The sequence below is a fragment of the Vicinamibacterales bacterium genome (assembly GCA_035699745.1).
In the GTDB taxonomy this organism is placed as follows: domain Bacteria; phylum Acidobacteriota; class Vicinamibacteria; order Vicinamibacterales; family 2-12-FULL-66-21; genus JAICSD01.
This window is the reverse complement of the sequence record DASSPH010000034.1, coordinates 1-57,671: the sequence shown is the minus strand read 5'-3', so window position 1 is coordinate 57,671 and position 57,671 is coordinate 1. Positions and strand designations below refer to the sequence as shown.

The window sequence follows — 57,671 nt, the reverse complement described above, 5'->3', positions numbered from 1 at the left end:
ATCGCGTTCTTGCCGCGGCCGGTCACGAGGATGATGTTGTGCACGCCGGAGGCGAGGGCTTCCTCGACCCCGTACTGGATGATCGGTTTGTCGACGAGGGGCAGCATCTCTTTCGGCTGCGCCTTCGTGGCGGGCAGGAACCGCGTGCCGAGGCCGGCGGCGGGAAAGACGGCCTTCCGAACCTGCGTCTTCGTCATGGTCACCCTGGGCATCGTACCTCACGCCCGCCGCCCCGGTATAGGATTTAACCCATGCTCGATCCTGCGTTCGTCCGCGACCACACGGACGAGGTGCGTGCCGGCCTGCAGAACCGCGGCCTCGACCCGGATTCGATTCTGGCGCCGTTCGCCGCGCTCGACGCGAAACGGCGCGAGCTGATTCCGGTGGTCGAAGGACTGAAGCGCGAGCAGAACGCCGCGGGCGAGGAAGTGGCGCGGGCGAAGAAGCAGGGACTCGATCCGTCGGCGATTTTCGCGGCCAACAAGGCGCGCGGCCAGCAGATCAAGCTGCTCGAGGCGGAGCTGGACGGCGTCGAACAGCAGCGCCAGGATCTGCTGATGATCGTTCCCAACCTGCCCCACCCGACGGTTCCGGTGGGCAGGAGCGCCGATGACAACGTCGAAGTGCGGCGCCACGGCCGCCCGCGCGAGTTCGACTTCGAGCCGAAGCCGCACTGGGATCTGGGTCCCGCGCTCGGCATCCTCGATTTCGAGCGCGCGACCCGGATGTCGGGCGCGCGCTTCTCGGTGCTGATGCGCGGCGGCGCGCGCCTCGAACGCGCGCTGATCAACTTCATGCTGGACCTGCATACGCGCGAGCACGGCTACACCGAAGTCGTGCCGCCGTTCCTGGTCAACGCGGACGCGCTGCGCGGCACCGGCAACCTGCCCAAGTTCGAGCAGGATCTCTTCAAGATCGCGGGTGACTGGGATCTGTTCCTGATTCCGACCGCGGAGGTGCCGCTGACCAACCTCTATCGCGGCGAGATCCTGGACGGCCGGGATCTCCCCTTGCGGTACACCGCCTACACGCCGTGCTTCCGCAGCGAAGCGGGATCGTACGGCGCCGACGTTCGCGGATTGATCCGCCAGCACCAGTTCGACAAGGTGGAGCTGGTGAAGTTCACCACCCCCGAACAGTCGTTCGACGAGCTCGAGTCGCTGACCGCCAACGCCGAAGAGGTGCTCAAACGTCTCGAGCTGCCCTACCGGACGATCGTGCTGTCGACGGGGGATATGGGATTCGCCTCGGCGAAGACCTACGACATCGAGGTGTGGCTGCCGAGCCAGCGCACGTACCGCGAAATCTCATCGTGCAGCAACACGATGGCCTTCCAGGCGCGCCGCGCGAACATCAAGTTCCGGCCGCAGGGGACCGGCAAGGTCGAGTACGTCCATACGCTGAACGGCTCAGGTCTCGCGGTCGGGCGTACGTTGATCGCCATTCTCGAGAACTATCAGGAGCGCGACGGATCGGTGACGATTCCCGCCGCGCTGCGCCCGTTCATGGGCGGCCTCGAGCGGATCAGCTGATCCGCGTCTGCGCCTAGCCCGGCAGCTCGAACTGCAGTTTGCCGGCGAGCTCGGACAGCTCGCGCAGCCGCGCCTCGCGCTCGGCGGTCGCCTTCGCAAGATCGCCCCGCAACGCGCTGAGCCGGTCCTCCTGATCGGCGAGCTGCTTGGTGTAGCGCTGGATCAGCGCCTTTTCCTCACTGCTGCCGCGCAGCGCCTTCATGTTCTCGCGCACGCGCTGCTGATCGCGCTCGATCTCGGCAAGCTGCGCGTTGATGGTCGAGATCCGCCGGTCGACCGCCGCCATCTCCGCCCGCTTGTCGATCAGCGGCTGCAGGGCACGGCGCAGCGCCGCGTCGTTCGCGCCGGATCCCGCCAGAATCGCGATCGTGCGATCGTCGACCTCGCTGAGACGATACGTCGTGTCGCCCCCCTGCCGTTCGGTGAGCGTCAGCGCCGCTTCCTGCTTCGGCGGGAGCGCCAGGCGATACCGCGCCGCGTTCGGCGACAGCTCCGCGGGGGCGGGTTCACCGGCCATCGCCCACCCCGGACGCACCGGGTGTTCGATGATCAGCGTTCGCGCCGACGCGTCCTCGTTTCGAGCGGTGTACTTCCAGGTGACGCGCTGCTCCTGTGACGCGACCAGAAGTCCGTTCTGCGCCACGATTTTCAGCACGCGCCCGGTTCCAGGCTGCGGCTCGGCCTTGACGAGCACCGCGAGGTCGGCACCATAGGAAATCAGCCGCCGTTCTCCGGGCTTCAGCGACTCGATCAGCCCCTCGCCGGCAAATGCATTGGCGTCGATCACGCTGAACGATCCGCCGTCGAGTGTCAGGGTGCTGGAGTTGGTGAGCCACACGCCGCGCAGCGGACGGCCGGAACCCGCGCCTTTCGTCCACATCGAGACCCGCTCGGCGTCCACTTCCGCCTGCAGAATCGGGACGAGCGCGGACTCGTTGCGCCGGATCGTGACCGGCTGCTGCAGCCGGTATTCGAACAGTTCGCCGAGTTCCTGCCCCTGGGCTGCGGGTGCCGCGGCCGCCATGTAGTCGATCGCCGGAGGAGGCGGCGCCGGAACCGGCATGTCGGCCGACCGCGCCGGCAGACCGCCGGCCACCCCGCCGGCAGCGCCCCCGCGCCCGCCGGCACTGCGAGCCAGCGGCGTGGCTGACGAGATGGTGACACTCTCGCTGACCCCGCCGACGCCCATGGTGACGTCAGTCCGCTGCCGGCCGCCGGCGGTCAGCGTCACCGTCCGTCTCGCCGGCTGAAATCCCGCCAATTGCGCGGTCAACGTGTAGACGCCCGGGGCGGCGCCGAGATCGAACCCGCCGCTCGCGTCTGTCACCGCGCTGGCGACGGCGCTGCCGGACGCATCGAGCAGTTCGACGCGGGCCCCGGGGAGCACACCTCGACCAGGATCCCGCAGCGTTCCGGCGACGCGGCCCTCGCCGCCGACCAGCGTCCCGGCATGAGTCTGCGGCTGGAGCAGCACGGCGGGCGGCAGCGGCACCATCGGCCGCTGCACGTAGTAGGGCTGCGAGATCTGCTGCACGAACGACTGCGGCGCGCCGGCGACGAGCGACAGCTCCACCCCCGTCCAGTCCTGGGCGAGCGTGTTGTCGACGATGGCCCAGCCCTGCAGCATCGGCCTGGCGCCGGCCTCGGGAAGGACCAGCCGGTACGTCGACTTCCAGATCGGAACCTCGCTGATGTAGCTGATCGCGATCCGCCGCGTGCCCGTTCCGGTTGCGCTCATGACCATGCGTCTGGCGTCTTCCCCGCGAGTGGACGCCGTGATGCCCAGATACGCCGAGATGTCTTCGCGGACGTCGCGCTCCGCCAGTTGCACCGTGGACGCGGGCGTCAGTTCGACGGTGCGGATCGCCCCTTCGTCGCCGATCAGCGTCAGATCCGTGACCGGTTCGAGAACGCCGTTGCGCGCGCGCGTTCGCTGTTCCGCGCTGAAGATGCGCCCCGCCGTCTCGGCGGCGCCCGACCGGACGATCACCCGGGCGCCGCGTAATGCCTGCAGCAGCTCCAGACGGTCGGCCTCGCCGCCGATGCGGGTGCGCAAGGTCGCCAGACGCTGCTCGATCGGCGCGACGGAGTTGTAGCTGATGCTGGCGATCGAGCCGCCGTCCAGATCGAGGGCGGTCAACGACTGCAGGACGTCGTTCAACTGGGCCGACGTGAACTGAATGGTCACCGGCGTGTTGCCGGTCACGGAACCGAAGTGCTCGAAGAATCCGACGCCGCTCTTATAGAGGATGACCCGCCTGACGGGCAGATCCGGTCCCGCCTGCGCCGGCGCGCGCTGCGCTTCCACCCCCGTCATCGCGAGCAGGATCGCCCCAGGAATCAGCAGCCGGCCGCGCACTCGACACCTCCCGTCCCGGGTATCGGACCGAGACGAGCGCGGCTGCACCCGCGTAGACGGCTCCGCCGGCCAGGAGGGTGGTCGAGAAGCCCCAGATCATCGCGATGAACACCGCCAGAATGGCGCCGAGCACCGAGAGCGCGCCGTTCATCGCCCAGGCCCAGGGAACGAGCTGCGGTCGGGCGGCCGCCAGCATCCGGATTCCCGCCGGCAGCGGCACGCCCATCACCATGCCGGCGGGCATCATCAGCGCCACCGCCAGCGCCATGCGCGCGCTCAGCGGCCATCCGATCCCCGCCCGCAGAATCGCCGGCAGCACGGTCGTCCAGAGGAGCGCGATCGCGACGACGACGCCGCACGCCAGGGCGGCGCTTCGGCGCAGCGACGCGTCCGGGATGCGCCGGCTCAGCGCGCTCCCCAGCCCGGTGCCGAGCAGGATCGAGAGCAGCGTCACGGTCAGCGAATACACCGGATGCCCGAGCAGCAGCACGAAGCGCTGCAGCAGCGCCACTTCGATCAGCATGAACGCGCCGCCGAGACACGCGAAGTAGGCGAGCGGGCTCATCCAGTTCGCGCCGAGCGACGCGCGCGAGCTGACCGCCAGCGGACCCACGACGAAGATCACGATCAGGAACGACGACACCGCGACGAGGATCAGCAGCGCCGTCAGCCCGCCCGTGCCCCAGGAACCGGGGTTGTCGGGACGCTCGACCTGCTGCCCGGCGAGCCGCAGCACCGGCGCCACCGCCCAGTGGTTGCGCAGCCGCGTGGTGTGGAAGAAGAACGGACGGTCGTCGGTCGTCGGCGCGATCTCGAGCGGAAAGGTGTCGTAGACGGCGCGGCGATCCGGCGCGAGCAGCAGCTTCGCGTACTGGTCCCGGCTGTCGCCGAGGGTTGGTACCGGGTGCCCCGGCAGGTACATCACGGTGAAACCGAGCGCGTCCGCCGTGTCCTTGAGCAGGCGCGTCTCCTGCGCGGTGAATGGCGTCTTCTTCAACAGGAAGGTCGCCACCTTGTCCTGCTGGACGATGGCGAGGCGATCCGCCGGGTTCCAGCCTCGGCGGGCGCCCGCTTCCTGGGCCAGCGAGACCAGCCGCAGCCCGTCGAACACCCAGCGCGAGATGCTCAACACCCCGCGATCGGTCAGGTGATTCAAATAGTCGTCGAACGCCTCGACGGTGTAGAGCGAGTTCTCGCTCAGGGCGTACGCCCCCGCCGCCGTCGCGGCCCAGGTATCGACGAGCGATGCCTGAATGATGTCGTACTGCTTCGGCGACCGTCTGACGAAGCTGCGGCCGTCTTCGATCGCGATGGTGACGTTCGGCCGGTCGTACACGGCGCCGGAATACTCGCGGAAGCGGCCGCGCATCACGTCGTCGACGATGATCGGGTTGATTTCGACGCCGTCCACGGCGGTGGCGCCGAAGACGAGCGCCGTGTGCAGGTCGCGCCCGCCGCCGGTGCCGATGACCAGTGCATGGAACGGCGTGGCGGGAGGCGCCAGCGGCGTCCCGAACAGCCGGTACCCGATCGCCGTCAGCTCGTACTGCAGGAACCCGGCATCGCGATCGCTGCCCACCTTCAGGATCTGTGTGGCGGCCGCCGAGTCGATGTCCATCAGCCTGAAGTCGGGCAGCGGCCCCTTGTAGCGGTCGCTCAACGACCACGATCCTCCCGCGGCGACGTCGTAGACGCCGATCCGCGAGAAGGAATTCCACTTGCTGAACAGCACGCGGTCGTGCTCGTGCCCTTTGGTGGTCGAGACGCTGAACACGCCGGCCAGCGATCCGGCGATGGTGACGACCGCGAAGGCGGCGGCGGTGGCGGCAAAGCGAGGCCGCCGCGCCGGGGTGGCGAAACACGCCGCGGCGGCGATGCCGAGGACCGCCGAGGCCACGATCGCTCCCGGCGCGCCGATCAGGTTCAGCGCCGGCATGAGCAGCAGACACGCGGCCGCGGCGCCGAGCAGGTCGGCGGCGTACACGCCGTTCACCTGCGCCGCCGCGCGCGAGATCGCGACGGAGATGGCGGTGCCGCCGGTGAAGAACGGCAGCGCCGACAGCACGTACATCACGCACATCAGCGCGATGTTGGCCGGCGTGTACGACAAACCGACGCGCAGCTTCACCAGCAGCGCGAGCGACAGCAGCGTCGCCACGGCGAAGGCGACGGCATGTCGCTCGAGCAGCAGGTCCGTCGGCGTCTCGCGCCAGCGTTCCTGGCGGAGGAACACGTAGACCCCCGCGGCGCTCAAGCCGAACAGCGCGATCGAGATCGCCATGAACGCGAAGTGGTAATACATGGTGACCGAGAAGATCCGCGTGAGCGACAACTCGATCATCAGCAGCGCGCCGGCGAGGAGGGCGACGCCCGCCAGCGTCCGGGCGGGAACGGGGGAGGGCACAGGGCAGTATAGCTGCAGCAGTGCGCAGTGCGCAGTGCGCGGTGCGCGGTGCGGAGTGCGCGGTGCGCGGTGCGCGGTGCGGAGTGCGCAGTGCGGAGTGCGGAGTGGGCAGTGCGGAGTGCGCACTGAGCGGCGAGCGGTTGGCGGCAGGCGGCCAGCGGCACGCATGGCACCGGACAGGTGTGAGAAAATTACCTGCGCGGAGAGATGGCCGAGTGGTCGATGGCGGTGGTCTTGAAAACCACTGAACCCGGAAGGGTTCCGGGGGTTCGAATCCCTCTCTCTCCGCCAGCTTCCACATGGTCGACATACAGGCCTGGCTCGCCGCACTCGAGCAGCGCCATCTCGCCAACCTCACGCGCTCCGAGCTGACGCGCGCGCTCCGCGCGCTGTCGTCGGTCTACGTCGAACGCCGCGAGAAACTGCCGGGCGGCGCCGCACTCGACAGCGCCGGCAAACGCGCCGCCTTCGCCCTGTTCTACGGACCGATGCACTTCCTCACGATCGACGCGGTCGCCCGGGCGCTCGGCGCCAACGCCTCCTCACCGGAGGCCATCCTCGATCTGGGATGCGGCACCGGTGTCGGCGGCGCGGCCTGGGCGCTGGCCTGCCATCGGCCGCCGCGGATACGAGGCATCGATCGCAACGCCTGGGCCGTCGCCGAGGCAAACTGGACCTACAACCAGCTCGGCCTCCGCGGCCGCGCCGCGATCGGCGACGTTCTCGAGGACGCCGCGTCCGCGAAGGCGCCGGCGCCGCCGATCCTGCTCGCATATGCGGTGAACGAGCTGCCGGATCGACAGCGCACGGCGCTGCTCGAGAGGCTCGCCGACGCGCGTGCGCGCCGGTCCTTCCTGATCGTCGAGTCGATCGCCCGCCGCGACAAGGCGTGGTGGCCCGAATGGACGGACCGGCTCGCAGGTGCGGGTGCGCGCGCCGACGAATGGCGGTTCTCCGCGAACCTGCCGCCCGCCATCGCGCAGATCGCGCGCAGCGCCGGACTCGATCCGCGCGAGCTGACCGCGCGCACGATCTACAGAGCGTAGGCACGCGCCGCCGGGACCGGCCAGGGGCGTAGTACAACCTCGCCAACGCGCCGGATATTCCCTGTCCGGCCGCCCCGGATCGCTGCAGGGCTCGGGGTAGAATCCCCCGATGTCTTCAGCCGCACCGCCACTTGCCCGTACTCGGAAGGGCATCACTCTCACGCAGCAGATTTTCATCGGACTTGCCCTCGGCATCGTGGTGGGCGCGATCATCCAGCAGGTCGATCCGGCCTGGAGCGCCTACTTCCGGCCGTTCAGTCAGTTGTTCCTGCGCCTGATCAAGATGATCATCGCGCCGCTGATCTTCGCCACGCTCGTGGCGGGGATCGCCGGCGCCGGCCATTTCAAGGTGGTCGGCCGCATGGGCCTCCGCGCGATCATCTACTTCGAAGTCGTCACTACCCTCGCACTGATCATCGGACTGGTCGCCGTCAACATCACCCGCCCCGGCGACGGCGTCAATCTGCCGATAGGCCAGGAGTCCGGGATCACCGCCAAGCCCCAGACCTGGGATCAGATTCTTCTCCACGTCGTCCCCGAGTCGGTGATCGATGCGATGGCGAAGGGAGACGTGCTGCAGATCGTCGTCTTCAGCATCTTCTTCGGCATCGCGCTCGGGATGATCGGCGAGAAGGGCAAGCCGGTGCTCGCATGGTGCGAAGCCGTCGCCGAGACGATGTTCAAGTTCACCAACATCGTCATGCACTATGCGCCGATAGGCGTCGGCGCGGCGATCGCCTATACCGTCGGCCACGGCGGCCTGGGGATCCTGATCAACCTCGCCAAGCTGGTGTTGACGCTGTACGCGGCGCTCGCGGTGCTGATTCTCGCGGTCATGCTGCCGGTCGCGCTCATGTTCAAGATCCCGATCCGCAAGTTCGTCCGCGCCGTCAAAGAGCCGGCGATCATCGCCTTCTCGACCACGTCCAGCGAGGCGGCTCTGCCGCGGGCGATGGAAGTGCTCGAGCGCCTGGGCGTGCCGAGACGGATCGTCTCGTTCGTGCTGCCGCTCGGCTACAGCTTCAACCTGGACGGGACGACCTTGTACCTCTCGCTGGCGGCCGTGTTCGTGGCCCAGGCGGCCGGCGTGGAGCTGACGATCGGGCAGCAGATCACGATGCTGCTGACGCTGATGCTGACGAGCAAGGGCGTGGCGGGCGTGCCGCGCGCCTCGCTCGTGATCCTGGCCGGCACGCTGGCCATGTACGGCCTGCCTCTCGAAGGGATCACGATCATTCTCGGCGTGGATGAGCTGATGGACATGGCGCGGACGATGACCAACGTGATTGGCAACTGTCTGGCAACGGTCGTGATTGCGAAATGGGAAGGAGAGTTCACCGAGGCGAGCGACGAGGAGCTCGCGCTGGCGGCTGAACGCGGGGAAATCTAGACGGTGCACCGCAATCGCGGCAGGTTCTACCACTGGTTCTTCGAAGGGGCGCGCGAAACCGGGGTTGTCGCGACGCACCAGTCGTCGTGGTGGAACGTCATGTGTCTCACCGGCGTCGACTATTTCTCGACGCTCGGCTATCAGCCGGGAATCGCCTTCCTCGCGGCCGGCATCCTGTCGCCGATGGCGACGATGGTGCTGGTGCTCCTGACCCTGGCGGGGGCGCTGCCGATGTATCGCCGCGTCGCCGAGCTGAGCCCGCACGGGCAGGGCAGCATCCAGATCCTCGAAGAACTGCTGCCGCGCTGGCGCGGCAAGGCCATGGTGCTGTGCCTGCTCGGCTTCGCCGCCACCGGCTTCATCATCACCATCACCCTGTCGGCCGCCGACGCGTCGGCGCACATCATCGAGAACCCGATGGCGCCGCGCTGGATGAACCACCCGGTGCTCGTGACGCTCGTGCTGCTGTCGGCGCTTGGCGCCATCTTCCTGAAAGGGTTCCGTGAAGCGGTCGGCCTCGCCGTGCCGATCGTCGGGATCTACCTTGTCTTGAACGTCATCCTGATCGCCCACGAGCTCACGCTCGTGTGGGAGCAGCCGAATCCGTTCGAAGGCTGGTTCGACGCCGCCCGCACGCAGCATGGCGGCGTGGGCAGGATGACGCTGGTTGCGCTGCTGTTGTTCCCCAAGCTGGCGCTGGGGCTCTCGGGCTTCGAGACCGGCGTGGCCGTCATGCCGCTGGTGCGCGGCGACCCCGACGACACCGAGCGCCAGCCGCGCGGCCGCATCCGCAACACCAAGAAGCTCCTGACCGCCGCTGCGCTGATCATGAGCGTGCTCCTGGTCGGCAGCAGCATCGTCACGACCCGTCTCGTGCCGCCCGAGGCGTTCGCGCTCGGCGGCGAGGCCTACGGCCGCGCGCTGGCGTACCTCGCGCACGAGCACATGGGCGAGACCTTCGGCACGATCTACGACTTGAGCACCGTCGCGATTCTCTGGTTTGCCGGCGCCTCCGCGATGGTCGGCCTCATCAACCTCGTTCCGCGGTATCTGCCGCGCTACGGGATGGCGCCCGAATGGGCGAAGGCAAACCGTCCGCTCGTGGTCATCTTCACCACGGTGACGTTCATCGTCACCATCCTCTTCAAGGCGGACGTCATCGCACAGGGCGGCGCCTATGCCACGGGTGTTCTGGTTCTGATGGGCTCCGCGGCGCTCGCCGTCACCCTGGCCGCGCGCAAACAGGGCCGGCCGTACTTCGGGTACGTGATCCTGACGCTGGTCTTCGCCTACACGACCGTCGTCAACATCGGCGAGCGTCCGGAAGGCCTCAAGATCGCTTCGATCTTCATCGCCGGGATCGTGATCTCGTCGCTGATCTCGCGGGTGATGCGCTCGACGGAGCTTCGCGTGCAGGGCATCGATCCGGATCCCGAGGCCGAGGCCTTCATCAGGGAAGCGGCCAGGGGCACGGTGCGCATCATCGCGAACCGGCCCGATCGCGGGGATGCCGCCGAGTACGAACACAAGCTCAAGGAAGCCCGCGAGTCGCACCACCTGCCGCCGGAGGAACGCCCGCTGTTCGTCGAGGTGCGTCCGAGCGACGTCTCAGCGTTCAGCGAGCGCCTGCGTGTAAAGGGAGTGAACGTGGACGGCCACCTGGTGCTCCGCTGCTCGAGCCCCGCCATCCCCAACGCGATCGCCGCTCTGCTGCTGCACATCCGCGACCAGACCGGCAAGATTCCGCACGCCTACTTCGGGTGGACGGAAGGGAATCCGATCGCGTACCTCTTGAAATTCCTTGCCTTCGGCGAGGGCGACACCGCGCCCGTCGCCCGCGAAGTGCTGCGCCAGAGCGAGCCTAATCCTCTGCGGCGTCCGCGGATTCACGTAGGGTGACGGCGGCCTCGTCCACGCCGCGCCCCTGCGTCGCCGTCACTTCGAGCTCGAGCCGTCCGTACTCGACGCGGTCGCCGACCCGCGGCAGTCGCCCGAGCAGCGTCAGGATCAAACCGCTGACACTGTCGACCTCCTCGTGCGCCAGGTCGAGATCGAAGGCCTGTCCCAGCTCGTCGAGCCGCATCGTCCCTGAGACGCGCAGCCGGCCCGACGCGTCGAGCCGCGGCCCCGAACGCTGATTCGGACTCTCGCCGATCTCGCCGACGACTTCCTCGAAGAGATCCTCCAGCGTCACCACGCCCGACGTCCCGCCGTGTTCGTCGATGACGATCGCGAACTGCGCCCGGTCGCGCCGCATGACGGCGAGCACCGCATCGAGCAAAGCTGTTTCGGGCACCACCGGCGCGGAGCGCGCCCCCTCCGCCGTCACCGGGGTGTTGTTCAGCAGCAGCCGGAGCAGGTCCTTGATGTGATACGTGCCGACGATGTGATCGAGATCCCCCTCGAACACCGGGTAGCGGGTGCGCGGATGATCGCCGATGATGCGCCGCAGCTGCTCCGGCCCCGCCCCGACCGGAATGCCGGTGATGCGGACGCGCGGGACCATCACCTCGGCGGCGGTCAGCTCGCCGAACTCGAACAGCTCCTGCAGCACCTGGCCGGACTCGGATCGCAGCGCGCCCTGCTCCTCGGATTCCTCGACGATGAGCTGCAGCTCCTCCGGCGTGTAGTACTGCTCGACGCCGTTCGCCGTCCGGTTGATGCCGAAGAAGCGCAGCACCAGGTTGCCGAGGCCGTTCAGCATCACGACCACCGGCAGCAGCAGCGTCTGAATCCAGAGCATCACCGGCGTGATCACCAGCGCCATGCGCTCCGCCGACTGCAGCGCCAGCGACTTCGGGATCATCTCGCCGACGACGACGTGGAAGTAGGTCAGGATGCCCACCGCCAGCACGCTCGCGAATCCGTGCGCCACCAGCCATGTCGCGACGCCGCCGTGACCGAACCGTTCGCGCAGCCAGTCGGCGACGACATGCTCGCCGTACATGCCCAGCCCGAGGCTCGCCACCGTGATCCCGATCTGCGCCGTGGCGATGTAGCGGTCCTGCCGTCTGGCGTCTCGAAGCACGCTCTGCACCAGACGGGCCAGGGGCTGCCGCTTTGCCGCGCGGTTGTCGATCGCGGCGCGCGGCGCGCCGACGATGGCGAACTCCGCGGCGACGAACAGCGCGTTCAGCAACAGCAGCAGGACGATGATGATCAGCGGGATCACGCCGTCTGCTCCTGGTCGTGATCCGGCGGCGTGACGATCGCGGATCCGATGTGCTGCTCGTCCGCGCTCTCGATCTCGACCGCCAGACCGCAGATCGTCAGGCGCTCCGACGGTTCGGGAAGGCGGCCGGCTTCGCGGAGGATGAACTCTTCGACCGTCATCCCCTCCGTCGGCCACGCCCCCCCGACCCACACCCGCGCGCGCTCGAGCGGAAGCTCACCCGGCAGGCGGACACGTCCGTCCGACAGCCGCAGCGGCAGCAGCCGCGGCGTCTTGAACTCGTCCGCGACGCTGCCCAGCAGCTCGCCGAGGACGTCCTCGAGCGTAATCAGTCCGACGATGCGATTGGTCTCGTCGACCACGAGCGCCTGGTGACTGCGGCGCTCGCGCAGGAACGCGAGCAGCCGGTCCGCGTTCATGGTGTCGGGCACGCGCTGCACCGGGCGGACCAGACCGCTCAACGTTCCCGCCTCGCGCCTCTCGAGAAAGTGCGTGACGACGTCTTTCGTGTGGAGGATGCCGGCGATGTCGTCGAGCGTGCCGCGGAATACCGGCAGCCGGCTGTACGGACTGGTCGCGGCGATCCGCAGCACGTCGCGCCACGGCGTCCGCCACTCGACCGCCGCCAGACGGTCGCGCGGCACCATCAACTGTCTGGCGTTGCGCAGGCCGAGACGCAGCGCGCGGTGCAGCCGGACCTGTTCCTGCGGCTCCAGCAGGCCGCCGTCGCGGCTCTCCGCGATCAGCAGCGCGATCTCCTCCGGTGAATGGACGTGGCGATGGCCCGTGCTCGCGAGCCCGAACGCGCGCAGGACGAGATTCCCGCTGCCGTTGAACACCGCGATCAGCCACGCGTACGCGTGCAGCGACCACTGCATCGGGACGACGGTGTAGATGAGCGTCTGGGTCGGGTGCGCCAGGGCGACGGCTTTCGGCACGAGCTCGCCGAGGATCACCGACAGGAACGTCAGGATCGCCAGGATGACGACGGCGGCCACCTGCACGGCGGCGTCGGGTTGGAGCCCGAACCACGCAACGAACAGAGGGGCGGCCGGCGGCGCGAGAACCGCCTGGGCGTAGGCGCCGGCAATCAGGCTCGACAGCGTGATTCCGACCTGCGAGGCGGCGATGTAGCGGTCGAGCTCGCGCGGATCCTCCACCACCGGAAGTGCGCGAACGGCGAGCGGGTGGCCATCCTCCGCCATTCGCCGGATCCGGCTCCGCCGCGCGCCTACCGCCGCGAATTCGGCCGCGACATAGAGCGCGGTGAGTAGAACCAGCAGCAGGATGACTCCCGCCGGCACCAACATGCCGCCCGATCGTACTCGATCCCGCTCCGACCGGCCTTGCCCCTCGGATCCCCCCTACACGCCCTTTCGCAGCGCCCGCCCGCGGCTGCTCGGCCTCACTCGGCGCGCAGCGCGACGACCGGATCCACGCGTGTCGCCCGGAGGCCCGGCACCGCGGCTGCCGCCGCCGCCACGAGCGCCAGCGCCGCGGCGACGGTCGCGAACGTCAGCGGGTCCGACGGAGTGACGCCGTACAACAGCTTCTGCATCAGCCGCGTCAGCAGCCACGCGCCGCCGGCGCCCGCGGCGAGGCCGACGGCGGCCAGCGTCATCGCTTCGCCGAGCACCAGCCGCATGACGGCCCCCCGCTGCGCGCCGAGCGCCATCCGGATGCCGATCTCCTGCGTCCGTTGCGTCACCGAGTAGGCGATGACGCCATAAATGCCGACGGCGGCGAGAATCAGCGCCAGGCCCGCAAACCCGGCGAGCAGCATCATCGTCAGCCGCCGTTGCGCCACGGACGTGTCCAGCACGTCCTCCATCGTCCTGATGTCCGCCGCGGCGACGTTCGGATCGATCTGGTGCAGCGCATCGACGGCAGCGGACACGATCGAGCGGGGGTCGCCGGCGGTGCGAATGGCGATCGTCGCAAACGGATAGGTGAAGCGTCCCGGCGGCCAGTAGATCGTCGCGCGCGGTTCCGTCTCCAGATCCTGCTGGCGCACGTCGCCGACGACGCCGACGATCTCGTCCGGCGCTTCATCGTTCCAGCTCACGATGATGCTCTTGCCGATCGGATCCTGTCCGCGGAAGTGCCGGTTGGCGAGCGCCTGGTTGACGATCACGCGGCGGACCCCGGTGCCGTTGTCCCGCGCGTCGAATGCGCGTCCGCGCAGCACCGGAACGCCCATGGCCTTGAAGTAATTGTTGGCGACGACGCGGACGTCGGTCACCGGTTCCTGCCCGGCTGGCGGCCTGGGCTGACCGACGATCGCGAACCCGGTCGCGGCGCCGAGCCCCGCCATGGGCAGGAAGCTCGTGCTGCCGGTCGCGATCACGCCGGGCAGCGCATCGAAGCGCTCGAACAACTGATTGAAGAACGCCTGCTGCCGCTCCGCATCGGGATACCGCGACGTGGGGATCGAGACTTTGACCGTAATGGTGCGCGCTGGATCGAATCCGGGGTCGACGCGCAGCAGCGTCACGAACGACCGGAGCAGCAGGCCGGCGCCGACGAGAAGGATCAGCGCGAGCGCGATCTCGACGACCACGAACGCGCTCCGTACGCGCGCGCCGCGCGCCGCAGAGCCCGACCGTCCGCCGTCTTTCAGCGTGTCGGTCAGCTTCGCCCCGGCGGAGGTCAGCGCCGGCGCGATGCCGAAGACGAGCGCGCTGACGACCGCCGCCGCAATGGCGAACAGGAGAACCTTGCCGTTGATGCCGACCTGTTCCAGCCGGACGATCGGCAGACGTTCCGCGACCGTTGTCCGCAGGGCAAGCAGCCCCGACCAGGCGAGCCCGAGGCCGGCCGCGGCGCCGAGCAGCGACAGCAGCAGGCTCTCTGCGAGCATCTGGCGGACGAGCCTTCCCCTGTCGGCGCCGAGCGCGGCGCGGACCGCGAGCTCCCGCTGCCGTGCCGTGGCCCGCGCGAGAACGAGATTGCCGACGTTGGCGCAGGCAATCAGCAGCACGAAGCCGACCGCGCCGAGCATCACCCACAGCGCCGGGCGCACGTCGCCCGTGAGCTGCTGTTTGAGCGGGACGACGTTCGCCGTCCACCCGGTATTGAAGGCGGGAAAGCGCGCCGTCAGCTCGGCGTGGACGCGCTTCATGTCCTCCTGCGCCTGCGCCATGGTCACCCCGTCCTTCACCCGGCCGACGACGCAGATCCATCGCCCGCGCGGCGTGCGCGCTGAAGGAGGCAGGCCGATCGTCGACCAGACGTCCACGTTCTTGTCGAGAATGGAGAAGCCCGGCGGCATCACGCCGACGATGAGCGTCGGCTGCCCGTTCATCGTGACGGTGCGATTGACGACGGCCGGATCCGCGCCGAAGCGCTGGCGCCACAGACGGTCGCTGATCAACGCCACGGCGGCGCGCGGCGCGTCTTCCTGCGGCTCGAAGTCGCGGCCCAGCGCCGGACGCACGCCGAGCACGCGCAGCAGGTTGCCCGAAACCATCTGGAGCGGCAGTTCCACGGCGTCACCGGCGCCGGTGAGCGTCGTCCGGAATGTCATCGACACCGCCGACATCTCGGTGAAGGCCTGATTCAGCTCGCGCCAGTGAATGAAATTGCCGGGCGAGACCACGTTGTTCCTGCGATCGCGCGGCAGGTTGTGCTCCCAGACGACGGCAATCCGATCGGGATTGGAGTAGGGCAGCGGACGGAGCAGCAGCGTATCGATGACGCTGAAGATCGCCGTGTTGGCGCCGATGCCGAGCGCCAGCGCGGCGACGGCGACGGCGGTGAACCCGGGAGAGCGGCGAAGGAGTCGGGCCGAGTACCGCAGGTCGTTCAACAGGTTCCGCATCAGGGTCGCTCCGAGGTCCCTAACTGCCGATCGCGCCGAGGGCCCAGGCCGCCTGTTTGCGCACGCCGGCGTCGCTGTCCTTCAGCGCTTTCATGAGGCCCTGCACGGCGCGGCTGTCGCCGAGCGCCCCGAGGGCCCAGGCCGCCTGTTTGCGGACCGACGCGACGGAGTCGGCGAGCGCGCCGATGAGACCGTCGACGGCACGACGGTCGCCGATCGCGCCGAGCGCCCAGGCGGCCTGCTCGCGGACGCCGGCGTCGGCGTCCTTCAACGCCTCGACCAGCGCCGGCACCGCTTCCGACGCATCGAGCGCGCCGAGCGCCCAGGCGCTGCGCTTGCGCACGTTCGGCTCCGTGTCGGCGAGGCTGCGCGACAGCACCGGCACGGCGCGGCGGTTGCCCAGCGCGCCGAGCGCCCACGCGGCATGCGTGCGCGCGATCCACACCGGCGCGGTGAGCGCCTTCGCCAGCGGATCGAATGCGGGCGTCCCGATGGCCACCAGGGCCGAGGCGGCCTGCTCGCCCGGGGAAGTCATCTCCTGTGCGGCGCGGAACCGCCCGTGCCCCCAGGTGCGTTCGCCGCAGACGGCGGCGTCGACCGGCGAGCCGTCCTCGAGCATGGCGACCAGGCGCGGCAGCGCCGATGCCGCTTGCCCGCCGAGCGCACGCAGTTCACAGGCGGCGCGGGCGCGCGTCGCCGGATCCGCGGAGGCGAGTCCGGCCGCGGCCGCCGCGGCGTCCTTCTGCGGCGCGATGGCGAGCAGCGCCGCGACGATCAGCCAGGGCCTCATCACCGCACCACCGGACGAGGATTCGGATTGGGATTCGGATTCGGGTTCGGCCGGGGCCGCGGCCGCGGCCGCGGATGCGGACGCGCCGGGTTGCCGCCCGAGATCTCGGCGATCGCCGCCGCCGCGCTGCGCCGCACGGCGGCGTCCTGATCCTTGAGCGCCTGCATCAGCGTGTCGAGCGCGCGCTCGTCGCCGAGCTCGCCGAGCGCGGAGATCGCGCGGCGGCGCACGTCGGGACTCGTGTCTTTGGCCGCGCCGATCAACGCGTCGACCGCGCTGCGGTCGCCGAGCTCGCCGAGCGCCGAGGCGGCGCGCAGGCGGACGTTGACGTTCTCGTCCTTCAGGGCGTCGCGGAGCGCCGGCAGCGCCCGCGCGTCGCTCAACTCGCCGAGGGCGCTGACGACCACGGCGCGGGTGTCCGCGTCGGTTTCCTTCATCGCGCCGATGAGCGCCGGCACCGCGCGGGTGCTGTTCATCGACGCGAGCGTGCGGATGACCGTGCGGCGGACGCCGGCGTCGGGATCCTTCAACGCTTCGATCAGCGCGTCGATCGTCCCTTCGCGTCCGCCCTGGCGCGCGCCGACCGCATTCTGCTGCGACGCGGCGCGCCATTCGAGCTGCGGGTGCAGGAAGATCGCGGTGACGCCGATGAAGATCGCGCTCGACTTCAGCAGCGTGCGAACGAATACGGCGAGTGGGCTCATGACGTCTCCTGCTAGAAAAACAGCACTTCGTGATGCGCCCCGGGCCGCGCGGCCCGCACGGGCCGCCGGCCGGGGGAAAAGCTGTTACCGGATCTGGCCGAGCGCGAACGCCGCCTGCTGGCGCACCGACGCGTTCGTATCCTTGAGGGCCGCCATCAATCCGTCGATGGCGCGGGGATCGCCAATCTGCCCGAGCGCGAACGCCGCCTGCTCGCGCACGCTCGGGTTCGAGTCCTTCAGCGCGACCACCAGCGCTTCGATCGCCGCGCCGGCGCGCATCTGCCCGAGCGCGAACGCGGCCTGCTCGCGGACGCTGGCGTTCTCGTCCTTGAGCGCCGAGACCAGCGGCTCGATCGCCTTCTTGTCGCGGATCTGGCCGAGCGCGAACGCCGCCTGCTCGCGAACCGAAGGCGAGCTGTCGCGCAGCGCCTGCGCGATCGCATCCGCCACGCCGGCGGCGCGCAGCTGCCCGAGCGCGAACACCACCTGCTCGCGGACGTCGGCGTCGATGTCCTTGAGCGCCGCCGCGAGGGGAGTGATCGCCCGCGCGTCGCGCAGCTGGCCGAGACCGAAGGCCGCCTGCTCGCGCACGTCAGCGCTCGCGTCCTTCAGCGCCATCACGAGCGGATCGAAGATGCGGCCGTCGCGCATCTGGACGAGCGCGTGCATCGCCGTCTCCCGCACGTCCTTGTCGGTGTCCTTCAGTGCCTCCATCAGCGCGTTCACGGTGCGCGGATCGCGGCGGCCCCGGGCATCCTTCCCCTGTTCGCGCTCCTGCTCGCGCTCGATCTCCCGCGCGGCCTGCGTCATGGCCTCGGAGATCCCGCTCGCCACGCCGTCGCCGATCGCCGAGATGACGCCGCCCACGACACCATCGGCGATTCCGCCGGTGATGCCACCCGGGACGCCGCCGGCCACGCCGCTGACGACGCCGGAGGCCACCGCGCCCGCCACCGCCGCGCTGACGCTGCTCGCGACGCCGCCGGCAATGCCGCCGCTGACGCCACCCTGGACGCCGCCGATCCGCTTGTCGCCCGGCGCCTGCGGTGCTTCAGCGGCCGCCTTGCCTGGCGCCTGCGCGGCAGGCGGGTTTGCCGCCGCCGCGTCCGCGAGGGACGCGTCGATCGCCGCCTCGCTGCGCTCCTCGGCCCACGGCTGGACGGAGGCGATCGCCACCATGACAGCAGTGAAGACCGCGGCGCCGGCCGCCGCGCGTGCACGGGACAGACCGCGGCGCGGCACGCTCGGATCGAGGATCGCCATGAGCCGTCCTTCGAGCTGCGACCGCTGCGCCATCGCCAGGCTGGCGCCGGCGAACACGGCAGGGAACCGGCCGGCCTGCATCACACGGGCGATGTCGAGCAGCTGATCGGCGTAGTCGGAGCCGCGCGTGCCGGAGGCGAGCACCAGATCGTCACACGCCCGCTCGCGTTCGGCGCGCAGCCGCCGCGCCGCCATCCAGACGAGCGGGTTGAACCAGTACGCGGCGCACGCGAGCTGCGCCACCAGGTGCGTCAGGCAGTCCCGCCGCTTCACGTGCGCCAGCTCGTGCAGAAGGACGACGCGCACGCGATGCGCGGGCCAGGCGTCCGCATCCGCCGGCACCACGACCGACTGACGCACGATCCCCCACGCCATCGGCATCGTCCCCGCGGCGCCGCGGAGGAAGCGGACGCGGGTGAGCCCGAGCGCCGAGGCGAGAGACTGCGCCTGCGCGAGCCACGGCGCGTCGGCGACGACCGGCATCCGCCGCGACATCCATTGCACCGCGATGAGTCCGATCGCCAGCCGCGCCAGGATGATGGACGCGCCAATTCCCCAGACGAGCAGCGCGAGCACCGGCCACGACGGCAGCGCCGGCCGGGTGGCGCTGTTGATCGACGCCGAGGGGGAGGGAGCGGCCGGCGAAGCCGTGACGGCGCCGGCGCGCCGCAGCGACGGCGCCGGACGCGACACAGGCGCCGGCGTCCCGGTCGTCGCCGGTTCGGGTGCCGCGACCACGACGATCGGCAGCTCCCAGCGTGGAAGCGCGATCGAGAGCGCCGGCGCGGCAAGCGCGCTGAGCAGCCCGAGCGTCCAGACGAAATGGCGGGCCGATGCGGAGGCGCGGCGCAGCGCCGCAGCGGCGAGCGCGGCGACCGCCAGAACGAGCGACGCCTTGGCGACGGCGTCGATCACGAGGGGCAGTGAAACGTTCGTCATGACTCAGACTCCGCTCTTCCGCGCCGTGTCGATCATGCGCGCCAGGCGATCCAGCTCTGCCGCCGACAGCTTGGCGGAGGAATCGTCGAGGAGCGCCGAAATCGCCTGTTCCGCGGATCCGTCGAAAAAGGTCCGCAGCAGATGGCGCATCGCCGACTTCTGGGCGTTGTCGCGCGGCACCGTGGGGAGATAGACGTAGCGCGGGCCGTCCTGTTCGTGCCGGACGTGCCCTTTTTCCTCGAGAATGCGCAGGAGCGCCCGCACGGCCGAGTAGCTCGGCGGCTCGGGAAGGGCGGTCTGGACCTCGGCCGCGGTGGCCTGGCCGCGCTGATAAAGGATGTCGAGGATCTGCCGCTCCCGGCGGCTCAAATCCCGATGATGGCTGCTGTTCATACGAAGGCTTAGACGGAGGAGCCGGCGAAAAGGTGCTGAGAAAATAGCACCATGCAGGAAATTTAGCAAACGGCTGACGTAGGATGTCGCCGGAGGCCGGGTATGTGGAAGGAGTTCAAAGAGTTCGCGGCACGGGGGAACGTCATCGACCTTGCCGTCGGCGTGATCATCGGCGCGGCGTTCGGGAAAATCGTGTCGTCGCTGGTCAGCGACATCATCATGCCGCCGATCGGACTGCTGATCGGGCGCGTCGACTTCAAGAACCTGTTCGTCTCGCTCAATGGCGAGTCCTACGCGTCGCTCGCCGACGCGCAGAAAGCCGGCGCGCCGACGATCAATTACGGCATGTTCCTCAACACCCTGCTGGAGTTCGTCATCGTGGCGTTCGCGATCTTCATGATCGTGCGGTGGGTCAACCGGCTCGCGCCACGTCCGGCACCCGCTCCGCCAGAGCCGACGAAGACCTGTCCGCTCTGCGCCTCGCAGATCCCGGTCGCTGCCAAGCGATGCCCGTTCTGCACGTCGACACTGTCGTGAACGATCCGCTGTCTTTCGCCGCCGCGCCCGTCAGTGCGTCAGACCGTAAATGAAGTAGTTGACGCCGAACTTGTAGGCTTCGTTGGTCGGATCGACGGCATAGAGCCCCTGGCCGGAGTGCTCCATGTAATCGCCGATGTCCATGTTGTAGTTGATGACGACGAGCAGCCGCTTCGCCGGATCGTTGCCCTCGTGGATGCCGTAGAACTCCCCGGTCAGCCCCTGCTCGCCGAGCCGGCCGGGATACGGCACGTCCAGCGACTTGATCGAGAAGAAGCTGTTGAACACCGGGTGCGAGCGATCGAGCCGGACGATGCGGCCGTCGGGAAGGACCTTGCGCATCGCGTCCTCGAACACGCGCCACTCTTCCGGAAAGTGGAAGTCGTCGATGATGACGAAGCCGCCCTTGGCGATGTAGTTGCGCAGACCGGCCGCTTCACTGTCGGTCGGATACCAGTAGCCGGGTTCCGAGAGGTACGCGATCGGAAACTTGAGCAGCTCCGGATCGTCCATGCGGAAGATGTTGCTGCCGTCCGGGTTGACGCGCAGCGACGTGATCTCGTTCATGATCGCCGTCAGGTTCTGCTCCATGTCGGGGTAATCGAACGACCAGCCCGGATAGGCTTGGTACCAGAGCCGGACGATGACGAAGCGGCCGTCGTATTTGATCGGCGCGGCGGACGCGGGCATGAAGAAGCCGAAACGGCGGCCGCGCTGGGCGAGTGCCGGCAGCGCCACTGCGAGCGCGAGCAGCGCCAGAACCGCGAGACGGACGAACCAGCGGCGCGTCATCGGCGTCTGCTGTTGACTATACGCGAATGCACACCGGAGAGAAGGGCACCGTGAGCGCCGCGCGCATCCGTCCGGCGCGCGCCGGGGACGAGCCGGGCGCCTACCGCGTGTGCCTGCTCACTGGCCACAACGGCGAGAACGGGGAGCCGTTCTACGGAGAGGATCCGGACGCCCTCGGCCGGATCTTCGTCGGGCCGTATCTGGCGTTCGAACCTGACCTGAGTTTCGTGCTCGAGGACGAGGAGATCTGCGGGTACGTCCTCGGGGCCCTGGACTCGCGCGCCTTTTACCGGCGGTACGAGGAGGAATGGCGCCCGGGACTGTGCGGGGGCTTTGCTGCGCCACAGGGGAATCCCGCGACGTGGACGCCGGTGCAGCGCGTCTATCATGCGTATCATCGGCCCGACTATTTCTGTCCGGATCCGTACGACGAGTACCCGTCGCACGCGCACATCGACCTGCTGCCGCGCGCGCAGGGGCGCGGCCATGGGCGCCGGATGATGGACCGGCTGCTGGCTGAGCTGCGCGGTCGCGGCAGCGGCGGCGTCCACCTTGGGGTGAGCGCGCTGAACACGCGCGCGCAGGGGTTCTACGCGCACCTCGGATTCCGTGAGTTGACGCGCACGGGATCGGGAGATGATGCCTGCGTCTACATGGGCCTCAGGCTTTGACGTGTCGCCACTCGCGCTGAACGGAGGACCGCCCGTCCGAACCCGCCCGTTTCCCGCGTGGCCCGTCTTCGGCGCGGCGGAAGAAGAGCGGCTGCTGCGCGTGCTTCGCAGCGGCCGTTGGGGACGCCTCGACGGCGATGAAGTCGCGTCGTTCGAAGAGCGGTTCGCCGCCATGCACGGCTGCCGTCATGGCATCGCGGTGGTCAACGGCACCGTCGCGCTGAAAATCGCGCTCCTCGCCGCCGGCATCGCCGCCGAGGACGAGGTCATCGTCCCCCCCTATACGTTCGTCGCGACGGCGACCGCGGTGCTGGAGGCCAACGCGATTCCGGTGTTTGCCGACGTCGACCTCGCGACCTTCAACCTCGATCCCCAGGCGGTCGCAGCTGCGCTGACGGCGCGCACGAAAGCCGTGATCCCCGTTCACTTCGCCGGGCAGCCGGCCGAGATGGATGCGATCGCCGCGTTGGCCCGCGCGCGCGGCATCGCCGTGATCGAAGACGCCGCGCACGCCCACGGGGCGGCCTACCGCGGACGCCCCGCCGGATCGCTCGGCGATCTCGCCACCTTTTCGTTCCAGTCGAGCAAGAACCTGACCGCCGGCGAAGGCGGCATCATCACGACGAATGACGATGACCTCGCGCGGGCGTGCCGCTCCATCCACAACTGCGGCCGCGTGCCGGAAGGCGTCTGGTACGAGCATCACGTCGTGTCGGGCAACTACCGCCTCGGCGAATTTCAAGGCGCGCTGCTCGGTTGTCAACTTGACCGGCTGGAAGCTCAGGCGCAGACGCGCGAGCGCAACGGCCGGCGGCTCGCGCGCGAGCTGTCGCGCGTCCCGGGTGTGCACGTGCAGTCCCGATCCGAGGCCTGCACGCGTCATGCGTACCACCTGTTCGTGGTGAGAATCGATCCGGCGGCATTCGGCGCGCCGCGCGCGGCGGTGCGCGACGCGCTCGAGGCAGAAGGGATCCCGTGTTCGGCGGGCTACGGCTACCCGCTTCCGGATCAGCCGCTGTTTCGCAGCCGGGCGTTCGGGCCGTACGTGCCCGGCGCCCGGGATCGGCTCGATTACGCTTCGGCGCGCTGCCCCAACAGCGACGTGCTCTGTCGTGAACAGGCGTTGTGGCTCGGGCAGAACCTGCTGCTCGGTCCGGATGATGACGTGGACGACATCGTGACGGCGTTCGCGAAGGTGCACGCTCATCGTCACGAGTTGAGCGCTCTCGCTTGACGGCATCGGCGACGCGGCTGCTGGCGGCGTTCGGCGAGAACACGTATCTCGCCGCGATTCGTGCCGGCATGGTGGCGATCGTGCCGCTGACGATCGTCGGCGGCGTCTTTCTGATCGCGGCGCACCCGCCCTTCGGCTGGGAGAGCCGCATCGCGGCGTATGCGCCGCTCCTGCAGATCCCGGTGACCGCGACCTTCGGCCTGCTCGGGCTGTTCGCCTGCGTCGCCGTCGCCTACGATCTCGGCCGGCGCCTCGGCCTGGAGGCGATCGTCAGCGCGACCACCGCCACCGCCGCCTTCCTGCTGCTGCAGGTGGACCCGGCGTCCGGGACGCTCAGGATGGAAGCGCTCGGCTCGAACGGGCTGTTCACGGCGATCCTGACGGCGCTCGTGGCGGTGCGCGTACAGAAGTTCTTCACCGAGCGGCGCCTGGTGATCCGCCTTCCCGAGAGCGTGCCGGCCGCGGTCTACGAATCGTTTCTGTCTCTGACGCCGCTCCTCTTCCTCATGGTGTCGTTCTGGCTGCTGCGCTTCGTCCTCGGGTTCGACGTGAATGCCGCGGTCCAGGCGGTGTTCGCCCCGATGGTGTTCGCGCTGAACACGCTGCCCGGAATCCTCGTTTACGCGCTGCTGGTCACGCTGCTCTGGTCGGTCGGCATCAACGGCGACAACACGCTCGATGCGATCGTGGCGCCGGTCTTTCTGCAGTACCTCGCCGCGAACGTCGCGGCGGTGACCGCCGGCGAGCCGGTGCCATACGTGACCGCGTACGGATTCTTCACGACGTTCGTCAACGTCGGCGGGACCGGCGCGACGATTGCGCTGGCGCTCGTGCTGTGGCGGTCGCGTGACGCCGGCTTCCGCAAGGTCAGCCGGCTTTCGCTGCCGACGCAGATCTTCCAGATCAACGAACCCATCTTCTTCGGGCTGCCGATCGTCCTGAACCCGGTGTTCATGGTGCCCTACGTTCTCAACGCGCTGGTATTGACCGCCGGCAGTTACCTGCTGATGCACTGGCATGTCATCCAGCGTCCCGTGGTCAACGTCCCATGGACCACGCCGCCGATCATCGGCCACTATCTCGTGTCGGGCGGCGACTGGCGGGCGGCGGTGTGGGGTGCGGCGTCGATCGGGATCGCGATGCTGGTGTACTTTCCGTTCGCCAGGACCGCCGGACGCCGGCGGCAGCGTGAGGCACAGGACGTCTCCGCCTCGGGAGTGAACTGAATGCGATTCGTCACAACGCTCTGCGCCGTGCTCGCGATCGCGGCGCAGGACACATCGTCGGGCAGCTTCCGTCAGAAGGTCCGCTCGTTCCACACAGCCGCCGAGTTCGCCCGCGACACATCGGGACGCGTCCGGATTCACCGCGGCATCGACCCGGCGCCGGAGGCCGCCGTTCACAAGGCGTTCACCGCGCTTCCGCACGCCGAGGTGACCGTCATGGCGGCAGCGCCGTCAGGACATGTCTGGATCGGCATGCGCGAGGGAGCCGTCCGCCTGGATCGTGACCTGCGCTCGCGCGAGTACTTTGCCGGCAAGCGATGGCTTCCAGACGATCACGTCACCGGCATCGGGTTCGACGGGGATGCCGCCTGGATCGAGACCCGCGCCGGCTACGCGCGCATCGCGTACGTCCCGATGACGCTCGAGGAGAAGTCCCGCAGGTTCGTCGAGCGGGTGCAGGCGCGTCACGTCCGCTGGGGACTGACAGCGGACTCCCGTCTGCAGGTGCCCGGCGACCTGTCGTCGAATCAGATGGTGTCGAGCGACAACGACGGGCTGTGGACCGCGATGTACGTTGCGGCCGAGTCGTTCCGCTACAAGGTGACGGGCCGGGCCGACGCGCGTGCCAATGCCCGGCAGGGAATGGCCGCGCTGCTGCGGCTCGAGTCCATCACCGGCATTCCGGGGTTTCCGGCGCGCTCGTTCATCAAGCCCGGAACCGACCTGCAGCCCGCTGACGGCGAATGGCATGACACGGCGGATCGCCAGTGGCGCTGGAAAGGGGACACCAGCTCGGACGAGATCGTCGGCCACTACTTCGCGTACCCGATCTATTACGACCTGGTCGCGGCCGAAGAGGAGAAACCCGCACTGCGTGGCGCGATCGAGCGGATGACCACGCACATCCTCGATCACGACTTTCAACTGGTCGGGCCGCGCGGACGCACGCGATGGGGATGGTGGGGACCGGACGCGATCTGGGAGGATCCGGACGAGACCGGCCTGCGGGCGCTGCACATCCTGTCGCACTTGAAGGTGGCGATTCACATGGCCGCCGGGGACGCGGCGCGCGGGCGCTTCACGGCCGCATACCGGGATCTCATCGACCGGCACCGGTACCACTGGCTGACGCGCAACCAGAAGATCATGGTCCCCGGAGCCATCAATCACTCGGACGACGAGCTGGCGTTTCTCTCGTACTACCCGCTGCTGCGCTACGAAACGGAGCCGGCGCTGCTGGCCGTCTACCGCCAGAGCCTCGAGCGCAGCTGGCAGATCGAGCGGCCCGAACGCAACCCGCTGTGGAACGTGATCTACGCCGCGGGCTCCGGCGCGGCTGAATACGATCGCGACGCCGCGCTGCGGACGCTGCGGGAGATTCCGATGGATCTGATTCAGTGGTCAGTCAGGAACTCGCACCGGCGGGACGTGCCGATGGATCCGCTGTCGGACCGTTTCAAACGTCCGCAGGCGCTGATCGTGCTGCCGTACGACGAGCTCCCGATGTCGAAGTGGAACGGCAACCCGTACTCGCTCGACAGCAGCCGCGAAGGACGCAGCGAAGACGACGGCGCGTATTTCCTGCTGCCGTACTGGATGGGCCGCTTTCACCGGCTGCTGACCGAGTAGATCACCGGCGGCTGGTAAAGGTCACGCGGGTTTCGGCGCTCTCCTTGTAGCCGTAGCGGATCGCCTTGGCGCGGAGCGTCATCGGCGCCGTCACCAGAATCGGACCCGAGTACAGCCGCCACTTCGCCGTTGCGCCGTCCTCCGTCGTGTAGCCGATCGAGGCCCCCTGCGTCGGCACGTAGATCACGAACTCGGTCGGATCATCGATCGCGATCGACGGCGGACGCGACGGGGCGTCGGTCGAGCGGCGCGGCACGATGTAGGGCTGCGCCGTCTCGGGCTGCACGCCGCCGGGCCACATGCGCTGGATCATCTCGGCCTCGTTGATGAGCCCCTGATCGTTGGTGCGCGCCATCCAGTCGGTCACCGCCTTCCGCATCCGCTCGAGAGTGCCGCGGTGTGCCGGGTCGGCCGAGAGGTTGCGGATCTGGTGCGGATCCGCCTTCGTGTCGTACAGCTCCTCCGCCGGCCGGCTGGTCCGCATCCACAGCGCCGCCGGCCCGGTGAGGGCGCGCGCCGCCTGGAGCCTGAACCACTCCTGCATGATCGCGCTCTGGTTCCGGTAGATGATGTGGCCGGCGTACGGCAGTTCCGGCGCAAAGTTGCGGATGTACAGAAAGCGGGCGTCGCGCGCCGAGCGCATCATGTCGTACTCGATGTCCATGCGATCGCGCGCCGCGAACACGTATGCGGGTGGCGCCGCGGCGCCCGGGCCGGCGAGCGCGCGTCCCTGCAGGTGCGCCGGGATCTCCACGCCGGCCAGCGCCAGCACGGTCGGGGCGAGATCGACGAAGCTGACCAGGTCGTCCCTGACGGAGCCCGGGGCCGACGGCGGCCCGAGCCGCTTCGGCCAGCGGATCATCAACGGCGCGCGCAGCCCCGAATCGTAGAGCGATCGTTTGGCGCGCGGTACGCCGTCGCCGTGATCGCTCCAGTAGAAGACGATGGTGTTGTCGGCCAGCCCGTCCTCGTCGAGCTGCCTGAGGATCGCGCCGACCTGCGCGTCCATGTCGGCGATGTTGTCGTACATCCGCGCCAGTTCCTGGCGCACCGGCGGCGTGTCCGGATAGTACGGCGGCACCTCGAGCGTCTCGGGATTGGTGATCAGCGGCTTGCCGGCGCGCGCCGGGCTCGAGGGAAAGATCTGGCTCTCGTGCGTCACCTCGAGGTTGAACACCGAGAAGAACGGCTGGTTCTTGTCCGCGCGGTTGCGCCAGTGCGCCGTGCGGCTGGTCTCGTCCCAGATGGTGAACGGCACGCCGAACTGATAGTCGGTCTTGCTCCGATTGGTCGTGTAATAGCCGGCGGCGCGCAGATACTCGGGGAACGCCTTCACGTAGAACGGCGGCACGGCCAGATACGGACCGGGCAGCTCGGGCACGCGATCCTCGGTGGTGCGCATGTGCTGCGCGCCAATCGTCGTCTGGTACATGCCCGTGATGATCGCGGCGCGGCTCGGCGCGCAGACCGGCGCCGTCGTGTAGGCGTTGGTGAAGCGAACCGATTCCTTCGCCAGCCGATCGAGCACCGGCGTCCGCGCGACGGCGTCGCCGTACGCGCCGAGCCGCGGGCTCATGTCCTCGTTCGAGATCCAGACGATGTTGGGCCGCGTGCGCGGCGGGGCGGGCGGCTGCACTGCGGCCGCCGCCGTCAGCATCACCACTGCCGTCAGCGCGGCGCCGCGGATCATCTGGTCTGCGGGCGCGGCAGCAGCCGCTGCAGGCCGCGCCTGGTCTTCTCGTGCTTCGGATCGTCCGCCAGGTTGGTCATCTCGTGCGGATCGGCGATCTCGTCATACAGCTCGACGCCGCGTTTGCCGCCGTCCCATTCCGTGTACCGCCACTTCTCGGTGCGAACGCTGTAGCCGAAGAACGGCGCCGCGGCCGGTCCGCGGCGCACCTGCGTAATTGCAGGCCGGTCCCACGTCGCCGATGGATTCTTCAGCAGCGGCGCCAGCGAACGCCCGTGGAGGCCGTCCGGCGGACGCACACCGGCCAGCGACGCCAGGGTCGGATACACGTCGAGGAACTCGACGACGCGCGAGGTCGCGCGTCCGGCGGCCGCCACGCCGGGGCCGGCGATAATCAGCGGCGCGCGCGCCGACCGCTCGAAGAGCGTCTGCTTCATCCACTGACCCTGCTCGCCGAGGTGATAGCCGTGATCGCTGATGAACACGACGATCGTGTTCTTCGCCAGGCCGAGGCGATCGAGCGCCTCGAGCACGCGGCCGATGTTGGCGTCGAGAAAACTGATCGACGCGTAGTAGGCGCGGATGGTTTCCCGCTGCGCCTGCTCGCTGATGCCCCAGTGCGGCGGCGTGGTGAACCAGGCCGCCGCCGGCACGGCCGGCGAGATCGCGGCCGGCGGCGCGGCGATGCGATCCAGCGGGTAGAGATCGAAATACTTCGCCGGCGCGATGAACGGGCAGTGCGGCCGGTAGAAGCCGGCGCCGATGAAGAACGGGCGATCCTTGTGCTTCTCGAGCAGCGCGATCGTCTCGAGCGCCACCTTGCCGTCCGTGTGGGCGTCGTCCGCGGCGGGGGAGGCGTAGTAGGCAAGCGTGCTGCCGATGCCGCGCCCCGGCGTGAAGTTGATCAGGCTGCCTTCTTCGTCCTTGTCGATGCCGCGCGGATTGACGACCTCGTCCCACGACGCCGGATCGTCGAGGCCGCTGGTGCCGATCTGTCCGGGATTCCCGTAGTGATAGATCTTGCCGACCCGCGCCGCCACGTAGCCGTTGCGCTTGAACATCTGCGGCAGCGTGACGGCATCCGGGATGTTCCTGCGGAAGTCCGTGACCAGATCGTGAACCCGCGTCGTGTCGGGACGCAGCCCGGTCAACAGCGACACCCGGCTCGGACTGCAGAGCGGAAACTGCGTGTAGGCCCGATCGAATCGAACGCCTCTTGCCGCCAGCCGGTCGAGATGCGGCGTCTTGACGAGGGGGTGCCCGTACGTCCCCAGGTGATCGTTGAGATCGTCCGCCATGATGAGGAGGACGTTGGGCCGGCGCGCGGTCTGCGCGGATGCGGTCCCCGCGATCCACAGGATCGCCCACGCCGCCGCCCACAGGACCCGGACGCTGCCGTGGCGCATGCGTGGCATACTCGCACGGCCGCAGGAGGGGAGCAATATGAAATCCGCGCTTGCCGTATCCGCGCTCGTCCTTGCGTTGGCACCCTCCGGCGCCTCGGCGCAGGACCGCCCCAACGTCATCGTCGTCTATGCCGACGATCTCGGTTACGGGGACGTGTCGGCCTACGGTCCGCCGGGGCGGATGAAGACGCCGCACGTCGATCGTCTGGCCCGCGAAGGTCTCCGGTTCACCGACGGCCATTCACCCGCGGCGACGTGCACGCCATCGCGCTACGCCATGCTGACGGGCGAGTATGCCTTCCGCAAGCCGGGCACCGGGGTGCTTCCCGGCGACGCGGCGCTGGTCATCGAGCCGGGACGGACGTCGCTGGCGACCGTGTTTCAGAAGGCGGGCTATGCGACCGGCGTGGTGGGCAAGTGGCACCTCGGGCTCGGCCCCGCCGGAGGGCCCGACTGGAACGGCGAGATCCGTCCGGGGCCGCTCGAGATCGGGTTCGACTCGGCATTCATCATGGCGGCGACCGGCGATCGTGTGCCGACCGTGTATGTCGAGAACCGGCGGGTCGCGAATCTCGATCCCGCCGATCCGATCCGCGTGAACTACGGAGAGCCGGTCGGCGACTGGCCGACCGGACGCGGCAGCCCGCAGCTGCTGAAGCTTCACCCGAGCCACGGCCACGACCAGACGATCGTCAACGGCATCAGCCGCATCGGCTACATGACCGGCGGCAAGACGGCGCTGTGGAAGGACGAGGAGATGGGCGACGTCTTCACGCGCCGTGCGATCGCCTTCATCGAGCAGCATCGCGCGAAGCCGTTCTTCCTCTACTTCGCCCTGCACGAGCCGCACGTCCCCCGCGTGCCGCACCCGCGCTTCGCCGGCGCCACGTCGATGGGGCCGCGGGGCGACGCGATCGCGCAGCTCGACTCGTCGATCGGCGAACTGCTGTCCACGCTCGATCGCCTCGGCCTGACGCGGAATACGCTCGTCCTGTTCACGAGCGACAACGGTCCGGTGGTGGACGACGGCTACCGCGATCGCGCCGTCGAGCTGCTGGGCGATCACAGACCCGCGGGGCCGTTTCGCGGCGGCAAGTACAGCACCTTCGAGGGAGGCACGCGGGTGCCGCTGATCGTGCGCTGGCCCGCCCGCGTCAAGCCGGGCATCTCGAACGCGCTCGTCTCGCAAGTCGACTTCCTCGCCTCGTTCGCGGCCCTGCTCGGACAGCCCGTGACCGGGATCTCGCCGTCTGACAGCGAGAACGTGCTGCCGGCGCTGCTGGGACAGTCGCAGGCCGGACGCGCGGCACTGGTGGAGCAGTCGGGCGCGCGGGTTGCCTTGCGGGAGGGTGCGTGGAAGTACATCCCGCCCAGCCAGGGGCCGCGGATCCAGGCGAACACCAACACCGAGCTGGGCAACGATCCCGAGCCGCAACTCTACGACTTGACCGGCGATCCCGGCGAGCGGAATAACCTCGCCGCGGCGCAGCCTGAACGAGTGCGCGCCATGGCGGCGACGCTCGACCGGCTGCGGCGGCGGCAGCAGCCGGCCGCCGCGCGGCGTCCGAACATCGTCATCGCGATCGCCGACGACTGGTCGTACCCCCACACCAGCAGTGATGGCGATCGCACCGTGCGCACGCCGGCGTTCGACCGCATCGCGCGGGAAGGGGCGCGGTTCACGCATGCGTTCGTCGCGTCCCCCTCGTGCACTCCATCGCGTGCCGCGCTGCTCGCGGGCCAGGCCGTCCACCGCCTGCAGGAAGGGGCCAATCTTCACGGGTTCCTGCCGAAAGCCATTCCGGTGCTTCCCGATCTGCTGGAAGAGGCCGGCTACGTCGTCGGCTTCAGCGGCAAGGGCTGGGGACCGGGGCGCTTCGAGCCCGGCGGCCGCGCGCGCAACCCCGCCGGTCCGCAGTTCAAGTCGTTCGACGACTTCATGGCGGCGCGTCCCGGAGATCGTCCCTTCAGCTTCTGGTTCGGCAGCAGCGATCCACACCGCCCGTACGAGGAGGGCAGCGGCGCGCGCGCCGGACTCGCGATCGATCGCGTCTCGGTTCCCGGCTACCTGCCCGACACGCCGATCGTCCGCGGCGATCTGCTCGACTACTACCTCGAAGTGCAGCGGTTCGATCGCGACGTGGCGCGCATGCTCGAGACGCTCGAGCGCGCCGGCGAGCTGGAGAACACGATCGTCATCGTCACCTCGGACAACGGCATGCCGTTCCCGCGAGCGAAGGCCAACGTCTACGACGGCGGCGCGCGCGTGCCGCTGGCCATTCGCTGGCCGGCGGTTGCGGCCCGCGGGACCGTCGTCGACGCGCTCGTCAGCCTCACCGATCTCGCGCCGACGCTCCTTGAAGCCGCCGGGCTGAAGCCGGTCGCGGCGATGACCGGCCGGACTCTTCTGCCTCTGCTCCGGGGGGATCCCCAGGGCGGTCGCGAGCAGGTGTTCATCGAGCGGGAGCGGCACGCAAACGTACGCCGCGGCGATCTGAGCTATCCGGTGCGCGCGATCAGGACGAAAGACTATCTTTACATCCGCAACTTTCGTCCCGACCGGTGGCCCGCCGGAGACCCCGAGCTCTATTTCGCCGTGGGACCGTTCGGCGACATCGACGGCGGCCCGGCCAAGACGCTGCTCCTGGACGCGCGGAGCGATCCCGCGATCGCGCGCTTCTTCAGCCTCGCGACGGCGAAGCGTCCAGCGGAGGAGCTGTACGACCTGCGCCGCGATCCGGACCAGATCACCAACCTTGCCGGAACGCCTTCTCATCGCGCGGAGCAGCGGCGGCTGCGCGATCGACTCGATCGCTGGCTGCGCGAGACCGGCGATCCGCGCGCCCGCGAGGACGACGACCGGTGGGATCGAATGCCGTACTACGGGCAGCCGGTGAAATAGACGCTGAAACGCGCCACGGCGGCGGCCACGAAGACCGCAGCGGCCACGAAGACGTTTGGTTTTGTCTTGGTGATTTGGTGACCCTCGTGCCGGCTGCCGTCGGCGCGTCTCGGTGAAGCTGGCAGCTGTTGGCGCGTCTCAGCGGCCCGCGCGCACGAGACGGAACCCCAGGTTCGACGTGCCGCTGCTGATCTCCGCCTTGCCGCGGCTGCCGACGAGATACCGCGCACAGTACTGATCGGTGCACAGGTACGATCCGCCGCGGACCACGCGCTTCGCCGCGCCGGGCTCGTTCGGATCGTAGCTGTCGGCCGGGCCCTGCGGGTCCGTCGCGGGCGCGCCGTTCTGCGGGCGGGACGCATACGTGTCGGGACGGTACCAGTCGGAACACCATTGCCACACGTTGCCGCCCATGTCGTACAACCCGAATCCGTTCGGCGGAAATGCCGTCACCGGCGACGTTCCCGCGAACCCGTCGTCGCCGCGATCGCGCTCGGGAAAACGTCCGTGCCAGATGTTCGCGACCGACTTGCCGCCCGGATGCAGCTCGTTGCCCCATGGGTACTTCTGCCGATCGAGTCCGCCTCGGGCGGCGAACTCGAATTCCGCTTCCGTCGGGAGCCGCTTGCCGGCCCACTTCGCATACGCGAGCACGTCTTCGAAGGCGACGTGGACGACGGGATGGCTGCTGCGATCTTTCACGCTGCTGCCGGGACCTTCGGGATGCTTCCAGCTTGCGCCCGGCGTGTATCGCCACCACTGGAGAGGATTGTCGAGCGGTACGGCCGAGCCCGTGGCGCGGAACACCGCGGAGCCTGGAACGAGCTGGGCCTGGGGCACGCCGGGGAAATCACGCGGATCGAGCGGCCGCTCTGCGATCGTGACGTAGCCGGTTTCGTTGACGAAGCGCGCGAACTGGAGGTTGGTCACGGGCGCGCGGTCCATCCAGAACCCCTCGACCGACACGAGATGCACCGGCAGCGCGTCGGGCATGCCGCACCCTTCGCATCCCATATAGAAGGTGCCGCCGGGAACCCAGACCATGCCTTCCGGCGCGGGGCCTGGGGCCGCGGTGGCGTTGACGCGGACTGCCGCGGTCTGTGCGGGATTGCCGGCCGCGGGCGCGCCGTGTCCGGCGTGCGGATCCGGCTTCCCGCGGCAGGCACCGATCACGCCCGGCAGTGTCATGAGCAGGGCGAACGCCGTGACGGCCGGTCCGCGTCTGATGCGTTCCCCCCGCGCCCGCTTTGCCGTTCGTGTGCACGCGGGGTGGTGTGGCGTCATCCTGCGCGACACGATATGTCCACGCTGCTCCCCGGTCAAATTCGTGGCCAGCAGTCACCGCTACGGCCGGCCGGTGCGTCTCGCGAGATAGCCATGGACGACGCCCGCGCTGACGTAGTTGCCGACGATGTCGCCGGCGGCGTTGGTGCCGAACGCCCGCGTGAGGGTGGCGGCCGGGTAGTCGATGGAGGTGTACTCCCCGTCCTGCAGCCGGAAGCCGTGCGTCCCGGCGGCATTGCGGTACACCCCGACGAGCGCTCCATCGGGCGCCACGTCCCAGACCGCGGTCAGATTGCTGCCGGGCACCCTGAACTTCGTGAACACACCGTTTTCGATGACATAGCCCCACGCCGCCCGCGGAGCGGGCTCGGTCATGTCGGTAAAGAGTCCCGCGATGATGCGCAGGTCGGGTGTCGCACCGTTGTTCATCGAGGCGTCCTGCTCGATCGCGCCCGACGCCGTGCCGCGCATCCACATCCCGTACATGGACATCATCATGTCGGTCCCGTGATAGCAGCCCAGGATGGTTCCGTCCGGCAGGAGCCGCTGCGGGATCGTGTTGATCTGCCCTGGAAAATCGATGTACTCCAGCCTGCCGTCGCGGCGGAGCAGGTAACCATGGATGTTTGCCGCAGGCTCGCCCGGCAGCCAATAGCCGCCGACGATGTCGCCTGCCGGGTTGATCCCGCGCGCATCGGTTCCCGCCGCGCCCGGCACGTCGATCGACGTGAACTCGCCGTCGCGCAGAACGAGCCCGTGCGACGTGCCGGACTTGTCGACGTAGCTCCCGACGATGTCCCCTCGCGCGTTGATTCCGGAAAGCGACGTTCCGGTCGCCTCGGGGTAGTCGATCGACACATAGGAGTAGGACCGTTCGGCGGCGGTGGTCGTGGAGCCGACGGAACTGTAAATGCACGCGCTCGCAAACAGCGCTGCGACGACGACTTGTCGAACGTGACCTCTCATCAGGAGCCTCCGGAAATCTGCGCCACACGCGCGGTGGTTTCGCCTCACTGACTAACGCGCAGACCGCCGGCGAATCACCTCATCGCCGCGTATGTCCTGTTCTGAGGACGCAGCCAGTCGGTGGGCTCTGATCGAGAGGAGCGATGGCGGCGCGAGGCGCTCGAGACCCGCGTGCCGCTCGTGTCTGAGAATGTGCGTCGAATTCAGCGCGGAGCGGGCATGTCGATCCGGGCCGGAGCGATCTGGGCCGGGATGAACTGTCGGTCGACCAGGCGCCTGACGTCGAGCCGCCGCTCGAGGATACCGGCCTCGAGCGCCATGTCGGCGATCGCCTGCATTTCCCGGTCCCCCGGCGTGAGCATCCGATAGCTGACTCGATCCGGAGGCTGCGTCAGCACGTAACGAAGGAGGGACTCGTCCTGCCGGAAGTACGGCGCGACCAGGCGCGCCGCGTCGAGGCGATGCGTGTCGGCCCACTCGCCGCTCTCGGCGATGCCGCGAACCAGGTCGCGGACGACGGCCGGCCGCCGGGCGACGAGGCGATCGGTCACCACGAGCACGCACGAGATGAAGTTGGGCCAAATGTCCTTGGCGTGATAGAGCACCCGTCCCGAGCCGTCGAGCTCGGCGCGCGCCGGGTGCGGCTCGCCGACGAAGTACGCGTCGATCGCCTTGCTGGCGAGTGCGCCCGGCATGTCGGGCGGCGGCAGTTCCACGAACCGGATCGTCGCCGGGTCGACCCCTTCGTCCTTCATCAGCTTGCGAATCACCAGGTACTGGTTGCTGTACTTGCTGGGGATCGCGACGGTCCGGCCCGCGAGGTCTTTCAGCGTCCGGGCCGGCAGGTCCTTGCGGACGATGACGGTGGATCCGTCGCGGTGTCCGAGATAGGCGATCCTTACGTTGACACCCTGCTCACGCAGTTTCATCGCGAGCGGCGCGATCATGAACGTCGCGTCGATCCGTCCACCCTTGAGCGTCTCGACGACGGTCGGAAAGTCGGTGAACCGCTGCGAGTCAAAACGCGTGGACCGGCTCGTCTTCGAGGCGAAGTCGGTGACCGGGCAGGTGAGGTGACAGGTGACGGGCAGGAATCCGACGGTCAGTGTCTCGCGCGCCCCGTCGCCGGATCCCGGGGGCGGCGTGATCGGGGAGCGCTGCCACGGTTGCAGCCGCAGCACGGCGAGGACCGCGACGAAGACCACGGCCCCCGCGGTCCAGCGCACGAACGGTGAACCCATTCGGGTCATGCTCTTCTCCCTTGTCCGGAATCGACGTCCGATTCGAGGCCCAGCCGGGTCAGGATCCGATGCACCGCCCGCACGACCTCGAGGCTCGTCGGATCCCGCGGCCGCGCCACGGCAAGCCGGACTTCGTCGCGCACGCGCGCCGGGCGTTCCGACAGGACCAGCACGCGGTCCGCGAGCTGGGCGGCCTCTTCGATATCGTGCGTCACCAGCACCACCGTCCGCGGCTGCTCGCGCAGGATCCGCGCCAGCTCACGGCGCATTCTGAGGCGCGTCAGGTAGTCGAGCGACGAGAACGGCTCGTCCATCAGCAGCAGCGGCGTTTCCCCGCCCAGCGCGCGCGCCAGCTCAACCCGTTGCCGCATGCCGCCCGACAGCTGATGCGGATACGTCCGGTCGAATACGGGAAGCCCGATCAAGTCGAGCAACGCGCGCGTGCGACGGTCCTGCTCGATCCGATCCGGCACCTGGCGGAGTCCGAGCCGGATGTTCTCCTCCACGGTCAGCCACGGGAACAGGCCGTCGTGCTGGAACACCATGCGGAGGCGGGCGGGCCGGTGCACGCGCCCGCTGCCCGGCGACAGCCAGCCCGAGCACACGTTCAACAGCGTGGTCTTTCCGCAACCGGACGGACCGACCAGGGCGACGAATTCCCCTTCCCGTACCTCGAGATCGATCCCGGCGAGGACCTCCACGGCGCCGAAGTTCACCGTCACCTGTTCCAGGCGGAGGAGGGGCCCGGACGTCATCGTTCGTACCCCCATCGAACGCTCGGAATGCGCGTCAACTGCATGAGCAGGCGGTCCAGCGCGGCGCCGATGACGCCGATCGCCAGCATCGCCGCGGCCAGCAGATCGATGCGCAGGCCGTTCCGCGCGTCCCACACCGCGAAGCCCAGACCGTCGCGTCCGGCGATCATCTCAGCCGCGACCACCACGAGCCACGACAGGCCGGCGGCGACGCGCAGGGCCGTGATGACCTGTGGCGCGATTGCCGGCAGCGTCACGCCGGTGAGCAGCGCCGGCCCGTCGATGCCGAGATCGCGCGCGACGCGGAAGAAGACGCTGGGAATGTTCGCGACCGCCGCCGCCGTCGACAGCACGATCGGAAAGAACGCCGCCATGAAGATCAGGAAGATCGCCGGCGCATCGCCGATACCGAGCCAGAGAATCGCGAACGGAATCCACGCCAGGGGCGACAGGCTTCTGAAGAAGTTGACCAGCGGGAGAAACGCGGCACGCGCGCGCGCCGAGTGCCCGAGCAGGAGGCCCGCGGGCACGCCGAGCAGCACGGCGAGCATGAACCCGGCCGAGACGCGGAACAGCGACGCCACCGCATCGATCACCAGCCGCCCGCTCGACAGCTCGAACCACACGCCGCGCGCCACGTCCCAGGGGTGCGGAAAGAGGGACGGGGGAAAGACCTGCGCCCACGCCACGCCGGCCCACACGACGACGAGCGCGAGCGGCGCGACGACAGGCCACAGCAGCGTTGTCCGTGGCGCGGGCGGAGCCATGGCTGTGTCGCGCGGGTCAGCGGGCCAGCAGCTTCGCCAGCTTCGCCTCGATCCGCTTCTGATTGCGCAGCACCTCATCGAGCTTCCGCTGGTTGCGGAGGATCGCCGCCTGGTTGCGCAGAATCCGCGCCTGATTCGCCAGCACTTGACGCTCGCTCATGACTCCTCCTTCCCTGCGGGTGGATCGGGGGCCGCCGCAAGATGCGCGAGTATACTCCCGCGCATGTCACCCCCGCGGCTCGCGCTGGCGGCCTTTGCGCTGACGTGCAGCCTAGCCGCCGTCGCCCCGTCGGCCGCGCCGCCGCCGGTGGCGGAGCTGTGGCGTCAGGTCGAAGTGATCCGCACCGCGCACGGCGTGCCCCACATCCGCGCCGAGAACCTGCGCGCCGCCGGGTACGCGCTCGCGTGGGTGATGTCGGAGGACTACGGATCGCGCACGGGGCTGCGCCTGCTCGGCGCCCGCGGCGAGCTGTCCCGCTTCGAAGGGCGGGCGCGGCTCGACGGCGACGTCGAGAACCTGCAGGCGCGGGCCCGCGCGATCGAGACCTATCACCTGCTCGATCAGGAGACGCGTGACATCTACGACGGCTTCGCCGCCGGCGTGAACCGCTACGTCGCGCTGCACCCGGCGCAGTTCCCGGGCGGCATGCCCGCCGACTTCTCCGGCTACGACGTCGCCACGCTGCACATCGGCGACGGTCCGCCGCCCGCGCGCGTGCGCAGATTCCTCGCGGCGATGAACGTGCTCCCGACGGCGACGGCCGCCGAAACGGATGCCGTCGAGGAAGATGCGGCGCGCAGCGAAGACGGATCGAACGCGTGGGCGCTCGCGCCGAGCCGGACGAAATCGGGGAAGGCGATGCTGCTGCGCAACCCGCACCTGGCGTGGACCGCCGGCTACTACGAAGCGCACGTGACCGTGCCCGGGGTGGTCGATTTCTACGGCGACTTCCGGATCGGGGGGCCGCTGATCGTGATCGGCGGGTTCAACCGTCATCTCGGCTGGGCGACGACCAACAGCAACAGCGGCGATCTCACCGAGTTCTACGCCCTCGATCGCGATCCCGATGCGGCGGATCGCTATCTGCTCGACGGCGCGTCGCTGCCGCTGCGGCGTGAGTCGTACACGGTTCAGTACAAAGACGGCGAGACGCTGCGGGCCGAGACGCGGGAGCTGTGGTCGACCCCCTTCGGCCGCGTCGTCCATCTCGCGCCGCGGACGATCTTCCTCGCCCGCACCGCCGGGGACGGCGAGTTCCGCGCCGGCGAGCAGTTCCTGCGCATGATGCGCGCCGCGTCGTTCGCGCAGTGGAAGGACGCCATGACCCTGCGGGCGCTGGTGACGCAGAACTACACCTATGCGGACCGTGCCGGCAACATCTTCAATCTATGGAACGCGGCGCTGCCGCTGCTGCCGCATCCGCCGGGGAACGACGCGGCGACGGCGGTGCGCGAGATGCGCGACATGTGGACCCGCTACATTCCGTTCGCCGCGCTGCCGCAGGTGCGCAACCCGCCGCGCGGGTACGTGCACAACGAGAACGATTCGCCGCATTTCGCCAACGTGCACCGGCGGCTGAACCTGGTGAACGCGTATCCGAACATGGAGCCGCCGTCGCTCCGGCTCCGGAGTCAGCACGCGATTCAACTCGTCGGCGGCACCCGCAAGTTCAGCCTCGAGGACGTGGTCCGCGCGAAGCACAGCTACCGCATGCTGCTCGCCGATCGCGTCAAGCGCGATCTGATCGCGGCGGTGCGCGCCACCAGGCCGTCCGGCGACGTCGCGTCCGCGATCGCGCTGCTGCGCCGCTGGAACAACACCGCCGCGCCGGCGAGCCGCGGCGCGACGCTGTTCGAGATCTGGTTCCTGCGCTACGCGCAAGGGCGGCCGCCGCAGGAGATCTTCGCGCAGCCCTGGACGGAGTCCGATCCGCTGCGCACGCCGCGCGGACTGGCGGACGCGGCGCGCGCCGCCGAGGCGTTCAGCTGGGCGGTCGAGGAGACCGCGCGGCGGCACGGCCGGTGGGACGTCGCGTGGGGAGAGGTGCATCGCGTCCGTCGCGGCCCGGTGGACGTGCCGGTCGGCGGCTGCTCAGGCGTGATGGGCTGCTTCCGCGTCCTCACGTTCGCGCGCGATCCCGACGGCAAGCTCTCCGCCAACAGCGGGGACGGCTGGGTCCTCGCCGTGGAGTTCGCCGACGTGCCGCGGGCGTATTCGGTGCTCGCCTACGGCCAGAGCCCGGACCCCGCGTCGCCGTGGCACGCGGATCAGGCGGCGATGTTCGCGCGCGGCGAGATGAAGCGGGTGGCCTTCACCCGTCGCGCCGTGGACGCGGGCGCGGTCGCGCGCTATCGTCCCGGACGGACCCCGGAATGACGGCCTCGGACCTCGGGCTGCGCGAGACGCTGCAGGGGGCGCTCGTCATGGCGCCGATGACCAAGGGATCCAACCTGCCTTACCGGCAGTTGTGCCAGGAACTCGGCGCGCGCGTCACGATGAGCGAGATGGCGGTCGCGCGCCGGCTGCGGCAGAAGCGCCGCAGCGAGTTCGCGCTGATCCGCCGCGCTCCGGCCGAGCGGTTCTTCGGCGTCCAGCTCGCCGGCAACAATCCCGACGAGATGGCCTGGGCCGCCGCGCTCGCCGAATCCCGCGGCGCGGATCTGATCGACGTGAACCTCGGCTGCCCGATCGACTACTTCACCAGCAAGGGGCTCGGCGCCGCGCTCGCGCGCGAGCCGCGGCGCGTCCGGCGCATCGTCGAGGCGATGAAGCGGGCGGTGGCGCACGCGCCGGTCACGGTGAAGATTCGTCTCGGCTGGAACGACGAGCATCGCAATTATCTCGAGGTCGCGCGCGCGGCCGTCGAGGGCGGCGCCGACGCCGTGTCCGTGCACGGCCGTACGCGCGCCGCGCGCTACACCAGTTCGGCGGACTGGACCGCGATTGGCGAAATCGCCGCGGCGCTGCCGGTGCCGGTCATCGGCAACGGCGACCTCCTGTTCCGGCACGAGATCGATGCCGGGCTCGCCACCGGCTGCACCGCGGTGATGTCGGCGCGCGGCGCGCTGATCAAACCCTGGTTGTTCCGGGAAGCGACGGAAGGCGATCTCGACCCTTCCGCCGAGGATCGCGTCGCTCTCTATCGCCGCTACGTGACGCTCGCGAAGGCGCACTGGGGCGCCGACGATCACGGCCTCGCCCGGGTCCGCGAGTTCCTGCTGTGGCATCTCGGGTTCTGGTGCCGCTATGCGCCGCGCCGCGCGGACGGCAGCTACCCGGCGATGCAGCGGCGCGAGTCGTGGACGCCGCGGTCGCCGCTCGAGGCGCTTCTCGCCCGCGCCGACGCCGCGGCGCACGCGTTCCTCGCCGACCGGCTGATCGCGGACGAGGCGATCGCACCGGCGGCCGCTCCGGAGCCGTCCGTCCCACAGGAGATCGACGACGACAAGGCCGAGGCCGGTTGAACCCTCCGCCTTTGCCTCGCGGTCGGCATCCGGGCTATCGTCACGGTTGCATGACTATCACAGCTCTCCTCAATCGTGGACTGGTCGCGGCGCTCGCCGCGATGATCACCGTGGCGGTCTCCGCGCAGGCGCCTGCGCCGGCCCCTGCGCAGCAGAAGCCCTTCGAGCCCTCCGTCGGCCAGGCCGGCAAGGATGTCGTCTGGGTGCCGACCGCGGACGTGCTCGTGGCCAAGATGCTCGACATGGCCAAGCTGACGCCGCAGGACTATCTCATCGATCTCGGATCGGGCGACGGCCGCACCGTCATCGCCGCGGCGAAGCGCGGCGCGACGGCGATGGGCATCGAGTACAACCCCGACATGGTCGAGCTGTCGAAGAAGAACGCCGCCGCCGCCGGCGTCGCCGGCAAGGCGACCTTCGTCAAGGCGGACATCTTCGAGTCCGACTACTCCAAGGCGACGGTGCTGACCCTGTTCCTGCTGCCGCAGCTCAATCTGAAGCTCCGCCCGACGATCCTCGACATGAAGCCCGGCACGCGGGTGGTGTCGAACAGCTTCAACATGGAGGACTGGGAGCCGGACGATACGGCGCGCGTGGAAACCGAATGCACCAGCTGGTGCACCGCGTACCTGTGGATCGTGCCCGCCAAGGTCGACGGGACGTGGACCTCGCCGAACGGCAATCTGACACTGAAGCAGAACTTCCAGATGGTGACCGGGACGCTCGGATCGAACGCGATCAGCAACGGCCGGCTGCGAGGCACGGAACTGACGTTTACCGCCGGGAACACGAAATACGTGGGTCAGGTGAACGGCAACACGATCAAGGGGACCGCAGGGTCCGCCGCCTGGAGCGCCACGAAGAAGTAGAAGCGGGCAGTCCGCGCTCGGCCACCGCGCGCCGTCACCGTCGGGAGGAGGGGTGACGGATGCCGGCGGCGATGGCCGATGCTGTAATAACGAAGCGGCCGGCCGGACCGAACATCGAGCCGGGGGTGCTGAGAATGGCATGTGGGCGCCGCGCAGCTCTCAGAAGCACGAGATCTTGCCCTTGCTCTGGCCTGGTCCGCCGATCTCGCCGACCACGCCGGGCCAGTTGTCGCGCCCCGGCCGATCCGTGTTGGCCACACAGACCCTCGACGGCTGCCGCCCGTCGGCCGGCACGATCACCGGATTCGTCGGGTACTCGAAGATGTGGCTGTTGCCTTCGACCGTGTCGGCGCTGCTCCGCAGCAGCAGCGAGTTGACGGGATTGCGAAACAGTTCCGTCACCTCGCCGCGCAGCCCGACCCTTACCAGCGCCTGCCTGGAATTCGCGGCAACGAGGAGCGATCCGTCCGTGTGCGCCCACAGGCCGTCGGCCCCTTCGAGCCTGGGATGCGCGACGAACAGCAGGCCGTCGCACAGCGTGTCCTCCTGGAGCGTCGGATCGCAGCCGGTCTGTCCCGCCTCCAGGTCGCCGCGTTCATCGAGCGACACGGCCCAGATTGCGCCTCGCGCCGTGTCGGCGATGTACAACGTCGTCGAGGGAGGAGTTCCCAGCCCGACCTCGTGTACCGCCGCGTTGTAGCGTGCGACCGCGGCGATCCCGTTTGCGACCGCGCGCACTTCGCCCTGAGGTCCTGCAGGCACGTTGATGATCTGCCGTCCGATGCCGGAGGCAGTGGGCACCGTGAGCTTCCCGCCGAGCGTGGTTCCGTTGTAGACCGGAGGGACGCGGAACATTTCCTGGACGGTGCCGGTGGCGGCGCTGCGCTTGTAGACGCGGCCGAATCCGCGCAGTCCGTCGGTAATCCAGAGATTGCCGTGGGAGTCGAAGGCGATTCCGTTCGCGCCCGGAACATCGGACGCGTACGTCGTCGCCTGCCCCGTCGCCGGATCCATTTCGAAGACCCAGCCGCTGGAGCCCGTCCCTTGATCGGAGATGTAGAGAAGTCCGTGGCGGAACTCCAGTCCCCTTGGTAAGCAGGCGCCTGAGGGCCTCGGCACGACGCCAACGACCGACACCGCACCGGCCGCGGTGATGCGGCGCACGAAGCATTCGCCGGAAAGATCGGCCGCTTCCGCGGTGTACAGGAGTCCTGTCTCCGGATCCACCGTGAGTCCCTCCGAGTCGAGCGGGAGGGTGACAAGCGTCGTTGGCGCGCCAACCGTCGCGGGAGCACCTTGCGGACTGGATGCCGGCAGCGTTGAGCCCAGGACGACCACGAATAGAGCAGACAGGCGGCCCATCGTCATTTTCCTGATCCTTTCAGAGGAGAGATGTCTCTTCTGGATCGCGCAGGAGTGGGTCGCCTGAGGTCATCGCCAACGAAACTTTTCCCATCTCGCCCCACCGCCATGCGCGGCTGCTGGATGGGCCGCGGCCGTTGAACGCCAGCTAAGCGACTGTCTTATAGGCGCTTACGGTCGTCGAGGAAGCGGCCGCACGGACGCGACCGCCCGGAGCCGGCATCGCCGGGACGCAGCGGCGTATGCGCTTCGTCATATGCGCCCCCGCCGACTTGGGGCATAAGTCAGCGGGAGGCACCATGAGTTCGGCCTCGTACGGTCTCTTCCTCACGGGCCCGCGGACGCTCGAACTGCGCGACCTGCCCCTGCCGCCGCTCGAGACCGGGGAAGCCCGCGTGCGCGTCGCCGGCTGCGGCCTCTGTCATACCGACATCGGCTTCTATTCGGGAGCCGTCCGCACCAAGCATGATCTGCCGCTCGTGCTCGGACACGAGATCGCCGGCGTCGTCGACGACGTCGCCGGTGGGCCGAAGGAGCTGATCGGCCGCCAGGTCCTCGTTCCCGCGGTGATGCCGTGCGGCGCGTGCGACGTCTGCCGGGCGGGGCGCCCGCTCGCCTGTCAACGTCAGCTCATGCCGGGCAACGACATGCCCGGCGGGTTCGCGACGCACGTCGTCGTGCCGGCGAACCGGTTGGTGCCGCTGCCCGATGACCTTGGCGATCATTCGCTCGCGTCGTTATCCGTCATCGCGGATGCGGTGACGACTCCGTACCAGGCCATTCAGCGCGCGTGCGTGAACACCGGCGACCTCGTCGTCGTCATCGGCGTCGGCGGGATCGGGACGTACGGCGTGCAGATCGCGCGGGCGTGCGGCGCGGCCGTCGCGGCGGTCGACGTCGACGGCGAGAAGCTGGCGCGCGCCTCGGCGCTCGGCGCCGGCTGGACGTTCAACGCCGCCGAAACGGACGGACGCGCCATCAAGAAAACGCTGCTCGCCGAGAGCGGCGTGTGCACCGCACGGTGGCGCATTCTCGAGATGAGCGGAACCGCGGCCGGCCAGGAGCTCGCCTGGGCGCTGTTGGTTCCCGGCGGCACGCTCGGAATCGTCGGGTTCACGATGGACAAGGTATCGATTCGCCTGTCGAACCTGATGGCGCTCGACGCCACGGCGTTCGGCAACTGGGGCTGCGCGCCGCAGCACTACCCGGCCGTCGCGGACCTCGTGCTGTCCGGACAGGTGCAGGTTGCGCCCTTCGTCGAACTGCACGCACTGAAAGATGGACCGGCGCTCTTCGCCGAGCCGCACCGCGGCAAGCGGCCCGTGCTCGTTCCGTAATCGTCTGCACACCTGGAGTCAGGCACATGCTGCTGAAATCGCACCGCCTCGTCGATCGGGTCGAGTACCGCCACATCCTTTACGAACGCCACCCGGTGCGTGACGTCGACGGCGGTCCCGTGCCGGATCTGTTCAACGCGTGGATCTCGCTGAACAACCCCGCAGAGCTGAACAGCTACACCACCGACGCCGTCGCGGAGGTGATCCTGGCGTTTCGTGAAGCGTCGACGGACCGCGGCGTCGTGGCGGTGGTGTTCACGGGCGCCGGCAACCGCGCGTTCTGCACCGGCGGAAACACGCGCGAGTACGCCGAGTACTACGCGGGCCGTCCGCAGGAGTACCGCCAGTACATGCGGCTGTTCAACGACATGGTCACCGGCATCCTGACGTGCGACAAACCGGTGATCAACCGCGTCAACGGGCTGAGAATCGGCGGCGGCCAGGAAATCGGCATGGCCTGCGATTTCTCGATCGCGTCGGACCTCGCGCGCTTCGGACAGGCGGGCCCGCGCCACGGCTCGGCACCCGACGGAGGATCCACCGACTTCCTGCACCTGTTCGTGGGGATGGCTCACGCGATGGAGAGCTGCACGCTCTGCGAGCACTGGTCCGCGTACAAGGCTCATCGTCTCGGGCTGCTGAACGGCGTCGTGCGGGTGCTGAAGAGCGACGGCCGGTTCATTCCGAATCCCGGGGTCGTGACCGATCGCTGGATCGACGACACGGGCGCGCTGGTGTACGGCGACTTCAAGACCGGCGAGGAGCTCGAGGCGGCAAAACAACTGACGCTGCGATCGGAAATCGATCTGGCGCCGCTCGACGCGGCCGTCGAGGCGCTCGCGACGAAGCTGCTCTACACGATGCCGGACTGCCTGACGAAGACCATCGAGAGCGTGCGGAAGAAAAAGCTCGAGCACTGGCAGCGGAATGCCGAGACCAACCGCGCCTGGCTCGCGCTCAACATGATGACGGAGGCCAGGGCCGGATTCCGCGCGTTCAACGAGGGACCGAAAGACCGGCGCGAGGTCGATTTCATCGAGCTCCGGCGGCGGCTCGCGCAAGGCGCGACGTGGGATGACGAGCTGTTCAACGCCATTCACCCGGTCCACGCGGGTGCAGGACGAGCGCGATGAGCGGCCTCCGCGTCGAGCCGGCGCACGGCGGCGCTCTGCTTCGTCTGATCCTCGATCGGCCGAAGGGCAATGTCGTCACGATGGACGTGATCGGCGAACTGCGCGCGGCGCTTGCGTCCATGGCGCCCGGCACGGGGATCAAGCTGGTTACGCTGGAGGCGGCCGGACCGAATTTCAGCTACGGCGCCAGCGTCGAAGAGCACGTCGCCGAACGCATCGCGGGCGTGCTGGCCGAGCTGAACGGCGCGGTGCTGGATCTGCTGCGGACGCCGGCGCCAACGCTCGCGGTGGTCCGGGGCCGCTGTCTGGGCGGAGGCTTCGAGCTGGTTCTCGCGTGCGACATGGTGTTTGCCTCCGAGGACGCGGTGCTCGGCGTGCCGGAGGTGGGGCTCGGAGTGTTCCCGCCGGCCGCCGCGGCGCTCCTGCCGCTGCGCGTCGGCGCGTCCCGGGCCGCGCGCGCGGTGCTCGGCGGCGAATCGCTTTCGGCCGCCTGGTGGCAGGCGGCGGGACTCGTCGATCGCGTGGCGCCGTCAGACCGCCTGGACGCGGAAGCGGCCGGGTGGTTCGCGCAGCAACTGGCGCCGAAGTCCGCCGCCGCGCTCGCGCACGCCGCCGAAGCGAGCCGGGCCGGCATGCTTCGCGTGCTTCCTGAGCTTCTCGCCGGTCTCGAGACCCAGTACCTGGATCGCTTGATGCGGACGCACGACGCCTCCGAGGGCATCGCCGCCTTCATGGAGCGCCGGCAGCCGCACTGGAAAGACGCATGACCGCCGTACTCGACGACTGGCGCGAGCGTTCGGTGGACGACGTCATCGCGATGGCGAAGGACGTGCTGGAGGATCCGGACTTTCCAACCGTCGCGCGCTGGCGCGAGGCAGGCGGCAAGGTACTCGGCCACTTCCAGGTGTACTTCCCCGAGGAACTCGCCCACGCGGCGGGGCTCCTGCCCGTCAAGGTGCACGGTGCGGCCGTCGAGGGGCGCGACGCGGAGGCGCGGTTCGGTTCCTATCTCTGCTCGATCGTCAAGAGCTCGCTGGAGCTCGCGCTCTCGAACCGGCTCGAGCTGGACCTGTTCGTCAGCCATCCCATCTGCGACGTGGCCCGGAACCTCGCGGCGATCTGGGAGCGCAGCGTCCCGTACCCGTGCCGGATCCTGTACCTGCCGCAGAACGCCAACTCGACTTACGCCGCGAGTTACCTGCGCGACGAGTACGCGCGGATCCTCGAACTGATCGAAGAGACGGCAGGACGCCGGGTAGGGGACGACGACCTCCGTGCCTCCATCGCCGTGTTCAATGACAACCGGCGACTGCTGCGGCGGCTGTACGAGATCCGGCGTGAGACACCGTGGTTGCTGCCCGTCGACGACGCCTATGCGCTGACGGCGGTCGGCGGCAGGATCCCTCGCGAAGAGCACAACGCGCTGCTGGCGAGCGTCCTGCCGCGGATCGCGGCGCGCGTCGTCAAGCCGCAGGACCGGATCCGGGTTGTATTCGAAGGCGGGTTCTGCGAGCAGCCGCCCATCGAGCTGCTGCGCGCGATCGGCCAGTCGTGCTACGTCGTGGACGACGATCTGCTCATCGGCCTCCGCTGGATCGTGGAGGACGTGGACGCGTCCGGGGACCCGCTGCTGAACCTCGCGACCGCATACCTCGAACGGTCCACCTACAGCCCGGTGCAGCACGACCTGCGAAAGCCGAAAGAGAAGATGCTGCTGGCGAGGATACGCGCGTCGCGCGCCGACGCCGCGATCATCACGGCGGCGAAGATGTGCGAGCCGGGCCTCGACGAGCAGGTCGCCTACGTGCACGCCCTCGACGACGCGGGCATCCCGTATTTCGTCGGCGAGTTCGAAGAGAAGATGACGAGTTTCGATCACTTCCAGATTCAGCTCGAGACCTTCGTCGAGAACGTGCTGTTCACTTGAGAATGCAGCCAGTCCGGGAGCGCACATGAATTCGCCCGCGATCGTCGGACGGGGAGTCACCGAAGGGGCCAGGATGTTCCGGGAGTGGTTCGCGTCGCTGACCGAGGCGCCGCAGCGCGGCCGGCCCGCTGCGTACGTCTTCGTCATGGGCAGCTTCAACGAGCTGCTTCTCGCCTTCGACATGGCGCCGGTGTTCCCCGAGATCAACTCGCTGCAGATGGCCGTGCGCCGGGTCGCTCACGAGTATCTCAACGAGGCCGAAGACTACGGCTACTCGCCGGACATCTGCGGCTACGTCAAGGCCGACGTCGCCCTCCAGCTTCGCAAAGGGCGGCATCCCATGGGCGTGATCCCGAAGCCGGATGTCGCCATCCTGACGAACGCGTGCAACACCTACTTGAAATGGGGAGAGATCTGGGAGCGCATGCACGGGACGCCGGTCGTCACGGTGGACATCCCGGGCTCCCGCGCGTCCGGGCGTCAGACATGGCCTGGCGATCCCGACTTCGAGCGCGATCGGATCTACGTCGAACGGCAGATACGCGAGCTCATCGCCGTGCTGGAGCGTGTCGCGAAGAAGAAGTTCGACGTCGATCGGCTGCGCGAGACGATGGGACACGCCAACGCGATGTCGCGCTCGTTCAAGCAGCTGATCGAGTTGAATCGCAGCACCCCGGCCGTCTTCAACGCGGTTTCCGAGGGTACCGTCTACCTCGGCGTGGCCAACGGCTTTCGCGGCACGGCCGCCGGCGCCGCGTACTTCCGCGACCTGGTCGAGGAGATGTCTTACAAGGCCGCGAACGGGCTCGGCACCATCAACGAGGAGAAGCATCGGCTGGTGTTCGTCGGCGTGCCGTGCTACCCGATCTTCCGCCGCTTCAACGAGCTGTTCTCCGAGTGGGGCGGCGCCTTCGTCAGCTCGACGTATCTCTGGTTTGCGTCCGGCGGCGCCGGGCTCGGCTGGCAGTACGACCTCTCGCGTCCGATCGAGAGCCTCGCCGAAGGCGCGCTGATCGGTGTGAGGCACGCGATGGACTGCATGTTCTTCCAGGATCGCGCGCTGATCGACCTGATCGATCCCTATCGCGTCGACGGCGTGGTGTTCCACGGCATCAAGAGCTGCCGGACGACGTCCACGGGCCTGTCGGATACCCGGCGCGTTCTCGGCGAGCGCCGCGACATCCCGAGCCTGCTCCTCGAGTCGGACATGATGGACCGGCGCGTCGTGTCCGAGGCGCAGATGAAGAACCGCGTGGATGCGTTCTTCGAAGGGCTTGCGTCGCGCAAGCTCGCCAGGACATCCGCGTAGGAAAGGGGGATCAGATGGCGTACGCGGCGGGGGTCGACGTCGGATCGACGCAGACCAAGGCCGTCATCATCAGCGAGCGGGGGCGTCTCGTCGGGCGTGCGCTCATCGACACGGGTGCCAGCGTCGTCCGCGCCGCGGAGCACGCCTACGAGCAGGCCCTCGCCGACGCCGGCCTGGAAGAACGCGAAGTCGGCTGCATCGTCGGCACCGGATACGGGCGATACCGGGTCACCTTCGGCGACACGCAGGTCACGGAGATCAGCTGTCACGGGCGCGGCGCCGTCTACCTGTTTCCGGGCACGCGCACGGTGGTCGACATGGGCGGCCAGGACACCAAGGCGATCCGCGTCAAGGCGAACGGCGAGATCGCGGACTTCTGCATGAACGACAAGTGCGCGGCCGGGACCGGACGGTTCCTCGGTGCGGCGGCGGCCGCCCTCGAGATCCCGATCGACGAGCTTGGACCGACGGCCCTGCGCGCCGAACGGCCGGTGAAGATCACGACCACGTGCACCGTGTTTGCCGAGTCGGAAGTCCTGTCGTGGGTGGCCAAGGGGAAGAAGATCGAGGACATCCTGCTCGGCGTCCACCAGTCGATCGTGTCGCGCTCGCTCGGGTTGATGCGGCGCGTCGGCATCGAACGCGAAGTGACCTTCACCGGCGGCGTCACCAGGAACATCGGCATGGTGAAGGCGCTCGAGACGGCGCTCGGGTACCCGGTGAATGTCAGCGACGACTCCCCCTACATGGGCGCGCTCGGCGCCGCGCTCTTCGCCCTGGAGCGAATCTCCGCGGCAGCGTCCGCCGCAGGGCCGGTGAAGGAGAGGCCATGAGTCTCACCGCGGGCATCGACGTCGGATCGACGTACACCAAGGGGGTTCTCCTCGACGGCGACGGAGCGATCGTCGGCCGGGCCATCGGCCGCTCCGGCTTCCGGCTGACGGAGGTCGCCAGACGGATTTTCGAGGAAGCACTCGCGGATGCGGGCGTCGGCGAGGGTCAGGTGCAGTATGTCGTCACCACTGGATTCGGTCGTTTCCTGGTGCCGTTTCGCGACGTGCAGGTGACCGACCTGACCGCCGCCGCGCGCGGCGCCGCCTGGTTCTTCCCGGGGACGCGCACCGTGCTCGACATCGGCGGCCAGACGATGAAGGCCAGCCGCCTGGACGACGCGTGCAAAGTGCGGTCGTTCCGGCTGAACGACAAGTGCGCGGCCGGGACGGGCGCGTTTCTCGAGAAGACCGCCCGCTACATGGGGTACTCGACGGAGCAGATCGGCCAGCTGGCCGAGATGTCGCGCGAAGCCGTGCCGATCTCGGGCGTCTGCGCCGTGTTTGCCGAATCCGAGGTGATCAATCATCTCTCGCAGGGCACCTCGCCGTCCGACATCATGCAGGGGGCGATCGTGTCGCTGGTGGACCGGTCGGTGCAGTTGATGAAGCGCGTGCAGATGCAGCCCGAGTTCACCCTGACGGGCGGCATCCTGCGCTTCCGGTCGATGGGTCGCTTGATGCGCGAACGCCTGGGCGCGTCCGTCAACATTCCGCCGCCGGACGACGTCCAGTTCGTCGGCGCCATCGGCGCGGCGGTGCTCGGGCAGCGGCGCTTGAGCACGCGCGCCGAACAGCGGCTGGCGGACAGCGCGCGGGTGAGCGGATAGTGCCGCTCGCGGTCGATCTCGCGGGACGAATCGCCTGGGTGACCGGCGGGGCGTCGGGCATCGGGCTCGCCACCGCGCGGCAGTTGGCCGCGGCCGGCGCGCGGGTGGTTGCGCTCGATCGCGACCCCGCATCAGACCCGTCCGTCGAACGCAGCTGTATTCTCGACGTGCGGGATGCCGCGGCGGTCGAGTCCCTCGTCGACCGCCTGGATCGGGAACAACTCGGTGCCGACATCCTCGTCAACGCCGCCGGCATCACCCGCGACGGCGTCGTATGGAAACTCGCCGATCGCGAATGGGACGATGTCATCGACGTGAACTTGAGCGGGGCGTTCCGCATGGTGCGGGCGGCGGCGCGGGGAATGCGCGCACGGGGCCGCGGCGGCGCGATCGTCAACGTGGCGTCGATCAATGGCATTCGCGGAAAGTTCGGCCAGTCGAACTATGCGGCCTCGAAGGGGGGTCTCATCGCCTTCACGCGCGCAGTTGCCACGGACCTTGCGCGCGACCGCGTCCGGGTCAACGCGGTGGCGCCGGGCTTCACGGAAACGCCCATGACGGCAGCGCTGCCGCCGGAGATTGTCGAGCGCGCGAGGCGCGAGATTCTGCTCGGACGGCTGGCACGGCCGGACGACATCGCGTCGGCCATCGTGTTTCTCGCTTCCGATCTCGCCGCGTTCATCACCGGGCAGGTCCTGGTCGTGGACGGCGGGCAGACGGCTTGAGCGCCTCAGCCGCCGCGCGCGCTCGCTGCCGCCGGCATCATTCCCGAACGGGCCGGGATCTCGGATTCGGGCCCGATCATCACTCCGTTGGATAGCGAGGGCGGTCCGGCGTCCTGCTCGATCAAGGCCTGCACCTTCAGCGCGACCCGTCGGGCAAGCCCCTGACACCTGTTCACCGTGCCGCATTCGACGTACCTCGTCACTCCCGCAGCGGTCGAAAAGTCACACCGCGTGAGCACGCGGCACTGCGTACTGCCGAATTCGTCGGTGAACCAGCGCGCCAGGCGATGCCCGAGGTTCATCGTCCGGTTGAATGCGTTGTACTTGTCCGCGAACGCATCGCCGCCCATCGCCATCACGCCGATCATGCGCAGGACGCGAAGGCGGCTGTGTTCGATGGCGCCGCGTGCAGCGCCCAACGCCACGACGCCGGCGGTCAGCGCGCCGCAGGTGCCCCCGGAGAATACCGTGCCGCCGGCGAACCCCGACAGCGCGTCCGCCAGCGACCTGTCGGCGAGGCCCGTGACTGCGCGAGCGCAGTGAAAATCGTGCTCGGCGAAGTGCGCGTGAAGGCGCGCAAATGCCCGCCGGGCGTCCTCGGGAAGAACGGACGCCGCGTCCTGCGACGCGCTCTGCGCGTACGTCTCAGGGGCGTGACGGATCACGCCGACGCACCGCAGTGGCAGCCGATCGCGTCCGCGGATGTCACGGCAGAGGACGGTGCCGTGACTGGCGGCGAACCGCCGCAGCAGCTCGTGCCCCTTGTAGACAACGACGGGGAGGCCGCGATCGAGCGGATCGTGCGCGTGCCTCAGTCCGAGCAGCATCAGCGGAGCGGTGACGCCGCCGCACTCGTCACCGGTGTTCGCGATGCCGCCCGGCAGTCCCCCCGACGCTTTGACCAGCCAGGGGGCCTGGACGCCGGAGGCGTCCAACAGCGTCTGCATCACCGTCGGCGCGCAGTGTCCCATGCACGCGAGGTTCGCGAGAGTGCGGCGGCGCAGACGCGCCGCCGGCCCGGCGGCATCGACGAGCGGAATGATCGTCATGCGGTCCTGGTCAGGAACGGCTTCGCCACCAGGCTGGCGCCGATGACGAGCAGGAAGATGGCGATCAGCGGCGGATCGGAGCGCCACAACTGGCTCACCGCCGCCACGAACGCCGCGACGCCGATCGCCGTCGAGAAGCCGTTCACGGCGATGTGCTTGACGTATCTCACGACGTTGATGCCGATCAGGATGACGGCCACGCCGAGGAGCCACGTGCCCGACGGCACGACCTCCGTTGGCAGCAGCCAGACCGCGCCGGTCAGCATCAGCAGCAGGCCCCAGCCGATGTCGTTCAGCCAGCGGTCCAGGGGTGCGTTCGCAGGAGTCAGAGTGGTTTGCATGACGGCTGCCTTTCCGCGACGGTAGCCGGACGCGCGCTGCCGAAAATTTGCCGCGCACCCTGGAATTTCCCGCACGCTCCTGCAGCGCAGCGCCGAATCCACGCGCGCGTGCCGGCACCGTCGGCGATATCCTGGGGAGCAGCAGATTCCGTGCCTGGGCGTCCGCGGACGGCGGCGAGCGGCAGGCGGCGGTGCCGTTTGCCACCTAACGCGGCGAGTGGCACCATTGCACCGGCGCGAATAGACTTCGAAACCTCTGCAGCGAACCCACGGCCATGAACGAGTCGTCCGCGATTCGGCCGGAAGACCTCCTGGACTCTTGGAAAGACATCGCTGCGTACCTGAAACGGGATATCAGCACCGTTCAGCGGTGGGAACGCCGCGAGGGCATGCCGGTTCACCGCCATGTCCACGATGTACGGGGATCGGTGTATGCGTTCCGATCGGAGCTCGATGTCTGGCTGGACTCCCGCCGGCGTCGTTTGGAACAGGAGGTGGATCAGCCGACGGCTGAGACAGCTGAGTCTGTTGTGCCCGCCTTTCACCGGAGGCCTATCGGACGGTACTCGCTTCTGGCGGGCGCGATGATGGCTCTGGGGGCGGCAGCAACGTACCTTCTGCTTCCGGACCGCATCGCCCCGACGCGCCCGGTCAGCGTGCGATCGCTTGCCGTGCTCCCGCTGCAGAACCTGTCGGCCGATCCAGCTCAGGAATTCTTCGTTGATGGAATGACGGACGCACTGATCGGACGCCTTTCGAGAATCCCGGACATCCGCGTCATCTCGCGAACGTCCGCCATGCATTTCAAAGGCACGCGCTTACCGCTTCCGGAGATTGCGCGGGCGCTGCAGGTCGATGCCATCATCGAGGGGTCGGTCGTGCGTTCCGGCAGTCGATTGCGGATCAGCGTACAGCTAATCAGGGCGGCGACCGATGACCACCTCTGGTCCGGCAACTACGATCGCGAGCTTCGGGACGTGCTGAACCTGCAAGATGAGGTGGCGCAAGCCATCGCCCGCCAAATCCAGATCACTATTGGCGGTCAGGAGTCTGGCAGGAGGGATGCGCCGCGAGTGTCGCCCGACGCGTACGAGGATTACCTCAGGGGCCGATTCGCGCTGAACCAGGGTCCGACGCCGCGCTTCGACGAGAGCGTCCGCTACTTCGAGGCGGCACTCGCCAAGGATCCATCCTTCGCGCCTGCTTACTCAGGCCTGGCGACTGCCTACAACGGGCTCGGCTCTGTCTTCGGCGGTGCTCCTCCGCCTGACGCCCAGGCGAAAGCTACCCGCGCGGCGCAGCAGGCGCTGGAACTGGATTCTCAACTTGCCGAAGCCCACGTGGTCCTTGCAGAGGCCCTGCTATGGCGGTGGCAGTGGACCGACGCTGAAGCGAGCTACGCCCGCGCGATCGATTTGAACCCGAACGAAGCGAGCGCGCACGCCGGGCGTGCGCGCTGGCTGCTGGCCCAGGGACGCGTCGCCGAAGCGCTCGTCTCGGCCCGGCGCGCTCGCGAACTCGATCCGCTTGCGCTGTACGGTACGGACATCGGCTGGATTCTCTTTCACGCGCGCCGCTACAGTGAAGCCATTCGCGAACTGCAGACCGTACTCGCCGTACGGCCGGACGACAGCAGGGCTTTGTGGTTCGTCGGCTTCGCGCTGATCGAGCAGGGTCAGCCCAAGGAGGCTGTAAAGGTTCTTGAACGAACTGCGTCGATCTCGAACCGCAACCCGGCCGTGTTGGGTGTGCTGGCCAGAGCCTATGCACGCGCCGGCCGCCGGACCGACGCGTTGCGGATCGTTGACGAACTGAACCGGCGCCGGCTGGCGAGCTACGTTCCGCCTGCTGCGTTCGTGAACGCGTACCTGGGACTCGCCGACCACGATCAGACGTTTGTCTGGCTCGAGCGCGCGTACCAGGAACGTTCCGGTATCCTGCAGTTTCTGAAAGTACATCCGTTCTTCGACCCCGTGCGCGGCGACCCGCGTTTCGCCGAGCTGGTAAGGCGCCTGAATTTTCCCGATTAGCGCCGTACTGGGACCCGCACCTTCTCTTGCGTCTGGGGTGGACGATGGACGTTGTCCACCAGATGCGCAAGCATCCGATTCCAGAGACTGGCGACCATCGCCTCACTGGTGTTCTCCTGGGCAATCTTGACTCTGGTTGCGTACCAGATGTCTCTCTTTCCGCATTCGAGGGCGGCTGTCCGCGTCGAGAAGAAATACAGCGTCGTCCCGTCGCGTGAAAGCCACGGCGAGCCGTCATCGCAGGTGCTGTTGACCGGGCTGGGCAAGTCGACGGGTGTCGGCGGCCACGGTTCCGAGAGCGTTTCCCTGGTTGAGGTCCAGATGTCGATGAGCCCGTGCCCGTTATCACGGTTTGATGTAATGAAAGCCTCCAGGCCATCTTTCCTGACGAAGATCCGCGTGTCACGCTTGGGGCTGCTGAACTCCGGGACCAGCGCTCCCTGCGCGAAGTAGCCGTCTTCTCCCAGGGCGCTCGCATAAACATCGAAGTCTTGCGAGCCAGGGCGGTTGCTGCCGTAGTAAAGCGTGATTTGTCCGGTTTCAGGACTCTCGAAGAACGCAGGTGCGATTTCCGTGTAGACCGTATTGACCACACATCCCAGATTTGCTGGCGGCTCCCATTCCTGCGACCGTTTGTCGTGCCGTCGGGTCATCCAGAGATCACCCGCGCCGCAACCGCCCGCACGGGTGCTGTGGAAGAACATCACGTGTTCGTCGGAGGAAAGCACCGCGAGCGAATCGGCAGCCGTGCTGTTGAGGGAGGACATATTCTGGGGGTCTCCCCAGGGATCATCGAGCGAAGCGCGTGTGGTGAACCACTGATCGTCGCCTCCAAGGCCTCCCGGACGATCCGACGTGAAGTACATCGTCAATTCGTCCCGCGAGAGAATCGCGTACATGTCGTTGTATTCGGTGTTCACGGGCGGTCCGACATTGGCGGGCGCGGACCACTCCCCAAATGTCTCCGCGCTCGGCCGCGCAGAATCGAGACCGGCGGTATAGCACGCGAGCACGCACAGCAGAGTCAGAGATCGCCTCATGGTCGCCTCCTTCCAATCCGCAACGCCGTCAACATTCGATCGGTACAGGGCATCTGGCAAGCGGCAACAGGCCGCACGCGCTTCGTTGCGGCCTAATGCGGCCATTTCGCACCGACCCATGAGCCAGCCGGACCTGCCCCGCGCCAAAGATCGCCTGGACTCCTGGAAAGACGTCGCGGTCTACCTCGAACGGGACATCAGCTCCGTGCGCGTTCTTCGCCTCGGAGGCAGCGCCGCCCGCCGAGCAGATCCCGGAGCTCATGGGCCTGCAGCTGACGTCCATGCTTGACGTGCGATCGACGCAGTTTCGCCGCCAAAGGGGTCACTTCGGATCGAGCGGAGGAACCGGCAGGCTTCCGCTTCTCCATGCCCGGCGACGATGTAGACGACCTCACGCGCAAGGACCCCTGAGGGTGCGTGTGGACGACGAGAAGCGGAGAAGTCTCGAAAGCATGTGCTAGTCTTTCCCCAACTCCACCGCAGGCGCCATGCACGATCCCTCTGTGCGGCCGCAGCACGTGACCTTCGGGCCGTTCGAGCTGAGTGTCCGCAGCGGCGAGCTTCGTAAGGGATCCACCCGCCTCAGAGTTCCCGATCAATCAATCGAGATTCTCAAAGCACTGGTCGAGCACCCCGGCGAGCTGGTCACTCGCGAGCAACTGCGTGAACGGTTGTGGCCCGCCAATACATTCGTCGACTTTGAGCACGGACTGAACGCCGCCATCAGACGACTGCGTGAGGCGCTGGGCGATTCAGCGGACTCGCCGCACTACATCGAGACGTTACCGCGTCGCGGGTATCGCTTCATCGGCTCAATCGAGGGCGTGCCGGCATCTGTCGCGGTGCTGCAAGCGTCGGGTTCGATCGAACAGCCGTCGGCCGAACAACGCGTCGAGCCTCCTGAGCGAACACTCGTTCACATCGGCCGACTGACAACCGGGCAACTGGCCCGCATTGCTCTCATCGTCCTGACGGTCGCGATCGGGCTCTACTTCATGGCTCGAGGCGGCGATCGCCCGGCCGCTGCGCTGAAGAGCATTCCCGTCACGAGCCTGCCGGGTTCCGAGGTCGATCCCAGCTTGTCCCCGGAAGGGAATACCGTCGCGTTCGCCTGGGATGGCGAATCGGAGGACAACTTCGATATCTACGTGAAGCGGTTGGACGTCGGTGCGGGGCAACAGCGGCTCACCACGAACGCTGCGGAGGACAGAGCCCCCGCCTGGTCGCCAAATGGTAACCGCATCGCGTTCGTGCGGCGCTCCGGCCGCAATGCGGTGGCGATTGTCCTGCCCAGTTCTGGAGGAGCCGAGCAAGAGCTGACCGGGATCACTGGTCTGATGAGCGGACTCTCGTGGACGGCGGATGGCAAGTTCCTACTCTTTGTCGGTCGCGACGCATCAGGGACGAGGTCCGCGGTTTTCATCTACTCGCTGGAGAGCGGTGAACGACGACAGCTGACGCGGTGGACGTCGTACGAACCGACTCTCGTCCTGGATGCTGCTCCCGCCATCTCGCCCGATGGCAAGCACCTGGCATTCATCGTTCGCTCGAGTGTCATGATCCAGCAACTCGACATCCTTCGACCTGTAGGAGAACCGACGCAACTCACACATCGCGGTTTGGTCTCCAGCTTCGCCTGGGCGCACGACAACAGCAGCATCATCTATGACATTGGCGGAGGAGCCGTGGGCGATACTCCGGAGGGCCTCTGGCGAGTACCCGTCGCGGGAGGCCCGCCACTGCCGGTGTTCCCCAACGTACGGGCATTGAGCCCGTCTGTCGACCGCAACGGAAGACTCGTTTATCAAAACAGGACGAGCGACACGAACATCTGGAGAATGCCCGGCCCAGAGCAACATCACGACGCGGAATCGGGGACGGGGGCAATAAAGTTCATCGCCTCCAATAAGCTCGACACGCAGCCCCAGATTTCGCCCGATGGAAGAAGGGTGGTCTTTGTTTCTACCCGATCGGGGTACCACGAGCTCTGGCTGTCGAACACCGACAGCCCGGCCTCGGCACGCCAACTGACCCACTTCGAGGGTCCGATCGTGGGAAGCCCGCAGTGGAGTGCCAACGGCGATTGGGTCGCCTTTGATTCAACTCGATCCGGCTCGGAGACGATCGACACATTCAACATCTGGGTGGTCGCCACTGACGCTACCGCACCACGCCAGATCACGAACGACTCCTGGAGCAACGCTCGGCCGTCGTGGTCGCACGACGGACGATGGATCTACTACTCGTCGCAACGTTCGGGCGATCTGCAAATCTGGAAAATCCCTACGGCGGGCGCTGAAGCAGTTCAGGTGACGAAGCAGGGAAAAGTTCGTGAAGCACTCGAATCCCCCGACGGCAAGCACCTGTACTTCGCGACGACGACCGCGTCGAAGCGACCTGGCATCTCGGGGGCGGGTTCTCGCCAAGGCCCAGTGTGTGCAGCATTTCGTGAATGAACACCGCGACCACGTGCGTCGGCTTCTGCTGCCACGTTTGCTTGAGCGCGTCGATA

The 57,671-nt window shown here is 68.4% G+C and carries 46 protein-coding genes and 1 tRNA gene (1 of these 47 running past the window's edge); 24 read left to right on the top strand and 23 right to left on the bottom strand.

The genetic code is table 11. The features are described from left to right. Positions 1 to 197, bottom strand: partial view of a UTP--glucose-1-phosphate uridylyltransferase GalU gene (gene galU, locus VFK57_06850; protein HET7695409.1) — the 5' portion only. 706 nt of this gene lie to the left of the window's left edge; only the first 197 of its 903 coding nucleotides appear in the window; it begins with the start codon at positions 195 to 197; the stop codon falls past the left edge of the window. A gap of 54 nt (positions 198 to 251) precedes the next feature. Here galU and serS point away from each other — a divergent pair, with 54 nt between their 5' ends. Beyond that, positions 252 to 1,532, top strand: coding sequence for a serine--tRNA ligase (serS, locus tag VFK57_06845; GenBank protein ID HET7695408.1), 1,281 nt, complete (start codon positions 252 to 254; stop codon positions 1,530 to 1,532). 13 nt (positions 1,533 to 1,545) lie between these two features. Here serS and VFK57_06840 read toward each other — a convergent pair whose 3' ends face one another. Then, positions 1,546 to 3,891 carry a carboxypeptidase regulatory-like domain-containing protein gene (locus VFK57_06840; GenBank protein ID HET7695407.1) on the bottom strand — a complete coding sequence of 782 codons (2,346 nt, stop codon included), beginning with the start codon at positions 3,889 to 3,891 and terminating at the stop codon, positions 1,546 to 1,548. After that, a complete protein-coding gene (locus VFK57_06835) occupies positions 3,773 to 6,295 on the bottom strand; it encodes a hypothetical protein (protein HET7695406.1) in 2,523 nt (840 codons plus the stop codon). The genes VFK57_06840 and VFK57_06835 overlap by 119 nt, the downstream gene beginning before the upstream one ends. Positions 6,296 to 6,496: 201 nt before the next feature. Between VFK57_06835 and VFK57_06830 the strand changes: the two genes are divergently transcribed. From VFK57_06830 to VFK57_06815, 4 genes are all read left to right on the top strand, one after another. Continuing rightward, positions 6,497 to 6,586 (top strand) — tRNA-Ser (locus VFK57_06830). Positions 6,587 to 6,594: 8 nt separating this feature from the next. Beyond that, a complete protein-coding gene (locus tag VFK57_06825) occupies positions 6,595 to 7,341 on the top strand; it encodes a methyltransferase (protein HET7695405.1) in 747 nt (248 codons plus the stop codon). Positions 7,342 to 7,450: 109 nt separating this feature from the next. Then, positions 7,451 to 8,731, top strand: a complete 1,281-nt coding sequence (locus tag VFK57_06820; protein ID HET7695404.1) for a cation:dicarboxylase symporter family transporter — start codon at positions 7,451 to 7,453, stop codon at positions 8,729 to 8,731. A gap of 3 nt (positions 8,732 to 8,734) precedes the next feature. After that, positions 8,735 to 10,630, top strand: coding sequence for a hypothetical protein (locus VFK57_06815; GenBank protein ID HET7695403.1), 1,896 nt, complete (start codon positions 8,735 to 8,737; stop codon positions 10,628 to 10,630). Here the strand turns inward: VFK57_06815 and VFK57_06810 are convergent. The 7 genes from VFK57_06810 to VFK57_06780 form a co-directional block, all read right to left on the bottom strand. Further along, positions 10,593 to 11,903 carry a hemolysin family protein gene (locus tag VFK57_06810; protein HET7695402.1) on the bottom strand — a complete coding sequence of 437 codons (1,311 nt, stop codon included), beginning with the start codon at positions 11,901 to 11,903 and terminating at the stop codon, positions 10,593 to 10,595. The genes VFK57_06815 and VFK57_06810 overlap by 38 nt on opposite strands. Continuing rightward, positions 11,900 to 13,213 (bottom strand): hemolysin family protein, encoded by a 1,314-nt coding sequence (locus VFK57_06805; GenBank protein HET7695401.1) that lies wholly within the window; start codon positions 13,211 to 13,213, stop codon positions 11,900 to 11,902. The genes VFK57_06810 and VFK57_06805 overlap by 4 nt, the downstream gene beginning before the upstream one ends. 95 nt (positions 13,214 to 13,308) lie before the next feature. Continuing rightward, a complete protein-coding gene (locus tag VFK57_06800) occupies positions 13,309 to 15,723 on the bottom strand; it encodes an ABC transporter permease (protein ID HET7695400.1) in 2,415 nt (804 codons plus the stop codon). Between the two features lie 19 nt (positions 15,724 to 15,742). Beyond that, positions 15,743 to 16,513 carry a HEAT repeat domain-containing protein gene (locus VFK57_06795; protein HET7695399.1) on the bottom strand — a complete coding sequence of 257 codons (771 nt, stop codon included), beginning with the start codon at positions 16,511 to 16,513 and terminating at the stop codon, positions 15,743 to 15,745. Beyond that, positions 16,513 to 17,217 (bottom strand): HEAT repeat domain-containing protein, encoded by a 705-nt coding sequence (locus VFK57_06790; GenBank protein HET7695398.1) that lies wholly within the window; start codon positions 17,215 to 17,217, stop codon positions 16,513 to 16,515. Before VFK57_06790 ends, VFK57_06795 begins: the two co-directional genes overlap by 1 nt. Positions 17,218 to 17,301: 84 nt before the next feature. Continuing rightward, the gene (locus VFK57_06785) at positions 17,302 to 19,419 is read right to left on the bottom strand and encodes a M56 family metallopeptidase (GenBank protein ID HET7695397.1); all 2,118 of its coding nucleotides are present in this window, start codon (positions 19,417 to 19,419) and stop codon (positions 17,302 to 17,304) included. A 3-nt stretch (positions 19,420 to 19,422) separates the two neighbouring features. Further along, the gene (locus VFK57_06780) at positions 19,423 to 19,812 is read right to left on the bottom strand and encodes a BlaI/MecI/CopY family transcriptional regulator (GenBank protein ID HET7695396.1); all 390 of its coding nucleotides are present in this window, start codon (positions 19,810 to 19,812) and stop codon (positions 19,423 to 19,425) included. 102 nt (positions 19,813 to 19,914) lie between these two features. On the opposite strand from VFK57_06780, the gene mscL reads away from it, so the two are divergent. Continuing rightward, positions 19,915 to 20,349 carry a large conductance mechanosensitive channel protein MscL gene (mscL, locus tag VFK57_06775; GenBank protein ID HET7695395.1) on the top strand — a complete coding sequence of 145 codons (435 nt, stop codon included), beginning with the start codon at positions 19,915 to 19,917 and terminating at the stop codon, positions 20,347 to 20,349. Between the two features lie 30 nt (positions 20,350 to 20,379). Here the strand turns inward: mscL and VFK57_06770 are convergent, their stop codons facing one another. After that, positions 20,380 to 21,141, bottom strand: a complete 762-nt coding sequence (locus VFK57_06770) for a DUF4159 domain-containing protein (protein HET7695394.1) — start codon at positions 21,139 to 21,141, stop codon at positions 20,380 to 20,382. Between the two features lie 26 nt (positions 21,142 to 21,167). Between VFK57_06770 and VFK57_06765 the strand changes: the two genes are divergently transcribed. From VFK57_06765 to VFK57_06750, 4 genes are read left to right on the top strand one after another with little or no spacing between them, the layout of a single operon-like run. Beyond that, positions 21,168 to 21,812: a GNAT family N-acetyltransferase gene (locus VFK57_06765; protein HET7695393.1), complete on the top strand. Its 645-nt coding sequence runs from the start codon at positions 21,168 to 21,170 to the stop codon at positions 21,810 to 21,812. 1 nt (position 21,813) lies between these two features. Beyond that, complete coding sequence (locus tag VFK57_06760) at positions 21,814 to 23,046, top strand: DegT/DnrJ/EryC1/StrS family aminotransferase (GenBank protein HET7695392.1); 1,233 nt, start codon at positions 21,814 to 21,816, stop codon at positions 23,044 to 23,046. Next, on the top strand, positions 23,043 to 24,272 hold the full coding sequence (locus tag VFK57_06755; protein HET7695391.1) for a PTS transporter subunit EIIC: 1,230 nt from the start codon (positions 23,043 to 23,045) through the stop codon (positions 24,270 to 24,272). Before VFK57_06760 ends, VFK57_06755 begins: the two co-directional genes overlap by 4 nt. Beyond that, the gene (locus tag VFK57_06750) at positions 24,273 to 25,901 is read left to right on the top strand and encodes a hypothetical protein (protein HET7695390.1); all 1,629 of its coding nucleotides are present in this window, start codon (positions 24,273 to 24,275) and stop codon (positions 25,899 to 25,901) included. Between the two features lies 1 nt (position 25,902). Here the strand turns inward: VFK57_06750 and VFK57_06745 are convergent, their stop codons facing one another. Further along, positions 25,903 to 27,591, bottom strand: a complete 1,689-nt coding sequence (locus VFK57_06745) for a sulfatase-like hydrolase/transferase (GenBank protein ID HET7695389.1) — start codon at positions 27,589 to 27,591, stop codon at positions 25,903 to 25,905. Continuing rightward, a complete protein-coding gene (locus tag VFK57_06740) occupies positions 27,588 to 29,006 on the bottom strand; it encodes a sulfatase (protein HET7695388.1) in 1,419 nt (472 codons plus the stop codon). The genes VFK57_06745 and VFK57_06740 overlap by 4 nt, the downstream gene beginning before the upstream one ends. Positions 29,007 to 29,034: 28 nt before the next feature. On the opposite strand from VFK57_06740, the gene VFK57_06735 reads away from it, so the two are divergent. Continuing rightward, positions 29,035 to 31,899, top strand: coding sequence for a sulfatase-like hydrolase/transferase (locus VFK57_06735; protein HET7695387.1), 2,865 nt, complete (start codon positions 29,035 to 29,037; stop codon positions 31,897 to 31,899). A gap of 138 nt (positions 31,900 to 32,037) precedes the next feature. Here VFK57_06735 and VFK57_06730 read toward each other — a convergent pair whose 3' ends face one another. From VFK57_06730 to VFK57_06705, 6 genes are all read right to left on the bottom strand, one after another. After that, a complete protein-coding gene (locus VFK57_06730) occupies positions 32,038 to 33,087 on the bottom strand; it encodes a formylglycine-generating enzyme family protein (GenBank protein ID HET7695386.1) in 1,050 nt (349 codons plus the stop codon). A 156-nt stretch (positions 33,088 to 33,243) separates the two neighbouring features. After that, positions 33,244 to 34,149, bottom strand: coding sequence for a hypothetical protein (locus VFK57_06725; protein ID HET7695385.1), 906 nt, complete (start codon positions 34,147 to 34,149; stop codon positions 33,244 to 33,246). 203 nt (positions 34,150 to 34,352) lie between these two features. Then, the gene (locus VFK57_06720; protein HET7695384.1) at positions 34,353 to 35,390 is read right to left on the bottom strand and encodes an ABC transporter substrate-binding protein; all 1,038 of its coding nucleotides are present in this window, start codon (positions 35,388 to 35,390) and stop codon (positions 34,353 to 34,355) included. 5 nt (positions 35,391 to 35,395) lie between these two features. After that, positions 35,396 to 36,145 carry an ABC transporter ATP-binding protein gene (locus VFK57_06715; protein HET7695383.1) on the bottom strand — a complete coding sequence of 250 codons (750 nt, stop codon included), beginning with the start codon at positions 36,143 to 36,145 and terminating at the stop codon, positions 35,396 to 35,398. Further along, positions 36,142 to 36,912, bottom strand: coding sequence for an ABC transporter permease (locus tag VFK57_06710; protein ID HET7695382.1), 771 nt, complete (start codon positions 36,910 to 36,912; stop codon positions 36,142 to 36,144). Before VFK57_06710 ends, VFK57_06715 begins: the two co-directional genes overlap by 4 nt. A 16-nt stretch (positions 36,913 to 36,928) precedes the next feature. Then, the gene (locus tag VFK57_06705; protein ID HET7695381.1) at positions 36,929 to 37,072 is read right to left on the bottom strand and encodes a hypothetical protein; all 144 of its coding nucleotides are present in this window, start codon (positions 37,070 to 37,072) and stop codon (positions 36,929 to 36,931) included. Between the two features lie 63 nt (positions 37,073 to 37,135). Here VFK57_06705 and VFK57_06700 point away from each other — a divergent pair, with 63 nt between their 5' ends. From VFK57_06700 to VFK57_06690, 3 genes are read left to right on the top strand one after another with little or no spacing between them, the layout of a single operon-like run. After that, positions 37,136 to 39,289 (top strand): penicillin acylase family protein, encoded by a 2,154-nt coding sequence (locus tag VFK57_06700; GenBank protein HET7695380.1) that lies wholly within the window; start codon positions 37,136 to 37,138, stop codon positions 39,287 to 39,289. Continuing rightward, positions 39,286 to 40,377, top strand: a complete 1,092-nt coding sequence (locus VFK57_06695) for a tRNA-dihydrouridine synthase family protein (GenBank protein HET7695379.1) — start codon at positions 39,286 to 39,288, stop codon at positions 40,375 to 40,377. Before VFK57_06700 ends, VFK57_06695 begins: the two co-directional genes overlap by 4 nt. Positions 40,378 to 40,427: 50 nt before the next feature. Then, positions 40,428 to 41,246: a methyltransferase domain-containing protein gene (locus tag VFK57_06690; protein HET7695378.1), complete on the top strand. Its 819-nt coding sequence runs from the start codon at positions 40,428 to 40,430 to the stop codon at positions 41,244 to 41,246. A gap of 159 nt (positions 41,247 to 41,405) precedes the next feature. On the opposite strand, the gene VFK57_06685 is transcribed toward VFK57_06690, so the two are convergent. Continuing rightward, positions 41,406 to 42,473, bottom strand: a complete 1,068-nt coding sequence (locus VFK57_06685) for a hypothetical protein (protein ID HET7695377.1) — start codon at positions 42,471 to 42,473, stop codon at positions 41,406 to 41,408. Positions 42,474 to 42,907: 434 nt separating this feature from the next. Here VFK57_06685 and had point away from each other — a divergent pair, with 434 nt between their 5' ends. From had to VFK57_06645, 8 genes are read left to right on the top strand one after another with little or no spacing between them, the layout of a single operon-like run. Beyond that, positions 42,908 to 43,945, top strand: a complete 1,038-nt coding sequence (had, locus tag VFK57_06680; protein ID HET7695376.1) for a 6-hydroxycyclohex-1-ene-1-carbonyl-CoA dehydrogenase — start codon at positions 42,908 to 42,910, stop codon at positions 43,943 to 43,945. Positions 43,946 to 43,971: 26 nt separating this feature from the next. After that, a complete protein-coding gene (gene oah / locus VFK57_06675; protein ID HET7695375.1) occupies positions 43,972 to 45,078 on the top strand; it encodes a 6-oxocyclohex-1-ene-1-carbonyl-CoA hydratase in 1,107 nt (368 codons plus the stop codon). Then, the gene (locus tag VFK57_06670) at positions 45,075 to 45,845 is read left to right on the top strand and encodes an enoyl-CoA hydratase-related protein (GenBank protein HET7695374.1); all 771 of its coding nucleotides are present in this window, start codon (positions 45,075 to 45,077) and stop codon (positions 45,843 to 45,845) included. The genes oah and VFK57_06670 overlap by 4 nt, the downstream gene beginning before the upstream one ends. Continuing rightward, positions 45,842 to 47,005 carry a 2-hydroxyacyl-CoA dehydratase gene (locus tag VFK57_06665; protein ID HET7695373.1) on the top strand — a complete coding sequence of 388 codons (1,164 nt, stop codon included), beginning with the start codon at positions 45,842 to 45,844 and terminating at the stop codon, positions 47,003 to 47,005. Before VFK57_06670 ends, VFK57_06665 begins: the two co-directional genes overlap by 4 nt. Positions 47,006 to 47,030: 25 nt before the next feature. Beyond that, the gene (locus VFK57_06660; protein HET7695372.1) at positions 47,031 to 48,314 is read left to right on the top strand and encodes a 2-hydroxyacyl-CoA dehydratase family protein; all 1,284 of its coding nucleotides are present in this window, start codon (positions 47,031 to 47,033) and stop codon (positions 48,312 to 48,314) included. A gap of 14 nt (positions 48,315 to 48,328) precedes the next feature. Further along, positions 48,329 to 49,147, top strand: a complete 819-nt coding sequence (locus tag VFK57_06655; protein ID HET7695371.1) for an acyl-CoA dehydratase activase — start codon at positions 48,329 to 48,331, stop codon at positions 49,145 to 49,147. Beyond that, positions 49,144 to 49,974 carry an acyl-CoA dehydratase activase gene (locus tag VFK57_06650; protein HET7695370.1) on the top strand — a complete coding sequence of 277 codons (831 nt, stop codon included), beginning with the start codon at positions 49,144 to 49,146 and terminating at the stop codon, positions 49,972 to 49,974. The genes VFK57_06655 and VFK57_06650 overlap by 4 nt, the downstream gene beginning before the upstream one ends. After that, positions 49,974 to 50,699, top strand: a complete 726-nt coding sequence (locus VFK57_06645) for an SDR family oxidoreductase (GenBank protein HET7695369.1) — start codon at positions 49,974 to 49,976, stop codon at positions 50,697 to 50,699. Before VFK57_06650 ends, VFK57_06645 begins: the two co-directional genes overlap by 1 nt. Before the next feature lie 5 nt (positions 50,700 to 50,704). Here the strand turns inward: VFK57_06645 and VFK57_06640 are convergent, their stop codons facing one another. Together VFK57_06640 and VFK57_06635 are read right to left on the bottom strand one after the other, a co-directional pair. After that, on the bottom strand, positions 50,705 to 51,748 hold the full coding sequence (locus VFK57_06640; protein HET7695368.1) for a C-GCAxxG-C-C family protein: 1,044 nt from the start codon (positions 51,746 to 51,748) through the stop codon (positions 50,705 to 50,707). Next, positions 51,745 to 52,089 (bottom strand): hypothetical protein, encoded by a 345-nt coding sequence (locus VFK57_06635; GenBank protein HET7695367.1) that lies wholly within the window; start codon positions 52,087 to 52,089, stop codon positions 51,745 to 51,747. Before VFK57_06635 ends, VFK57_06640 begins: the two co-directional genes overlap by 4 nt. Before the next feature lie 275 nt (positions 52,090 to 52,364). Here VFK57_06635 and VFK57_06630 point away from each other — a divergent pair, with 275 nt between their 5' ends. Then, positions 52,365 to 54,119: a tetratricopeptide repeat protein gene (locus VFK57_06630; protein HET7695366.1), complete on the top strand. Its 1,755-nt coding sequence runs from the start codon at positions 52,365 to 52,367 to the stop codon at positions 54,117 to 54,119. Here the strand turns inward: VFK57_06630 and VFK57_06625 are convergent. Continuing rightward, entirely contained in the window at positions 54,116 to 55,159 is a 1,044-nt protein-coding gene (locus tag VFK57_06625; protein ID HET7695365.1) for a hypothetical protein, read from the bottom strand. The two genes, VFK57_06630 and VFK57_06625, sit on opposite strands and share 4 nt — an antisense overlap. Before the next feature lie 488 nt (positions 55,160 to 55,647). Here VFK57_06625 and VFK57_06620 point away from each other — a divergent pair, with 488 nt between their 5' ends. Beyond that, entirely contained in the window at positions 55,648 to 57,615 is a 1,968-nt protein-coding gene (locus VFK57_06620; GenBank protein ID HET7695364.1) for a winged helix-turn-helix domain-containing protein, read from the top strand. The last annotated feature ends 56 nt before the right edge of the window (positions 57,616 to 57,671 follow it).

Bases quoted from the DNA above. Each gene is read 5' to 3' on its own strand.
- VFK57_06730 (HET7695386.1), bottom strand. From the start codon at position 33,087: ATGACACTGCCGGGCGTGATCGGTGCCTGCCGCGGGAAGCCGGATCCG.
- VFK57_06700 (HET7695380.1), top strand. From the start codon at position 37,136: ATGTCACCCCCGCGGCTCGCGCTGGCGGCCTTTGCGCTGACGTGCAGC.
- VFK57_06770 (HET7695394.1), bottom strand. From the start codon at position 21,141: ATGACGCGCCGCTGGTTCGTCCGTCTCGCGGTTCTGGCGCTGCTCGCG.
- VFK57_06660 (HET7695372.1), top strand. From the start codon at position 47,031: ATGAATTCGCCCGCGATCGTCGGACGGGGAGTCACCGAAGGGGCCAGG.
- serS (HET7695408.1), top strand. From the start codon at position 252: ATGCTCGATCCTGCGTTCGTCCGCGACCACACGGACGAGGTGCGTGCC.
- VFK57_06820 (HET7695404.1), top strand. From the start codon at position 7,451: ATGTCTTCAGCCGCACCGCCACTTGCCCGTACTCGGAAGGGCATCACT.
- VFK57_06695 (HET7695379.1), top strand. From the start codon at position 39,286: ATGACGGCCTCGGACCTCGGGCTGCGCGAGACGCTGCAGGGGGCGCTC.
- VFK57_06785 (HET7695397.1), bottom strand. From the start codon at position 19,419: ATGACGAACGTTTCACTGCCCCTCGTGATCGACGCCGTCGCCAAGGCG.
- VFK57_06725 (HET7695385.1), bottom strand. From the start codon at position 34,149: ATGAGAGGTCACGTTCGACAAGTCGTCGTCGCAGCGCTGTTTGCGAGC.
- VFK57_06740 (HET7695388.1), bottom strand. From the start codon at position 29,006: ATGCCACGCATGCGCCACGGCAGCGTCCGGGTCCTGTGGGCGGCGGCG.
- VFK57_06780 (HET7695396.1), bottom strand. From the start codon at position 19,812: ATGAACAGCAGCCATCATCGGGATTTGAGCCGCCGGGAGCGGCAGATC.
- VFK57_06735 (HET7695387.1), top strand. From the start codon at position 29,035: ATGAAATCCGCGCTTGCCGTATCCGCGCTCGTCCTTGCGTTGGCACCC.
- VFK57_06715 (HET7695383.1), bottom strand. From the start codon at position 36,145: ATGACGTCCGGGCCCCTCCTCCGCCTGGAACAGGTGACGGTGAACTTC.
- VFK57_06800 (HET7695400.1), bottom strand. From the start codon at position 15,723: ATGCGGAACCTGTTGAACGACCTGCGGTACTCGGCCCGACTCCTTCGC.
- VFK57_06805 (HET7695401.1), bottom strand. From the start codon at position 13,213: ATGTTGGTGCCGGCGGGAGTCATCCTGCTGCTGGTTCTACTCACCGCG.
- VFK57_06630 (HET7695366.1), top strand. From the start codon at position 52,365: ATGAACGAGTCGTCCGCGATTCGGCCGGAAGACCTCCTGGACTCTTGG.
- VFK57_06655 (HET7695371.1), top strand. From the start codon at position 48,329: ATGGCGTACGCGGCGGGGGTCGACGTCGGATCGACGCAGACCAAGGCC.
- mscL (HET7695395.1), top strand. From the start codon at position 19,915: ATGTGGAAGGAGTTCAAAGAGTTCGCGGCACGGGGGAACGTCATCGAC.
- had (HET7695376.1), top strand. From the start codon at position 42,908: ATGAGTTCGGCCTCGTACGGTCTCTTCCTCACGGGCCCGCGGACGCTC.
- VFK57_06625 (HET7695365.1), bottom strand. From the start codon at position 55,159: ATGAGGCGATCTCTGACTCTGCTGTGCGTGCTCGCGTGCTATACCGCC.
- VFK57_06720 (HET7695384.1), bottom strand. From the start codon at position 35,390: ATGGGTTCACCGTTCGTGCGCTGGACCGCGGGGGCCGTGGTCTTCGTC.
- VFK57_06640 (HET7695368.1), bottom strand. From the start codon at position 51,748: ATGACGATCATTCCGCTCGTCGATGCCGCCGGGCCGGCGGCGCGTCTG.
- VFK57_06635 (HET7695367.1), bottom strand. From the start codon at position 52,089: ATGCAAACCACTCTGACTCCTGCGAACGCACCCCTGGACCGCTGGCTG.
- VFK57_06705 (HET7695381.1), bottom strand. From the start codon at position 37,072: ATGAGCGAGCGTCAAGTGCTGGCGAATCAGGCGCGGATTCTGCGCAAC.
- VFK57_06750 (HET7695390.1), top strand. From the start codon at position 24,273: ATGCGATTCGTCACAACGCTCTGCGCCGTGCTCGCGATCGCGGCGCAG.
- VFK57_06795 (HET7695399.1), bottom strand. From the start codon at position 16,513: ATGAGGCCCTGGCTGATCGTCGCGGCGCTGCTCGCCATCGCGCCGCAG.
- VFK57_06710 (HET7695382.1), bottom strand. From the start codon at position 36,912: ATGGCTCCGCCCGCGCCACGGACAACGCTGCTGTGGCCTGTCGTCGCG.
- VFK57_06665 (HET7695373.1), top strand. From the start codon at position 45,842: ATGACCGCCGTACTCGACGACTGGCGCGAGCGTTCGGTGGACGACGTC.
- VFK57_06670 (HET7695374.1), top strand. From the start codon at position 45,075: ATGAGCGGCCTCCGCGTCGAGCCGGCGCACGGCGGCGCTCTGCTTCGT.
- VFK57_06650 (HET7695370.1), top strand. From the start codon at position 49,144: ATGAGTCTCACCGCGGGCATCGACGTCGGATCGACGTACACCAAGGGG.
- VFK57_06765 (HET7695393.1), top strand. From the start codon at position 21,168: ATGCACACCGGAGAGAAGGGCACCGTGAGCGCCGCGCGCATCCGTCCG.
- VFK57_06825 (HET7695405.1), top strand. From the start codon at position 6,595: ATGGTCGACATACAGGCCTGGCTCGCCGCACTCGAGCAGCGCCATCTC.
- VFK57_06745 (HET7695389.1), bottom strand. From the start codon at position 27,591: ATGATCCGCGGCGCCGCGCTGACGGCAGTGGTGATGCTGACGGCGGCG.
- VFK57_06790 (HET7695398.1), bottom strand. From the start codon at position 17,217: ATGAGCCCACTCGCCGTATTCGTTCGCACGCTGCTGAAGTCGAGCGCG.
- VFK57_06620 (HET7695364.1), top strand. From the start codon at position 55,648: ATGCACGATCCCTCTGTGCGGCCGCAGCACGTGACCTTCGGGCCGTTC.
- oah (HET7695375.1), top strand. From the start codon at position 43,972: ATGCTGCTGAAATCGCACCGCCTCGTCGATCGGGTCGAGTACCGCCAC.
- VFK57_06690 (HET7695378.1), top strand. From the start codon at position 40,428: ATGACTATCACAGCTCTCCTCAATCGTGGACTGGTCGCGGCGCTCGCC.